General features: G+C 64.2%; 54 protein-coding genes and 2 tRNA genes (2 of these 56 running past the window's edge). 20 read left to right on the plus strand and 36 right to left on the minus strand.

From position 1 onward, the window contains the following. The 3 genes from ACWPM1_RS10580 to aspS form a co-directional block, all read right to left on the minus strand. A protein-coding gene (locus ACWPM1_RS10580; protein ID WP_455694795.1) for a hypothetical protein crosses the window boundary here: on the minus strand, positions 1-672 show its 5' portion. The gene continues 30 nt to the left of window position 1, outside the view; the window shows 672 of its 702 coding nt (coding positions 1-672); its start codon is at positions 670-672; its stop codon lies off the left edge, out of view. Continuing rightward, positions 669-1,247, minus strand: a complete 579-nt coding sequence (locus ACWPM1_RS10585) for a hypothetical protein (protein WP_455694796.1) — start codon at positions 1,245-1,247, stop codon at positions 669-671. The genes ACWPM1_RS10580 and ACWPM1_RS10585 overlap by 4 nt, the downstream gene beginning before the upstream one ends. A 90-nt stretch (positions 1,248-1,337) precedes the next feature. Next, on the minus strand, positions 1,338-3,119 hold the full coding sequence (gene aspS / locus ACWPM1_RS10590) for an aspartate--tRNA ligase (protein ID WP_455694797.1): 1,782 nt from the start codon (positions 3,117-3,119) through the stop codon (positions 1,338-1,340). Positions 3,120-3,276: 157 nt separating this feature from the next. Here aspS and rnd point away from each other — a divergent pair, with 157 nt between their 5' ends. The 3 genes from rnd (at position 3,277) to ACWPM1_RS10605 (ending at position 7,264) form a co-directional block, all read left to right on the plus strand. Further along, positions 3,277-4,479, plus strand: a complete 1,203-nt coding sequence (gene rnd, locus ACWPM1_RS10595; RefSeq protein WP_455694798.1) for a ribonuclease D — start codon at positions 3,277-3,279, stop codon at positions 4,477-4,479. Beyond that, positions 4,476-5,372, plus strand: coding sequence for a hydrogen peroxide-inducible genes activator (locus ACWPM1_RS10600; RefSeq protein ID WP_455694799.1), 897 nt, complete (start codon positions 4,476-4,478; stop codon positions 5,370-5,372). Before rnd ends, ACWPM1_RS10600 begins: the two co-directional genes overlap by 4 nt. A 116-nt stretch (positions 5,373-5,488) precedes the next feature. Beyond that, the gene (locus tag ACWPM1_RS10605; protein WP_455694800.1) at positions 5,489-7,264 is read left to right on the plus strand and encodes a tetratricopeptide repeat protein; all 1,776 of its coding nucleotides are present in this window, start codon (positions 5,489-5,491) and stop codon (positions 7,262-7,264) included. A 4-nt stretch (positions 7,265-7,268) separates the two neighbouring features. Here ACWPM1_RS10605 and pgsA read toward each other — a convergent pair whose 3' ends face one another. Then, positions 7,269-7,862, minus strand: coding sequence for a CDP-diacylglycerol--glycerol-3-phosphate 3-phosphatidyltransferase (gene pgsA / locus ACWPM1_RS10610; protein ID WP_455694801.1), 594 nt, complete (start codon positions 7,860-7,862; stop codon positions 7,269-7,271). 108 nt (positions 7,863-7,970) lie between these two features. On the opposite strand from pgsA, the gene ACWPM1_RS10615 reads away from it, so the two are divergent. Then, positions 7,971-9,281, plus strand: coding sequence for an MFS transporter (locus ACWPM1_RS10615; protein WP_455694802.1), 1,311 nt, complete (start codon positions 7,971-7,973; stop codon positions 9,279-9,281). Between the two features lie 270 nt (positions 9,282-9,551). Here the strand turns inward: ACWPM1_RS10615 and ACWPM1_RS10620 are convergent, their stop codons facing one another. Further along, a complete protein-coding gene (locus ACWPM1_RS10620; RefSeq protein ID WP_455694803.1) occupies positions 9,552-9,953 on the minus strand; it encodes an EVE domain-containing protein in 402 nt (133 codons plus the stop codon). 123 nt (positions 9,954-10,076) lie between these two features. On the opposite strand from ACWPM1_RS10620, the gene ACWPM1_RS10625 reads away from it, so the two are divergent. From ACWPM1_RS10625 to ACWPM1_RS10650, 6 genes are all read left to right on the plus strand, one after another. Continuing rightward, positions 10,077-11,747 carry a putative bifunctional diguanylate cyclase/phosphodiesterase gene (locus ACWPM1_RS10625; protein WP_455694804.1) on the plus strand — a complete coding sequence of 557 codons (1,671 nt, stop codon included), beginning with the start codon at positions 10,077-10,079 and terminating at the stop codon, positions 11,745-11,747. Between the two features lie 49 nt (positions 11,748-11,796). Beyond that, the gene (gene dapF, locus ACWPM1_RS10630) at positions 11,797-12,609 is read left to right on the plus strand and encodes a diaminopimelate epimerase (protein WP_455694805.1); all 813 of its coding nucleotides are present in this window, start codon (positions 11,797-11,799) and stop codon (positions 12,607-12,609) included. After that, complete coding sequence (locus tag ACWPM1_RS10635) at positions 12,606-13,778, plus strand: MiaB/RimO family radical SAM methylthiotransferase (RefSeq protein WP_455694806.1); 1,173 nt, start codon at positions 12,606-12,608, stop codon at positions 13,776-13,778. Before dapF ends, ACWPM1_RS10635 begins: the two co-directional genes overlap by 4 nt. Continuing rightward, positions 13,775-14,695: a signal recognition particle-docking protein FtsY gene (ftsY, locus tag ACWPM1_RS10640; RefSeq protein ID WP_455694807.1), complete on the plus strand. Its 921-nt coding sequence runs from the start codon at positions 13,775-13,777 to the stop codon at positions 14,693-14,695. Before ACWPM1_RS10635 ends, ftsY begins: the two co-directional genes overlap by 4 nt. Continuing rightward, on the plus strand, positions 14,695-15,333 hold the full coding sequence (locus ACWPM1_RS10645) for an inner membrane-spanning protein YciB (protein ID WP_455694808.1): 639 nt from the start codon (positions 14,695-14,697) through the stop codon (positions 15,331-15,333). The genes ftsY and ACWPM1_RS10645 overlap by 1 nt, the downstream gene beginning before the upstream one ends. Before the next feature lie 80 nt (positions 15,334-15,413). Next, positions 15,414-16,004, plus strand: coding sequence for a urate hydroxylase PuuD (locus ACWPM1_RS10650; RefSeq protein WP_455694809.1), 591 nt, complete (start codon positions 15,414-15,416; stop codon positions 16,002-16,004). Between the two features lie 43 nt (positions 16,005-16,047). On the opposite strand, the gene ACWPM1_RS10655 is transcribed toward ACWPM1_RS10650, so the two are convergent. The 10 genes from ACWPM1_RS10655 to ACWPM1_RS10700 form a co-directional block, all read right to left on the minus strand. Further along, positions 16,048-16,254, minus strand: a complete 207-nt coding sequence (locus ACWPM1_RS10655) for a hypothetical protein (protein WP_455694810.1) — start codon at positions 16,252-16,254, stop codon at positions 16,048-16,050. Positions 16,255-16,263: 9 nt separating this feature from the next. Continuing rightward, complete coding sequence (locus ACWPM1_RS10660; RefSeq protein WP_455694811.1) at positions 16,264-18,174, minus strand: potassium transporter Kup; 1,911 nt, start codon at positions 18,172-18,174, stop codon at positions 16,264-16,266. 78 nt (positions 18,175-18,252) lie between these two features. Beyond that, positions 18,253-18,879, minus strand: a complete 627-nt coding sequence (locus ACWPM1_RS10665; protein ID WP_455694812.1) for a tetratricopeptide repeat protein — start codon at positions 18,877-18,879, stop codon at positions 18,253-18,255. Beyond that, a complete protein-coding gene (locus tag ACWPM1_RS10670) occupies positions 18,876-19,280 on the minus strand; it encodes a cytochrome c-type biogenesis protein (RefSeq protein WP_455694813.1) in 405 nt (134 codons plus the stop codon). The genes ACWPM1_RS10665 and ACWPM1_RS10670 overlap by 4 nt, the downstream gene beginning before the upstream one ends. After that, complete coding sequence (locus tag ACWPM1_RS10675; RefSeq protein WP_455694814.1) at positions 19,277-19,807, minus strand: DsbE family thiol:disulfide interchange protein; 531 nt, start codon at positions 19,805-19,807, stop codon at positions 19,277-19,279. Before ACWPM1_RS10675 ends, ACWPM1_RS10670 begins: the two co-directional genes overlap by 4 nt. Beyond that, positions 19,804-21,750, minus strand: coding sequence for a heme lyase CcmF/NrfE family subunit (locus ACWPM1_RS10680; protein ID WP_455694815.1), 1,947 nt, complete (start codon positions 21,748-21,750; stop codon positions 19,804-19,806). The genes ACWPM1_RS10675 and ACWPM1_RS10680 overlap by 4 nt, the downstream gene beginning before the upstream one ends. After that, entirely contained in the window at positions 21,747-22,205 is a 459-nt protein-coding gene (gene ccmE, locus ACWPM1_RS10685) for a cytochrome c maturation protein CcmE (RefSeq protein WP_455694816.1), read from the minus strand. Before ccmE ends, ACWPM1_RS10680 begins: the two co-directional genes overlap by 4 nt. Continuing rightward, positions 22,202-22,339, minus strand: a complete 138-nt coding sequence (locus ACWPM1_RS10690; protein WP_455694817.1) for a hypothetical protein — start codon at positions 22,337-22,339, stop codon at positions 22,202-22,204. Before ACWPM1_RS10690 ends, ccmE begins: the two co-directional genes overlap by 4 nt. Continuing rightward, positions 22,339-23,061: a heme ABC transporter permease CcmC gene (gene ccmC, locus ACWPM1_RS10695; RefSeq protein WP_455694818.1), complete on the minus strand. Its 723-nt coding sequence runs from the start codon at positions 23,059-23,061 to the stop codon at positions 22,339-22,341. The genes ACWPM1_RS10690 and ccmC overlap by 1 nt, the downstream gene beginning before the upstream one ends. A 74-nt stretch (positions 23,062-23,135) precedes the next feature. Further along, positions 23,136-24,197 (minus strand): Glu/Leu/Phe/Val family dehydrogenase, encoded by a 1,062-nt coding sequence (locus ACWPM1_RS10700; RefSeq protein ID WP_455695160.1) that lies wholly within the window; start codon positions 24,195-24,197, stop codon positions 23,136-23,138. A gap of 396 nt (positions 24,198-24,593) precedes the next feature. Between ACWPM1_RS10700 and ACWPM1_RS10705 the strand changes: the two genes are divergently transcribed. The 3 genes from ACWPM1_RS10705 (at position 24,594) to ACWPM1_RS10715 (ending at position 28,074) form a co-directional block, all read left to right on the plus strand. Continuing rightward, positions 24,594-26,726: a KAP family NTPase gene (locus ACWPM1_RS10705; protein ID WP_455694819.1), complete on the plus strand. Its 2,133-nt coding sequence runs from the start codon at positions 24,594-24,596 to the stop codon at positions 26,724-26,726. A 349-nt stretch (positions 26,727-27,075) separates the two neighbouring features. Then, entirely contained in the window at positions 27,076-27,366 is a 291-nt protein-coding gene (locus ACWPM1_RS10710) for a winged helix-turn-helix domain-containing protein (RefSeq protein ID WP_455695161.1), read from the plus strand. Positions 27,367-27,414: 48 nt separating this feature from the next. After that, positions 27,415-28,074, plus strand: coding sequence for a recombinase family protein (locus ACWPM1_RS10715; protein WP_455694820.1), 660 nt, complete (start codon positions 27,415-27,417; stop codon positions 28,072-28,074). A 66-nt stretch (positions 28,075-28,140) separates the two neighbouring features. On the opposite strand, the gene ACWPM1_RS10720 is transcribed toward ACWPM1_RS10715, so the two are convergent. Then, positions 28,141-31,269 (minus strand): class I SAM-dependent DNA methyltransferase, encoded by a 3,129-nt coding sequence (locus ACWPM1_RS10720; protein ID WP_455694821.1) that lies wholly within the window; start codon positions 31,267-31,269, stop codon positions 28,141-28,143. Positions 31,270-31,925: 656 nt separating this feature from the next. On the opposite strand from ACWPM1_RS10720, the gene ACWPM1_RS10725 reads away from it, so the two are divergent. Further along, positions 31,926-32,171, plus strand: a complete 246-nt coding sequence (locus ACWPM1_RS10725; RefSeq protein WP_455694822.1) for a helix-turn-helix domain-containing protein — start codon at positions 31,926-31,928, stop codon at positions 32,169-32,171. 21 nt (positions 32,172-32,192) lie between these two features. Here ACWPM1_RS10725 and ACWPM1_RS10730 read toward each other — a convergent pair whose 3' ends face one another. Next, complete coding sequence (locus tag ACWPM1_RS10730) at positions 32,193-33,200, minus strand: tyrosine-type recombinase/integrase (protein WP_455694823.1); 1,008 nt, start codon at positions 33,198-33,200, stop codon at positions 32,193-32,195. Positions 33,201-33,320: 120 nt separating this feature from the next. Continuing rightward, a tRNA-His gene (locus ACWPM1_RS10735) sits at positions 33,321-33,397 on the minus strand. Between the two features lie 177 nt (positions 33,398-33,574). Here ACWPM1_RS10735 and ACWPM1_RS10740 point away from each other — a divergent pair. Together ACWPM1_RS10740 and ACWPM1_RS10745 are read left to right on the plus strand one after the other, a co-directional pair. Next, entirely contained in the window at positions 33,575-34,207 is a 633-nt protein-coding gene (locus ACWPM1_RS10740) for a prolyl hydroxylase family protein (protein ID WP_455694824.1), read from the plus strand. Continuing rightward, complete coding sequence (locus ACWPM1_RS10745) at positions 34,204-34,746, plus strand: MOSC domain-containing protein (RefSeq protein ID WP_455694825.1); 543 nt, start codon at positions 34,204-34,206, stop codon at positions 34,744-34,746. The genes ACWPM1_RS10740 and ACWPM1_RS10745 overlap by 4 nt, the downstream gene beginning before the upstream one ends. A gap of 72 nt (positions 34,747-34,818) precedes the next feature. Here ACWPM1_RS10745 and rpmE read toward each other — a convergent pair whose 3' ends face one another. From rpmE to pyrH, 10 genes are all read right to left on the minus strand, one after another. Next, complete coding sequence (gene rpmE, locus ACWPM1_RS10750; protein ID WP_455694826.1) at positions 34,819-35,043, minus strand: 50S ribosomal protein L31; 225 nt, start codon at positions 35,041-35,043, stop codon at positions 34,819-34,821. Positions 35,044-35,140: 97 nt separating this feature from the next. After that, positions 35,141-35,605, minus strand: a complete 465-nt coding sequence (gene fabZ / locus ACWPM1_RS10755) for a 3-hydroxyacyl-ACP dehydratase FabZ (RefSeq protein WP_455694827.1) — start codon at positions 35,603-35,605, stop codon at positions 35,141-35,143. Positions 35,606-35,629: 24 nt separating this feature from the next. Then, the gene (locus ACWPM1_RS10760; protein ID WP_455694828.1) at positions 35,630-36,310 is read right to left on the minus strand and encodes an OmpH family outer membrane protein; all 681 of its coding nucleotides are present in this window, start codon (positions 36,308-36,310) and stop codon (positions 35,630-35,632) included. Beyond that, positions 36,310-38,994 (minus strand): outer membrane protein assembly factor BamA, encoded by a 2,685-nt coding sequence (bamA, locus tag ACWPM1_RS10765; RefSeq protein WP_455694829.1) that lies wholly within the window; start codon positions 38,992-38,994, stop codon positions 36,310-36,312. Before bamA ends, ACWPM1_RS10760 begins: the two co-directional genes overlap by 1 nt. 181 nt (positions 38,995-39,175) lie before the next feature. Continuing rightward, a complete protein-coding gene (gene rseP / locus ACWPM1_RS10770) occupies positions 39,176-40,309 on the minus strand; it encodes an RIP metalloprotease RseP (RefSeq protein ID WP_455694830.1) in 1,134 nt (377 codons plus the stop codon). A gap of 1 nt (position 40,310) precedes the next feature. Further along, positions 40,311-41,462 (minus strand): 1-deoxy-D-xylulose-5-phosphate reductoisomerase, encoded by a 1,152-nt coding sequence (gene dxr, locus ACWPM1_RS10775; RefSeq protein WP_455694831.1) that lies wholly within the window; start codon positions 41,460-41,462, stop codon positions 40,311-40,313. Next, positions 41,462-42,187 carry a phosphatidate cytidylyltransferase gene (locus ACWPM1_RS10780; RefSeq protein WP_455694832.1) on the minus strand — a complete coding sequence of 242 codons (726 nt, stop codon included), beginning with the start codon at positions 42,185-42,187 and terminating at the stop codon, positions 41,462-41,464. The genes dxr and ACWPM1_RS10780 overlap by 1 nt, the downstream gene beginning before the upstream one ends. Next, a complete protein-coding gene (gene uppS / locus ACWPM1_RS10785; protein WP_455694833.1) occupies positions 42,174-42,857 on the minus strand; it encodes a polyprenyl diphosphate synthase in 684 nt (227 codons plus the stop codon). Before uppS ends, ACWPM1_RS10780 begins: the two co-directional genes overlap by 14 nt. Positions 42,858-42,882: 25 nt before the next feature. Beyond that, a complete protein-coding gene (gene frr, locus ACWPM1_RS10790; RefSeq protein WP_455694834.1) occupies positions 42,883-43,440 on the minus strand; it encodes a ribosome recycling factor in 558 nt (185 codons plus the stop codon). Beyond that, positions 43,440-44,162, minus strand: coding sequence for a UMP kinase (gene pyrH, locus ACWPM1_RS10795; RefSeq protein WP_455694835.1), 723 nt, complete (start codon positions 44,160-44,162; stop codon positions 43,440-43,442). Before pyrH ends, frr begins: the two co-directional genes overlap by 1 nt. Positions 44,163-44,249: 87 nt before the next feature. On the opposite strand from pyrH, the gene ACWPM1_RS10800 reads away from it, so the two are divergent. Beyond that, the gene (locus ACWPM1_RS10800) at positions 44,250-45,323 is read left to right on the plus strand and encodes an MBL fold metallo-hydrolase (protein ID WP_455694836.1); all 1,074 of its coding nucleotides are present in this window, start codon (positions 44,250-44,252) and stop codon (positions 45,321-45,323) included. A gap of 62 nt (positions 45,324-45,385) precedes the next feature. Here the strand turns inward: ACWPM1_RS10800 and tsf are convergent, their stop codons facing one another. From tsf to ACWPM1_RS10825, 5 genes are all read right to left on the minus strand, one after another. Then, positions 45,386-46,312 (minus strand): translation elongation factor Ts, encoded by a 927-nt coding sequence (gene tsf, locus ACWPM1_RS10805; protein ID WP_455694837.1) that lies wholly within the window; start codon positions 46,310-46,312, stop codon positions 45,386-45,388. Positions 46,313-46,389: 77 nt separating this feature from the next. After that, positions 46,390-47,184: a 30S ribosomal protein S2 gene (rpsB, locus tag ACWPM1_RS10810; protein WP_455694838.1), complete on the minus strand. Its 795-nt coding sequence runs from the start codon at positions 47,182-47,184 to the stop codon at positions 46,390-46,392. Positions 47,185-47,729: 545 nt separating this feature from the next. Beyond that, positions 47,730-48,575, minus strand: a complete 846-nt coding sequence (locus ACWPM1_RS10815) for a CDP-alcohol phosphatidyltransferase family protein (protein WP_455694839.1) — start codon at positions 48,573-48,575, stop codon at positions 47,730-47,732. Continuing rightward, complete coding sequence (locus ACWPM1_RS10820; RefSeq protein WP_455694840.1) at positions 48,575-49,324, minus strand: phosphatidylserine decarboxylase; 750 nt, start codon at positions 49,322-49,324, stop codon at positions 48,575-48,577. Before ACWPM1_RS10820 ends, ACWPM1_RS10815 begins: the two co-directional genes overlap by 1 nt. A gap of 47 nt (positions 49,325-49,371) precedes the next feature. Further along, positions 49,372-50,493 carry a beta-ketoacyl-ACP synthase III gene (locus ACWPM1_RS10825; protein ID WP_455694841.1) on the minus strand — a complete coding sequence of 374 codons (1,122 nt, stop codon included), beginning with the start codon at positions 50,491-50,493 and terminating at the stop codon, positions 49,372-49,374. A 133-nt stretch (positions 50,494-50,626) separates the two neighbouring features. On the opposite strand from ACWPM1_RS10825, the gene ACWPM1_RS10830 reads away from it, so the two are divergent. The 3 genes from ACWPM1_RS10830 to ACWPM1_RS10840 all read left to right on the plus strand — a co-directional run bounded on the left by ACWPM1_RS10830 (position 50,627) and on the right by ACWPM1_RS10840 (position 52,434). After that, positions 50,627-50,712, plus strand: a tRNA-Tyr gene (locus ACWPM1_RS10830). A 49-nt stretch (positions 50,713-50,761) separates the two neighbouring features. Continuing rightward, on the plus strand, positions 50,762-51,547 hold the full coding sequence (gene rlmB, locus ACWPM1_RS10835) for a 23S rRNA (guanosine(2251)-2'-O)-methyltransferase RlmB (protein ID WP_455694842.1): 786 nt from the start codon (positions 50,762-50,764) through the stop codon (positions 51,545-51,547). 23 nt (positions 51,548-51,570) lie between these two features. Next, positions 51,571-52,434, plus strand: a complete 864-nt coding sequence (locus tag ACWPM1_RS10840; RefSeq protein WP_455694843.1) for a hypothetical protein — start codon at positions 51,571-51,573, stop codon at positions 52,432-52,434. A 40-nt stretch (positions 52,435-52,474) separates the two neighbouring features. On the opposite strand, the gene ACWPM1_RS10845 is transcribed toward ACWPM1_RS10840, so the two are convergent. The 3 genes from ACWPM1_RS10845 to ACWPM1_RS10855 form a co-directional block, all read right to left on the minus strand. Further along, complete coding sequence (locus ACWPM1_RS10845; protein WP_455694844.1) at positions 52,475-52,747, minus strand: HU family DNA-binding protein; 273 nt, start codon at positions 52,745-52,747, stop codon at positions 52,475-52,477. A 192-nt stretch (positions 52,748-52,939) separates the two neighbouring features. Further along, on the minus strand, positions 52,940-55,327 hold the full coding sequence (gene lon / locus ACWPM1_RS10850) for an endopeptidase La (protein WP_455694845.1): 2,388 nt from the start codon (positions 55,325-55,327) through the stop codon (positions 52,940-52,942). 92 nt (positions 55,328-55,419) lie between these two features. Next, positions 55,420-55,814: the 3' portion of a Csu type fimbrial protein gene (locus ACWPM1_RS10855; RefSeq protein ID WP_455694846.1), read on the minus strand. 79 nt of this gene lie beyond the right edge of the window; the window shows 395 of its 474 coding nt (coding positions 80-474); its start codon lies off the right edge, out of view — the gene reads right to left on this strand; it ends in the stop codon at positions 55,420-55,422.

Below are 55,814 nucleotides of genomic sequence, written 5' to 3' on the forward strand. Positions count from 1 at the left end.
GTACCGCCGCACCTCCTCTTGGGTGAGGCAGTAGCGGGTGCTGGGATTGTCGGCCGTTTTCACCGCCGCCTGCCGGTACATGATGTCTGTCAGCAGCTTCCGGCTTATTCCCATGCGGATGAGAAAGTCGTTGTCGTCGCTGGCGAGGAGAGCGCTCGACTGTTCGATCTCGCCGATCAGGCCCGCTGTCGCGTTGGTACCCTCGGCGATCGTTTCCTGGATGACATCGCGCTGGCCGGTGTGGGTGAACATGTGCACCATGAACACGCCGCCGGGGTCCACGACGCGCCGGTCTCCGCCCATGAACACGAAGTTGCAGGCCGAAAAGCATGCCCAGCCTGACGGGATGCGCGTAAGCATGCCGGGAAACGAGCGAATTACCTTACCCGCAGCGTTGCCGGCGGCTGCGTCACCGCCGCTGGACCGAAGCCAGATTTCACCGATCTGATCGTCGGCCTCGATCGCCTTGCGTAGTCTTGAGGGTAACCCGGCATCGATCTTACCCTCGGCGAGGAGCACGCGCTGACCGTTCCGTTCCGCCGGCGTGAGCGCCATGGCCGTTGCCGGACCGAAATCGGGTGCGCCGGGACAAGTCGGGTTGTCCGGATCGGCGGCGCCCGTCAGGACGACAAATGCCGAGATGGCGGCGATGAGGCGCGCGGCAGGGTTCACGCGATCAGCGCGTAGCGCGCCGCCGGCGGTTTGCGGCACATCCGCTTGTCCGCGCGCGTCTCTTCCCCGCTCACGATGATGACGTCCGAGACCATGATGCATTGTTTGCCGCCGCCCTCGTCATCATTGCGCGCGACGACGGTGGAAGTGCCGGAAACGTCCGCCCGCGTGTTCGACGTCCATGCCGAAGAAGTGCCGACTGCCACTTCGGCATCATCCCCCTCGCCCCTGGTTGCATCGAGCGTCGCCTGCGCTGCCTGCTTCTGTTCTTCCGGATCGAGCTTGCAAGCAATCGCCGCGGTGAGCTGGTCGGTGAGGCCTGAAATGGGGACCCAGGTGAATACGCCGCCGGCACGCGACGCTGCGCCCCCGGCAACCGATCCGGCGATCGAACCCAGGATTGAGGATCCGACACTGCGCTTCTTGCCCTTAGGGCACCCATTGGCCGTCTGGTCCGACGATCCGCCGATGCCCCGCAAAATCCCGCCGAACTGCGCGTTGACGGGTGCCGCCAGTGCAATCAATGCCAACGCGGCTCCGGCCGCTCCAACGCGGCGCCCTGTACCATCGACCATATTCGACCCCTAACCCACGGACTCGATGCCTGAGCGCAGCCGTTTCCGTAACGGCAATCTACGCCTCTTGCTCGAGAGGGTCAAACAGCCTCAGCTTTGCTTGGGCTGATCCATCAACCGGACATGCACGTCTCGCAGAGCCCGTGCGGGCACTTCGCTCGGCGCACCCATCATCAGGTCCTGCGCGCGCTGGTTGAGCGGGAAAGCGATGACTTCGCGGATGTTCGGCTCGTCGGCCAGCAGCATGACGATGCGGTCGATGCCCGGCGCCGAGCCGCCGTGCGGCGGTGCGCCGAGCTTGAACGCTTCGATCATGCCGGAGAAGTTCGTATCGACGTCCTCTCGGCTATAACCGGCAACTTCGAACGCCTTGTACATGATGTCCGGCCGGTGGTTCCGGATGGCGCCCGAACTGAGCTCGTAACCGTTGCAAACGATGTCGTACTGCCACGCCAGGATATCGAGCGGGTCCTTGCTCTCCAGGGCCTCCAGTTCGCCCTGCGGCATCGAGAAAGGATTGTGGCTGAAGTCGACCTTCTTGGCGTCTTCGTCGTACTCGAACATCGGGAAGTCGACGATCCAGCAAAAGTCGAAGCGATCTTGGGGGATCAACCCCAGTTCCTCGCCGACCCTGGTGCGCGCGGCGCCGGCAAGCTTGGCGGCGTCCTTCTCCTTGCCGGCGGCGAAGAACAAGCCGTCGTTCTCTCCGAGACCGAGTTCCGCGTAAAGCACTTCCATGCCCTCGGTGCCGTGGTTCTTGGCGATGGGACCGCCGAACTCGCCGCCCTTGCGGGTGACATAGCCGAGGCCTGCAAACCCTTCCCGCCGCGCCCACTCGTTCATGTCGTCGAAGAACTTCCGGCTCTTTTCATGCGTCGCGGGCGCTGGAATGGCGCGGACCACGCCGCCGCTCCCGACAATCTTTTCAAACAGACCGAAACCGCTTTGCGTGAAGTGCGCCGAGACGTCGGAAACGAGAAGCGGGTTTCGCAGGTCGGGCTTGTCCGTGCCGTACTTCAGCATCGCTTCGCGGTAAGGAATGCGCGGGAAGCTGCCGGCTGGCGTGACCGCCTTGCCGTTCGCGAATTCTTCGAACACGCCGGCGAGCACCGGCTCGATCGCCTGGAACACGTCTTCCTGCGTTACGAAGCTCATCTCGAAGTCGAGCTGGTAGAACTCCGGGCTGCGGTCGGCACGCAGATCCTCGTCGCGAAAACAGGGCGCGATCTGGAAGTAGCGATCGAACCCCGCGACCATCAGCAGCTGCTTGAACATCTGCGGTGCCTGCGGAAGCGCGTAAAAACGGCCCGGGTGAAGGCGGCTCGGCACGAGGTAGTCGCGCGCGCCTTCCGGGCTGGACGCACCGAGGATCGGCGTCTGGAATTCGGTGAATCCCTGCTCGATCATCCGCCGCCGCAACGAGGCGATCACGTTCGAACGCAGCATGATGTTTGCGTGCACCCGCTCGCGCCGAAGATCGACGAAGCGATACTTCAGCCGCGTCTCCTCGGGATAGTCTTCGGCCGAATTGACGATCAGCGGCAGCTCTTCCGCGCGGCTCTGCACGGTAAGCGCCCAGGCATAGACCTCGACCGCGCCGGTCGGCAGATTCGGGTTCACCGCGGCTTCGGCACGCGCCTTGACGGTGCCGTCGATCGTGACGACCGATTCCAGCTTGAGCTTCTCAAGCACCGGAAGCGCTTCGCTGTCGCTGTCGGCGACGACCTGGGTGATACCGTAATGATCGCGCAGGTCGACGAACAGCACACCGCCGTGGTCGCGCTTGTTGTGCACCCAGCCCGACAGGCGGACTTCCTGACCCACCTCGGCCTTGGTCAGGGCACCGCAACTGTGGGAACGATAGGCGTGCATCTTATATTCTTTCCAATTTGGCGGGTATGACGCTAGGGGCGCGGCGCGCGCGCCTCCCTTAGCGGAAATCGCGCGCGCTAACAGGGGAACGGGGTTGCTTTGTCAAGCGTCCGGCGGTCCCGAGGGCGGTACTCCGCCCGAGACATAGAAAAGTACCATGAAGATACACGATCTGATTACGACCACTGACGCGCTTGCCAGTCTGTGCGAGCGTCTGGCGAAAAGCGATTTCGTCACCGTCGATACCGAGTTCATGCGCGAAAACACCTATTGGCCCGAGCTGTGCCTGGTGCAGATCGCCAATACGGAAGAAGCCGCGGCGATCGATCCGCTGGCCGACGGCATCGACCTCGCCCCGCTGCTCGACCTGCTGTGCGAGAACGAGGACGTCCTCAAAGTCTTCCATGCCGGCGGGCAGGATGTCGAAATCGTCTACAACCTCACCGGCAAGACCCCGCATCCCATCTTCGATACGCAGATCGCTTCGATGGCAATCAGCCAGTCGGAGCAGATCGGCTATGCCAACCTCGTCGAAGCGTGGCTCGGCATCACCGTCGACAAGGGCGCGCGCTTCACCGACTGGAGCCGCCGGCCGCTGACCGAGCGTCAGATCGAGTACGCGATCGGCGACGTCACGCATCTTGCGACCATCTTTCCCCGGATGCTCAAGAAGCTGTTCAAGACCGGGCGCGGAAGCTGGCTCGACGCCGAGATGGAAAAGCTCGCCGATCCGGCCAACTACGCCAGCGATGCCAACAGCGCATGGGAGCGCATCCGCCCCCCAAGCCGCAGCGCCATCGTGCTGGGTCGGCTGAAGGCACTTGCGGCATGGCGCGAGCAGGAAGCGCAGCACAAGAATATTCCCCGGGGCCGGATCATGCGCGACGAGACGCTCGCCGACCTTGCCAGTCACCCGCCCAAGCAACAGGCCGACCTCGTGAAAGTTCGCGGACTGTCTGCGGCCTGGCGCGACAACGACATCGGCAAGCGCCTGATCAAGGTGCTCGACAACGCCCAACCCCTGCCAGCCGACGAGATGCCCGATAAGCCCAAGCGAGGTGCGCCGCTGGGCAAGGAAGGCGTGCTGGTGGCGGACCTTCTCAAGCTTCTGCTCAAGATCCGTAGCCGCGAGATTGACGTGGCGGCTCGTCTGCTTACTCGAAGCGACGAGATGGAAGCGCTCGCCGCCGGGGTCCGCGACTTACCCGTCCTCAAAGGCTGGCGTTACGAAGTGTTCGGCAAAGACGCGCTCGAGCTGGTCGAGGGACGCCTCGGCTTCGGGGTCGAGAACGGCCGCCTTATCATGACACGGCTCGCCCCCGTGCCGGAGCAGCACGAGGACGCGTTGGCGGCCGAGTGAGCACCTATCTCCCCACCATCAAGCAGCTGCAATATCTCGTCGCCCTGCACGAACACGGGCACTTCGGCCGCGCAGCCGACGCCAGCTTCGTTTCCCAATCGACCCTCTCGGCTGGTCTGCGCGAACTCGAGTCGCTCCTCGGCGTAACGCTGGTCGAGCGAAGCCGCCGGGTGGTGCGTTTCACCCCGCTCGGCGAACAGGTGGTGGCCAAGGCCCATCGCCTGCTGCGCGAAGCGGAGGAACTGTCCGACCTCGTCCAAGCTAGCGGCAAGCCACTGGCCGGCGAACTGCGGATGAGCGTCATCCCCACGATCGCACCATTCATGCTTCCACGTATTCTTCCCCGCCTCAGGCGAGAGCGACCTGCGCTCAAGCTGTTCCTGAGAGAGGAGACGAGCGATCACGCGGTCGAAAGCCTCCATCACGGACGCGCGGATTGCGTGCTGCTCGCCCTGCCCTTTGCTACCGGCGAGGTGGAGACTGCGCACATCGCCGACGACCGGCTTTACGTGGCGTTCCCGAAGAACGACCCGCGCGATCCGCCGGCCGAGATTCCCGCGGCGATGATCGACCAGAACCGGCTTCTGTTGCTCGAGGACGGTCACTGCCTGCGGGACCACGCGCTCGCGGCCTGCAACCGCCCCGACCTTCGAGCCAGCGCGACGATGATCGGCACCTCGCTCCACACCCTGGTGCAGATGGTAGACAACGGGCTCGGCCTGACGATGCTTCCCCAGATGGCGATCGATGCAGGGATCCTCCAGGGAACCGAAGTTGTCGCCCGTCCGCTCAAGGGCAAGGCGGCCACGCGCGAGATAGCGCTCATCTGGCGCAAGAACTCGCCCCGCGGCGATGAATTCAGGCTGCTGGCCGAAGAACTGAAAGCAGGCTGAAGTCGGCTTCGCGCGGGCGGCTCAGGCTGAGGGTCGAGTGCGGACTCCCCAAAGCGCCTGCGGCTTGATACAGTCCGAGTCAGCGAGGGGTCGCTACGCAGGGAGGACGCCCCGCCATGATCAGGCAAATCGGTTACGCAACGCTCGTCGCAGCGACGAGCGTCCTGTCCACGACCTCGGCGCCATCGAGCGAACCGAGCGAAGCAGTGCTCGCGCTGCTCGACCCGACCCGGATCGCGCGCACCATTTGCGGTGGAACGGCCAAGGCTTCGACCGAACGCGAACGGCAATTGCGGCTGGCCGCGGCCTATGCCGAAAGCGCCCAGCCCGGTGTAATGAAGCTCGCCGAAGGGATCGGCCGCTCGCAGATCCCCGCCAGCGGGCTGGAGGGCGATGCACGCCGCTACTTCGACCAGGGGCTCGCGCTGACGTATGGTTTCAATCACAAGGCCGCCATCGCCGCGTTCCGCGAAGCGCGCCGCCGCGCACCCGATTGCGCGATGTGCGCCTGGGGCGAAGCCCTTGCCAACGGGCCGAACATCAACGCCGGGATGGACGATGCGCAGAACGCCGCGGCCCTGGCGGCGCTGGTCGAAGCCGAACGGACGGGGACCACCGCTTCCCCGCTCGAGCGCGCCCTGATCGCCGCGCAGAAGCAGCGCTATTCCGCCGGTGCCGATGCCAAGCGAGCCGACCTCGACGCCCAGTATGCGGATGCCATGTTCGCGCTGGCGAAGGAGCACCCGGCAAACGACGACCTCGCCGTGCTGGCGGCGGAAGCGGCAATGAACACCACCCCGTGGAACTACTGGCAACCGGATCGCAGCACCCCGCAGCCCCGCGTGGCGGACGCGGTGGCGTTGATCGAGGGAGTCGTCGCGCGCAACCCTTCGCACCCCCAGGCGTCGCATCTCTACATTCACCTGATGGAGAACAACATTAAGCCCGAGATGGCGGAAGCAGCGGCCGACCGGCTCGTCGCCAACGCACCGCCCACGCTCGGGCACCTCGTGCACATGCCTGCGCACATCTACTACCGCATCGGCCGCTACGCCGACTCGATGCGAGCGAATGTCGATGCCGCGCGTGCGGACGAGCAGTACATCGCCACGATCGGTGACGACGGGCTCTATCGCTACGGTTACTACCCGCACAACGTGCATTTCCTGCTGGCATCGGCGCAAATGGTAGGGGCGATGCACACAGTGGCCGCGGAGAGCCACCGGCTTACGGGGATTCTGAGCCCCGAAATTGCCCAGACGCTGCCCTGGGTTCAGGCGATCCACGCAGCCCCCGCCTTCGCGCTAGCTCAGTATGCCAGCCCCGAAGCGATCCTAGCGCTCAACAGCTCGCCAAGCGAACTCGCCTATGTCGAGGCCATGCGACGGTACGCGCGCGCCGTCGCCCATGCCCATCAGCGCGACGGCAAGTCGTTCGACACCGAGATCGCCGCGCTCGATGCTCTGGAAAAGGCGCCGGGAGTGGTCTCGATGGCCGACGCGGGATTCCCTGCGGCCGACCTGGTCAAGCTCGCAGGGCTGGTCGCGCGGGCGAAGCAAGCGCAGTTCGCCGGCCGGCCACTCGAAGCAATCGAACTGCTCGAAAAGGCCGAGGCAATCGAAGCGACGATCCCGTACAACGAACCGCCCTACTGGTATTACCCCGTGGCGCAGACGCGCGGCGGGGCGCTCTATCAGGCCGGTCGATATGCCCAGGCGCGTGAGGCCTTCATGAAGGCGCTGATCCGCGCACCGAACGATAGCTGGGCTCTATGGGGCCTGGCGCAGACCGAGCGAAAGCTGGGCAACAGGGCAGAGGCAATGGCGACAGAACGGGCGTTCGAGAAAGTCTGGATGGGTGACCGGTCATGGCTCCGGATGGAGCGGCTTTGAATCTTCAGTCCATGTGCTTGAGGCCGACCCTCAGATAATCCCAGCCGGTCACCAGCGTCAGGATGGCGGCCGCCCAAAGCGTGGTGAGCCCGACGGTGTGGGGCACGTTAGCCTCGATGCCGGCCACCAGGACGGTCCATTCAGGCAGCCCCCGGCCGAGGATCAGTGCGCCGAGCGCGACCATCTGCAAAGTTGTCTTCCATTTGGCAAGCCGCGACACCGGTACCGAGACCTGCAGCCCGCCGAGGAACTCGCGCAGGCCGGATACGGCAATCTCCCGCACCAGGATGATGAGACCGGCGACCACATGGAGGTCGTGCACATAAGGGCCCCACAGCACGCCTTGGGCGGCAAGAACCAGGATCACCGTGGCGACCATGATCTTGTCCGCTATGGGATCGAGGAAAATGCCAAGCCGCGAGACCGCGCCGCTCGCACGGGCGAGATAACCGTCGAAGTAGTCGGTAATGCCCATCAGGCAGTAGAGGACGAAGGCCAGCAGATAGCCGGTCTCCCAATCGCGCCACCACATCAGGTACGCCAATAGCGGCAGCGCCGCGATGCGGCTCAGCGTCAGCAGGTTTGGCAGTGAAAGCATCTTCCGCCGCCCTAGCGCAGGGGCAGCCGGTACAAAAGCGCCCTTTGGCCTTGTGGCGCGAGAGCCAGCCGCTTACCGGGCATTCGGAGAGGCCGCGACAGGACAGGCATGACCGTTACCACGCACATGCTGCGCCGCCGGCGCTTCCTGCCGCTGTTCGTCACCCAATTGCTCGGTGCCTTCAACGACAACCTCTACAAGACCGCGATGGTGCTGTTCGTGGTCTACAGCGTCTACAATTCCGAAGAAGCGGAAGGCATGTTCAGCGCCGTGGCGAGCGGCGTGTTCATCCTGCCTTTCTTCGTGCTCTCCGCTCTCGCCGGCCAGCTCGCTGACATGCGCGACAAGGCGCGGATCATCCGCATCGTCAAGGCGGCGGAGGTCGCGATCATGATGGTAGGCGCGGCCGGGCTGCTCCTGGCTTGGCAAGGCATCGGCACAGGCACTATCGCTATCCCCCTGCTGCTGCTGGCGCTGTTCGCGATGGGCGTGCATTCGACCTTCTTCGGGCCGATCAAGTACGCGATTCTGCCCCAGCACCTGGAAGATCGCGAAGTGCTGGCCGGCACCGGGCTGGTCGAGGCCGGGACCTACATCGCCATCCTGTTCGGCACGATCCTCGCCGGCTGGATTCCGGTCGAGATCGCCGCGGCCGGGGTCGTCGGCACGGCAATCGTCGGTTACCTCGTCTCCCGCCACGTCCCGCCCGCTCCCGCGCAGGGCGAGGTCGAGCCGATCGATTTCCACATTGTGCGCAGCTCTATCGCGCTCGTGCGCAATACCAGCCACGACCGGCGGGTGTTCCTGGCAATCATGGCCATCAGCTTCTTCTGGACCATCGGCGCTGTCCTATTCATCCAGTTCCCCCCGCTCGCCAAGAACGTGCTGACCGCGAGCAAGGAAGTAGCGAGCCTGTTCCTGGTGATCTTCTCGATCGGCGTCGCGATCGGCTCGGTTTCGGTGAACGCCCTGCTCAAGGGAACCGTCTCGGCGCGTTATTCGCCGCTGTCGGTGATCGCGATGGGGGTGTTCGTGCTGGCGTTCTACTTTGTCTGCCGCACCTGGATTCCCGAAACCGACGGTACGCTGTTCAACGTGAGCGAGTTCGTATCTCACCCAATGGCGATCCCGCTGCTACTGAGCCTACTCGGCATTGCCATCGCCGGCGGTATGTTCGTGGTGCCGCTCTACGCATTCCTGACCACTTTCGTGCCCAAGACGCAGACTGCTCGCACGATTGCGGCGAACAACATCGTCAATTCGGGTGCGATGGTGGTGGGGTCCCTGCTGGCCACGGGGCTCAGCGCGGTGGGCGTCGACATCGTACATCATCTGCTACTGACCGCGGCGATGTGCCTGGTCTCGGCCTGGCTCGGCTTGCTCCTGCTGCGCGCGGAGCGCGCGGCCGCCGCTAAATGATGAAAATCGTGACTGCTGCGAGGCTCGCGAAGTAGGCCCCGACGAAGCCGTGCACATCGTCCCGGGTTATTGCCCAAGTCGGGCGGTCAAGCGTGACGCGCCCTCCGCGACATACGTGAGGCGGAAGGGAGGCCCGAAACGGGTGGCGGGCCTGTTCGTCAGTGAGCACGAGGGAGCGTCGCATGGCGAAGTTCTTAACGGCTTGGAAACCATTGCGCTCCCCCGATTTCCGCCACTGTAGCGGCGCGGGACATTAAGCCTGTTCGTTGACTACGCCGGTTTGCGCTCGGCCATGGCGACGATCGTTCTCCACTCTTGCGGCCGCAGCTCGCACACCGACAGGCGGGACTGCTTCACCAACTCGCACTCCGCCAGCTTGGGGTGGGCCTTGATCTCGGCCAGCGTCACCGCGCGCGGCAGTTTTTCGACCGGCTTCACCTTTACCGATACCCACTTGCCGCTCTCGTCGGTCGGGTCGGGAAAGCTCGCGACACTCACCGCGATAATGCCCACGACTTCCTTGCCGATGTTGGAATGATAAAAGAACGCGTTGTCGCCCACTTTCATCGCGGCGAGGTTGTTGCGCGCGCGGTAGTTGCGCACCCCGTCCCAGGTTCCTTCGCCTTCCTTGGCGAGGTCATCCCAACCGTAGACGTCGGGTTCCGATTTCATCAGCCAGAAACGCGGCAACTGACGGGCCCCCTTGGTTTTTTGGCGGCACGCGGAAAGCCCGCCTTAACCCATTCTTCAACCCCATAGGCGATAGAAGTTCGTTCGCAACACCAGGGGGTCAAGTTGCCGGGCGGCAAACCTAGTGGAAGTGCCGAAACGTCGCACGCTGACGGACTGGGCCGGGCGGACCGGGACCTCGTCGCGCTCGGGATCGCGGTCGCCGCGATCGTCTTGTTTGTTGGCACCGGCGGAATGGTGCTGCCCCAAGTGGTGCGTTCGTGGATGGGCATGGGTGCCGCGCCCGACCCCGTCCTCGTCAGCGTCCTCCTGCTCAACATCGCGCTCGTCATCTTCGGGTGGCGCCGATACGCCGAATTGACCACTGAGATCGCCGAACGCCGCAAGGCAGAAGCGCTCGCACGCCAGCTTGCCGAGACCGATCCCCTTACCGGTAGCCTCAATCGCCGCAGCGTGAATTCCGCCACTGACGCCTTGCTAGCCAAGGCCAATGTGGACGGACGAGCCGTCGCGTTCATCATGGTGGATCTCGACAACTTCAAGACGATCAACGACCTCAACGGGCATCTCGCGGGCGACGCGACGCTGGTCACCGCCGCCGAACGGATCGGCGCGCTACTTCCGCGCGGATCGCTCCTCGCCCGCCTCGGCGGCGACGAATTCGCCTGCGTGCTGCCCTACGACTTGCGGTCGCCTGAGCGGGTCGACCACTTTGCCAGCCTGGTGATCGAGCGCGTTTCCCAACCGCTTGAGCACGACGGCCTCTACCTAGAGGTCACCGCCTCGGTCGGGATCACGTCGAACACACTCGCAAATGGCGAAATCGACCCCGCCGCCGACGCGCAAACGCTGTTCCACCGCGCCGATATCGCCATGTATCACGCCAAGAAGAAGGGCAGGAACTGCTACTTCTGGTTCGAGGAGCCGATGGAAAGCGAGTTGCGCTTCCGCAGCGAGCTCGAGACCGGGATCAAGCGGGGAGTGCGGAACGGCGAGTTCGTGCCCTATTATGAGCAACAAATCGATCTTGAGACCCAGGAGATTACCGGCTTCGAGATGCTGGCGCGGTGGCAGTCCCCCACGCTCGGACTGGTAACGCCCGAAGTGTTCATCACGATCGCCGAGGAAAGCGGTGCGATCGTCGAGCTGAGCGAATGCCTCATCGACCAGGCACTCGCTCACGCCAGCGAGTGGGATCCCCGGCTTTCGCTCTCGGTCAACATCTCGCCGGTGCAGCTGCGCGACCCCTGGTTCGCGCAGAAAATCCTCAAGCTCCTGGTCAAACACAACTTTCCGCCCCAGCGTCTCGATGTCGAAATCACGGAGAGCTGCCTTCACGACAACATCGGCGCGGTTCGATCGATCGTCACAAGCCTGCGCAATCAGGGCGTGACGATCAGCCTCGACGACTTCGGCACCGGCTTCTCGAGCCTCGCCCTGTTGCGAACGCTGCCTTTCGACCGGCTCAAGATCGACCGCAGCTTCGTCGCCGAGATCAGCGAGCAGGGAGACAGCGACAAGCTGGTGCGCGCTATCGTGTCGCTGGGCGACGGTCTCGACGTGCCTATCACGGCGGAGGGGATCGACGACCCCGCAGTAATCGAGAAGCTCCGTGCGATGGGGCGCTTGAAGGGACAGGGCTATCACTACGGCCGTCCGGAAAGCATCGACGCCGTTCGCGCCAGGTTGGGCGGCCTCGGCCTGCTAGTGAAGAAGCCACCGACCGGGGAACCTGGGGAACCTCCTGGCGAAGCCGAACAGCGCAAGGCCGGCTGAGCCGGACGGGGTGGACGAGCGCGCCGCCCCCGCATAGAGCCCGCGCACGATGCGGGTCCCGTTCATCAAGATGCATGGCCTCGGCAACGACTTCGTCGTGCTGGACGCGCGCGCCGACACCTTGCCGCCTATCGGGCCGGCGATGGCCGCCGCGTTGGCCGACCGCAGGACGGGCATCGGATGCGACCAGCTCATCCTGCTCGAGCCGTCCCCGACCGCGGACTTCCGGATGCGGATCTTCAATTCCGACGGCGGCGAGGTGGAAGCATGCGGCAACGCCAGCCGGGCCGTCGCCATACTGCACGGAAGTGCCGCCCAGGTCGAAACCGCTGGCGGGACGATTGCGATGGAGCCGACCGGCCGCGCCGCCCGGATTGACATGGGCACGCCGCGCTTCGCATGGGACGAGATCCCGCTCGCCTACGCTATGGACACATCGGCGATGCCGGTGGCGTGGGATGGGCTGGAAAGCCCGATGGCGCTGCGGGTCGGCAACCCTCACGTCGTGTTCTTCGTGCATGATGTCGAGGCGGTGCCGCTCGAGCGGCTGGGCCCCGAGATCGAGACCGATCCGATGTTCCCGGAGCGCATCAATGTCATGGTCGCGCAAGTTACCGGCGGCTCCGAAATCCTGCTGCGGGTGTGGGAGCGCGGCGCGGGTCTCACGCGTGCGTGCGGGACCGGCGCCTGTGCCACGGCTGTGGCCGCGATCCGGCGCAACCTGCTCGACGGGCGCTCGGCCACCGTCCGGCTCCCGGGCGGACCGCTCGAGATTGAATGGGGCGACGACGGCCGCATCGCGATGACCGGGCCGGCCGAGGAAAGCTTCCGCGGCAGCTTCGACTGGGGCGATTTTGCGTGAGTGTCGAAGTGGTATCGCTCGGCTGCCGTCTCAACCTTGCCGAGGGTGAGCGGATCCGTGCTATGCTGGGCGGGGAGCACGACACGGTCGTGATCAATTCCTGCTCGGTCACGGCCGAGGCGGTGCGCCATACGCGCCAGGCCATTCGCCGGGCCCGCCGCGCGCGCCCCGTCGCTCGCCTGCTGGTCACCGGCTGCGCGGCCGAGACCGAGCGCAGCGCGATCGCGGCGATGCCCGAAGTCGACGGGCTGATCCCCAACGCGGCCAAGCTCGATCCCCGCGCTTGGAACGCCTCCGCCGCCCCCATCGCCGTCGAGCGCGGTTACACCAGATCTTTCGTCGCGGTGCAGAACGGATGCGACCACGCCTGCACCTTCTGCGTGATCCCGCAAGGTCGCGGGCCCAGCCGGTCGCTCGCCGTCGACGAGGTATTGCGCGCAGTGGAGAACGATCTCGCGGGCGGCGCGGCGGAAGTCGTGCTCACCGGCGTCGATCTGACCGGTTGGGGTCACGAGCTCCCCGGCTCGCCCCGCCTCGGCTCGCTGGTCGCGTCGATTCTCAAAGCGTTTCCCCTACTTCGACGTCTGCGCCTGTCGTCACTCGATGGGATCGAGATCGATCCTGAGCTGGAAGGCCTGATCGGCGGCGAGCCGCGCGTGATGCCATATCTGCACTTGTCGCTACAGCACGGGCACGACCTGATCCTCAAGCGCATGAAGCGCCGACACCTCCGCGCCGACGCGGTCGGCCTAGTCGAACGACTACGCGCCAAGCGGGCCGACATCGCCATCGGCGCCGACCTGATCGCCGGGTTTCCGACCGAAAGCGACGTGCACCACCGGGCCAACCTGGCGATCCTGAACGAGCTCGATATCGTGCATGGCCACGTGTTCCCATACTCTGCCCGACCCGGGACCCCGGCGGCCCGCATGCCGCAGGTCCACCGGTCGACCGTTAAGGTTCGCGCCGCGGAGTTGCGGTCGACCGTGTCCTCGCTACGGGAGCGCTGGCTGCAAACGCTGGTGGGCATCCCGCTCGAAGTGCTCGCCGAGCGCGACGGGACCGGCCACGCCCCCAACTTCGCGCGGGTCGCCCTCCCCACCGGGACGCGCGCAGGCGCAATCGTGACTGTGGCGCCCAAGCAGGTTGCCGAAGGCCTGCTCGTATGACCGCCAGCTGGACCGAGCGCCTGTTCGGGGGGTTTCGCAAGACATCGGAACGGCTGAGCGAAAACCTCACCGCCGTCGTCGGCACGGCAAAGCTCGACGATGCGACGCTCGACGACGTCGAGGACGCGCTGATCGTCTCCGACCTTGGACCCGCCGCCGCGCGCCGCATCCGCGACAAGCTGGCCGAGAAGCGCTTTGGCCTCAACGTCACCGAGCGCGAACTGAAGGAAGCCGTCGCCGACGAAATCGCGGCGATCCTTCGCCCTGTCGCCAGGCCGCTCGAGATCACGGCGTTTCCGCGCCCGCAGGTCATTCTGGTGATCGGTGTAAACGGGAGCGGGAAGACGACAACCATCGCCAAGCTCGCGCACTGGCTGCAGGAAGAAGACTATGCGGTGATGCTGGCCGCGGGCGATACGTTCCGCGCGGCTGCCATCGGGCAGCTCGCCACCTGGGCCGAGCGGGTCGGCGTGCCGCTCGTGAAGGGCGCCGAAGGGGGTGATCCGGCATCGATCGTATTCGATGCGGTGCGGGAGGCCACCGCCAAAGGGACCGATGCGCTCATCGTCGATACGGCCGGCAGGCTACAGAACAAGCGCGAGCTGATGGACGAACTGGCCAAGATCCGCCGCGTGCTCGGCCGGCTGAACCCGGAAGCTCCCCACGACGTCGTGCTCGTGCTCGACGCCACCAACGGCCAAAATGCGCTGTCGCAAATCGAGATCTTCAAAGAAGTCGCGGGGGTCACCGGGCTCGTAATGACCAAGCTCGACGGAACCGCGCGAGGCGGCGTGCTCGTTGCGGCGGCCGAACAGTTCGGACTGCCGATTCACGCCATCGGCGTGGGCGAGAAGCTCGACGACCTGCGCCCGTTCGATCCCGATCTGGTCGCTCGGGTCATCGCTGGAGTCGCATGATGGCCGAAAGCAAGCGCAAGCCCTCCGGCTGGCTCAATGTGGCGGTCGACTACGGGCCGATCCTCGTCTTCTTCGTGGTCTACAAATGGTTCGCTCCCGTCGATCAGTCGCCGGGCTCGGAAATCCTCGCCGTGGTGCGCAGTACCGGCGCGTTCATCGTCGCGGCATTGATCGCGCTGGCTTTCTCCAAGTGGAAGCTCGGACGCATCTCACCCATGTTGTGGCTGTCGACCGCGCTGATCGTGGGCTTTGGCGCGCTCACTATCTGGCTGCGCGACGAGCGCTTCATCCAGATCAAGCCCACCGTCATTTACGCGCTGTTCGCGGTCGCGCTGCTCGTGGGATGGTTCAGGGGCAAGGCGCTCCTCCAGACGCTGCTGGAAGCGGCGTTCGAGGGGCTCGACCACCAAGGCTGGTTGAAGCTCAGCCGCAACTGGGGCCTGTTCTTCGTGCTCCTGGCCGTACTCAACGAGATCCTCCGTGCTTACCTCAGCTTCGGGGACTGGCTGTGGGCCAAGCTCTGGGTATTCATGCCGCTCTCGTTCCTGTTCACTTTCACCCAGATCCCGATGCTGCTTCGCCACGGCCTCGCCGCCGAAGGGTTGCGCGAGGAGGAAGGCACTCCTCCACCACCCTGACCGCGGAAAGTATTGCAATTTGCGGGTAGTTGCGGCCACATCGCGCGACAGAGGTCGCGAGTTCGAGTGGGGGAACGCACATGGCGAAGTTTTTCGGAAATCTGCATCTCGTCCTGGTGACGGGGCTCATTCTCGCGATCGTCGTGATCGCCGCATTCACAGGCTGGACCGGGGACGATCCGCGCTCGATCAGCGACGACGTGTTTCGCTGGCTGCACGCGTTCTTCGGCATCCTTTGGATCGGGCTGCTCTATTATCTGAATTTCGTGCAGGTGCCGACGATGCCCGGTATCCCGGCCGAGCTGAAGGCCGGCGTCACCGGGCACATAGCGCCGCGGGTGTTTTTCTACTTCCGCTGGGCGGCGGCGATTACCGTGCTGCTCGGGCTGATCATCGCGTTTCACAACGGCTACGCGATAGATGCGCTCACCTTCCAAGGTGCCGGGGCGGACGGGGTCAACATGATCGGCCTCGGTATGTGGCTTGCGCTGATCATGGCGTTCAACGTCTGGTTCATCATCTGGCCGGCGCAGCGCAAGATCCTCGGGCTGATCGAGGCGAGCGCCGAAGAGAAGGCCAAGCTCGCCCCGCGCGCCTTGGCGGCGAGCCGCACTAACGTGCTGCTCTCGTTGCCCATGCTGTACTGCATGGTCAGCGCCAACTTGGGCTGACTTCACTTGAGCGGCGCGGCCGGAAACGGCCGCGCCGCTCAGGTCAATCCTGGTCCACCAGCTTACGCAACTTGCCCATCAGCGCGTCGATGCGCTGTGCCGCTTCGGTAAAAGTCTCGACGTCGGCGCGATTGTTGTTGCCGCGCGCTTCCTTGGCGGATTCGATGTAGCCTTCCTGATCGGCCTCGAGGGCGTCGATCAGCATCTCGATCTCTTCTTCGGTCAGCTTCAGGTTGATGGTGCCCGACATGAATACTCCTTAAATCTCTAGTTGGCTGCCAAGCTCGACGACACGATTGGTCGGCAAGCGGAAGAACTCCATCGCGGTCGCGGAGTTTCGCAGCATCCAGCTGAACAGCTTCTCGCGCCAGATGGCCATACCGGGCCGCTTGCTGGCGATCAGCGTCTGGCGACTGAGGAAGAAGCTGGTCTGCATCATGTCGAACAAGCCCCCGCACTCGCCAGTCGCCTTGAGCGCCGCGGGCACGTCGGTTTCCTCCATGAAGCCGTAATGCAGCTTCACGCCGTAGAGCCCGTCGCCGATCGACTTGATCTCGAACCGCTCGATCGGATCGACATAGGGCACGTCGGCGATCTCGACCGTGAGGATGACGACCCGCTCGTGCAGCACCTTGTTGTGCTTGATGTTGTGCAGAAGGGCGCTCGGAACTCCGCCGCTGGTCGAGGCCATGAAGATCGCGGTCCCGGGCACTCGCGTCGCGGAATTGCGCGCGCTCTTGGCGAAGATGCCGATCGGCAGGGCGACCTCGGTCATGCGGTCGCGCATGAGCTTGCGGCCCTTGGCCCAGGTAGTCAGCAGGGTGAACGCGAACGCGCCGACCAGCAGCGGGAACCAGCCGCCGTCGGGCACCTTCGGCAGGTTGGCCCCGAAGAACGAGCCGTCGACGATGAAGAATACCGAAGCGACGGCCATCGCAGTCCACAGCTTCCAGCGCCAGATGACGACGAACAAAACCGCCATCAGGCAGGTGTCGATCAGCATCGCGCCGGTAACCGCGATACCGTAGGCGCTCGCCAGGTTCGATGAATTGCGGAAGGTCAGCACGAGCAGGATTACCGCGATCATCAGCACCCAATTGACGAACGGGATGTAGATCTGGCCGTGTTCGGTCTCGTTGGTATGGAGGATCGACAGGCGCGGAACGAAGCCCAATTGGATCGCCTGCTGGGTTACCGAGAAGGCGCCGGTGATCACCGCCTGGCTGGCGATGAACGTCGCCGCCGTAGCCAGCAGCACCAGCGGGAGGCGGAACGCCTCGCTGGCCATCATGAAGAATGGGTTCTTGATCGCATCGGCGGCGGCGGCCGCCTCGAGGTTCATGATCATCGCCGCCTGGCCGAAATAGTTGAGCAACAGGCAGGGCATCACGAATCCGAACCAGCCGATCCGCAACGGGCCGCGGCCGAAGTGGCCCATGTCCGAATAGAGCGCCTCCGCTCCAGTGACGGCGAGCACGACCGAGCCGAGCGCCAGGAACGCCAGCCACCGGTCGGTCATGAAGAACTGGAACGCGTACCACGGATTGAGCGCGGCGAGGACGCCCGGGTTATCGACGATGTGCATCACGCCGAGCACGGCCAGGGTCGTGAAGTAGGTCAGCATGATCGGCGCGAACAGCTTGCCGATCGTCGAGGTCCCGCGCTTCTGCAGGATGAAAAGGGCAATCAGCAGGGTAAGCGCGATCGGAATGACGAACGGCGCGAGACTGGCCTCCACCGTGGTTAGACCCTCGACCGCCGACAGCACCGATACCGCCGGTGTGATCATGCTGTCGCCGTAGAACAGGGCAGTCGCGAAGACTCCCAGCATGATGGCGATCCACCCGCGGTTGGTCCCGCCGATCTTTTGCGAAATGAGCGCGACCAGCGCGAGAGTTCCCCCCTGCCCCTTGTTGTCGGCGCTCATCAGGATGGTAACATACTGTATCGAGACGATGATCGTCATCGCCCAGAATATCAGGCTGACCACGCCCATCAGGTGCAGTGTGTCGACCGCCAGCGGGTGATGGCCGACGAAAGTCTCGCGGAACGCGTAGATCGGGCTGGTGCCGATATCGCCGAAGACGATGCCGATCGCGCCAACTGCGAGCTTTACCTTGGCGCTGACGGTCTTGTCGCCGCTGCCGCTGTGCGCGATTGCCTGACTCATCGAGGCCGCATTCCTGTCGTGGGGGCCGCGGCGCTTAGCACCGGGCTATCCGTCCGGCAATCGCGAGTCGTGCGGCGTTCATTGGCCGTCGGATTCCGCGATGAGCCGATCGAGCCGGGTCAAGCGCTCCTCCAGGCCCTCGCGCCACACCGCGTCGGGCGGCGCGGCGGCGAGCATCCTGGCCCAGATGTCGCGCGCCTGCTGCAGCCGGCCATTGCGGATCAGCGCCACGCCCATGAAGAAGCCCGGCCCCGGCTGACCGGGATCGGCGCGCTCCGCTCGCTCGAAGGCGAAGACCGCGGCGGGCGTAAGCTGGCCGCCGGCATGCTCGGTGATTGCGTTGGCCAGCGCGAGCCAGGCCTCGGGATCGTCGGGCGATGCGGCGAGCGAGGAGCGCAGAATGCCGGCCGCGTCGGCGTACTGCCCCCGGCGGGCGAAGCCGTCGGCGACGGTCACGTAGCGACTGGGCTGCGCGGGGCCGTAAATCGCCCGCCTCGCCTCCACCAGTTCCGATCCTTCGGCGGTCTCGGCGATGGCGGCCTTTGGCGCGCCGGCCTGTCCGGGCGAGCCCTGCAGTGCATATCCGGCGAGCCCGAACATCAGCGCCGCGCCAAGCAGGGTCCAACCACTACGCGGCAGGCGGAGCGCAAGGGCAGCGAACGCGAACGCGGCGCCCGCCAGCAAGATGATGGGCACGAAGCTCATCGCCCACCCCGGAAACGCCGCCATAACAGCAGCCCGGCGATCGCGAGCAGCAGCAGCGGGCCCGCGAACAGCGGCCACGTCGTGCGGCTGACGACGGGTGCATAGCTGACGTAGTCGCCGTAGCGCTCCATCATCCAGGCGCGGATCGCCTCGGGCTCCTCCCCCGCGGCGATGCGGGTGCGGACCTGGTGGCGCATGTCGCCAGCCATCGGCGCATCGCTGTCGGCAATCGACTGGCTCTGGCACTTGAGGCAGCGCAGCTCCTCCATCAGCCCCTGCGCCCGCGCCTCGAGGCCCGGGTCATCGAGCTGGCGGTATGCGTATGGCGCCGGAGGCATCGCGTCCTGAGCGCTTGAAGGCAGCGAAAGAAGCGCTGCAAGAAGGACGATCAAGCGCTTCATTGACCAGCCTCGCGCAACTTTTCGAGCAGCATGGGCACGTGCTCGGCCCGGATGTCGCCGATGTGCTGGTAGCGGATGATGCCCTCGCCATCGACCACGAACGTCTCCGGCACGCCGGAACTGCCAATGGCGAGCTGCAACTCGGAGAGATCGTCCGCGCCGATCCGCTGGAACGGATTGCCATGCCGCTGGAGAAACGCCGCGACGTCCTCGGGCCGGTCCCTGATCGCTACGCCGACGATCGGCGCACCCTGTTGCGCCAACGCGCCGAGGTGCGGCGCCTCCGCGATGCACGGGACGCACCAGCTCGCCCAGACATTGAGCAACTTGGGCGTCCCGTCCTTGAGATCTGCGAGCGAGAGCCCCGGCCGGTCCGCCGCCGCGGGGCGCAGGGCGAACTGCGGCATCGGCTTGCCGATCATCGCGGAATCGACGAATTCGTCCTTCGGCTGGGTCAACTGATAGGCCGCAATCCCGAGGAACATCGCGAACGCGGCGAGCGGAAGGAAGAAGCGCCAGCTCTTCATGCCGCCACCTCGGCGCGGCGGGCGGCCGCCTTGCGCTGCACGAACCGGCGCCGCAAATCGTCGCGAACCCGACCGATCAGCGCAAGCAGGCCGCCAAGGGCAATGAGCAGGCCACCGTACCAGATCAGCGTCACGAATGGCTTCCACCACAGGCGGACCTGCCAGCGTTCGCCATCCGCGGCCTTACCCAGCACCGCATATAGCTGACCGTTCCAGCGTGTCGCCAGCGCGCTCTCGGTCGTCTCCTGGACCGGCGACCAGAAGCTGCGCGCCTGGGGATGCAGTTCGACCGCCGCGTTACCGGCGTAGCGCGCCTGCATCACCCCCTCCAGGGCAGTCCAGTTGGGACCCGCAACCGGATCGACAGCGGCAAGTGTGACGCGCCACGGGCCAACTTCGGCCGTCTCTCCCACCTTGAGCGCAGCCAGCCGTTCCTCGCTGAACGCACTGTCGCTCGCCATGCCGACAAGGAGAATGGCGATGCCGAAGTGGGCCGTCACCATTCCCCACGTCGCGAGCGGCAACCGCCGCAGGTCGCGGCCGCGCAAGGGCATGACGCTGGCAATCGCCAGACCAACGCCAAGCGCGAGGCCAATCAGCGGCAGCACTCCGATCCCGGCGACCGCGAGGGCGGCAAGCATTGCCAAAGCAACCAGACCGGCGAGCACCAGCGGCGGTCGCACCCTGGCGAACCTGTCGCTGCGCCAGCGAAGCAGCGGCCCGGCAGCCATGGCCAGCAGCATCGGCACGACAAAGATAGCGCCCACCGGATCGAAGTAGGGGGGGCCCACGGAAACCCGCACTCCCGTCGCCTCGGTCAGGAGCGGATACAGCGTTCCCAGCAACACCACGCCGAGAATCGCGGAAAGCAGTACGTTGTTGACCACCAACGCGCCCTCGCGGCTCACCAGAGCAAATTTCTCGCCCTCGGCGATACTTCCGGCTCGTAGCCCGAAAACGGCGAGGGCCCCGCCGATGTAGATCGCCAGCAAGGCGAGGATGAAACTCCCGCGCTCGGGATCCACGGCAAATGCGTGAACGCTGGTCAGAATGCCCGAGCGGACCAGGAACGTGCCGACCATGCTCATCGAGAACGCCACGACACCGAGCATGATCGTCCAGGCGCGCAACGCGTCGCGGGCGGCAAGCACGCTCACCGAGTGAAGCAGCGCGGTCGCGGCGAGCCACGGCATCAACGAGGCGTTCTCAACCGGGTCCCAGAACCACCAGCCGCCCCAGCCGAGCTCGTAATAGGCCCAGTAGCTGCCTGCGGTGATGCCGACGGTGAGGAAGATCCACGCGCCGAGCACCCAGGGGCGCATGGCGCGGGCGAAGTCGGGCGTGACCTGCCGCGTCAGCAGGGCCCCCACCGCAAAGCTGAAGGCCACCGAGAGCCCGACATAGCCGAGGTAAAGCGTGGGCGGGTGGAACGCGAGCCCGATGTCCTGCAGCAACGGGTTGAGGCCGTTCCCTTCGATCGCCGGCACGGGCAACCGCTCGAACGGGTTGGAGCTGAACAGGAGGAACGCGTAGAACCCCAGCGCGACAAAGCCTTGCGCCGCGAGCGTAGCCCGCATCGTCCGTTCGCTGAGCCGCCGCTCGACGAGCGCGATCAATGCGCCGGCCGCGCTCATCACCGTGATCCACAGCAGCATCGAGCCTTCGTGGTTGCCCCACGCGCCCGCCAGCTTGAAAACCAGCGGCTTGTCCGAGTGGGAGTTCATCGCCACCAGCTTCACCGACAGGTCCGTGCGGACGAACAGCCAAACCAGCATCGCAAACGAGAAGGCGCAGAGCACCCCCTGCACCACGGCGGACGGGCGGACGAGCGATGCCAGTTCCCCTTCCCCGCCCTGACGCACGGCGAGGAAGCCCGTTACGAGCTGCAACGCGGCCAGCGCTGCGGCAAGCCACAGCGCGGCGAGACCGAGTTCGGCGATCATTGGGTCGTTTCGGCCACCGCGGCCTTCTTCTGCGCGGCGGTCATCGCCTCCAGTTCGCGAGGTACGTAATTCTCGTCGTGCTTCGCCAGCAGGGTGTCGGCCTTGAAAGTGCCGTCGCCAAGCATCCGCCCCTCGGCCACAACGCCGGACCCCTCGACAAAGAGATCGGGCACAATGCCAGAGTAGCGCACCGGCACCCGCGCGTCGCCATCACCCACGACGAAGTCGATCGTAACCCCGTCCGCTTGAGTCACGATCGAATTCGCCTCGACCATGCCGCCCAGCCGCACGGCGCGGCCGGTTTCCGGCGGATCCTTCACGATCTGGCTCGGCACGTAGAAATAGCTGGCCTGGTTTCGCAGAGCCCACGAGGCAATGAGTCCCGCGGCGATAAGCGCGACGAGAGCAATCACCACCAGTGCCAATCGCTGATGCTTCGGCTTGGCCGAGTTCACTTGCGTTGGTCCTCCCGCCGCCGCTCTGCGCGGCGCATCGCGAGCCAGCTCCATAGCACCAGTGCCAGCGTCCCGACTACGGCCAGCGCGTAGGCACCGTAGACGAACGGCCAGGGGTCGAGCGCTTCGCGCATCAGTCCGCCTCCCGCGCCCGGCGCCGCAGGCGAGCCTCCGTCTGCTCGGTCGCCAAGAGAGCCCGCATCCGCATCAAGACGACCGCGCCGAAGAGGCAGCTGAAGCCGAATGTCGCCACCAACAAAGGCACCGAGAACTGCGGGGCCATCGCCGATCCGCCGGTGGTGAAGCTCGGCGGTTGGTGAATGGAGTACCACCAGAGCACCGAGTAATGGATGACGGGGATGTTAATTACTCCCACCAGTCCGAAGATCGCCGGAATGCGGTTCGACCCGCCCTCGCGCGCTGCCGCCTGGCTCAGCGCGATGTAGCCGAGGTAGAGGAACAACAGGACCAGCATGCTGGTCAGGCGACCGTCCCATTCCCACCAGGTGCCCCACGCTGGCCGGCCCCACAGCGACCCGGTCGCCAGGCAAATCATCGTGAAGAATGCCCCGGGGACGGCTGCGGCACGACCGGCGATGGCGGCGAGCGGGTGGCGCCAGACGATTTCCGCCAAGCTGGCGCCCGCGATGGCGAGCCACCCGCCCATGCCCAGCCACGCTACCGGCACGTGTACGAATAGAATTCGGACCGATTCACCCTGGAGCCGCTCGGCGGGTGCGAATGCGAAGCCCCAGACCAACGCGCCGCCGGTCGAAAGTAAGCCAATCGCCAGCAGCCACGGGGTCAGCGGGCGCGCGATGCCGAGAAAGCGGGTGGGGTTGGCGAAGCCGTGCATCGGGAGACCGTCGCCGACGCTTTGGCAGGCGGGGCAAGGACCCGCAAGGGGAGCGAAGGCCGCTCCCCCGCCTTTCAGCGGCCGATCAGCTTCTGCGCCATGCGATCTGCGACCCGATCGGCCGAAACCCCGGTGCTGTCGCTCTCGGCCCAGATGGTCTCTAGCCGCTCGGGGATTAGCGCGATGCGCTTGCGCACCTCGTTGATATCGCAAGGCTCTCCCTTGGTGCGGCAGAGGTACTCGAGCGTGACCGAGATGATGCCGCCTGCGTTGATCACATAGTCCGGAGCATAGAGAATCCCGCGTTCCGCCAGCAGTGCCCCGTGCTCCGCTCGGGCGAGCTGGTTGTTCGCTCCGCCGGCGACGATCGCGCAGTCGAGCGAGGCGATACCAGCCTCGTCGAGAATCGCGCCGAGCGCGTTGGGGCTGAACACGTCGCAGGATACCGACATGATCTGCTCGGGGCTGACCGCCTCGCCTTCGACTTCGGCGGCCAGGGCACGGGCGCGGGCTTCGTCCACGTCCGCCACCACCAGTTGAGCGCCATCCTTGCGTAGCAGGCGGGCAACGCCGCCGCCCACGCTGCCGGTGCCTTGCAGCGCCACGCGGACCCCCTTGAGGCCATCCTTGCCGAGCTTGTGCGCGACCGCGGCCTTGATGCCGTGATAAATGCCCATCGCGGTAAACGGGCCCGGATCGCCGCCCGCCTGCCCTTCCCCGACCGGAAGACCCGAGACGAACTGCGTGCGGCGCGAAACGGCCACCATGTCAGCTTCGCTGATGCCGACATCTTCGGCGGTGACGTAGCGCCCGCCCAATCGATCGACGGCATCGGCGAAGGCGGCGAGCAAATCGGGCGATTTGGTGCGGTTCTTGTCGGCCAGGATTACCGCCTTGCCGCCACCCATGGGCAGGCCGGCCATGGCGTTCTTGTAGCTCATCCCGCGGCTGAGACGCAGCGCATCGCGCATCGCGTCGTCGGGCTGGGAGTAATGCCAGAACCGGGTGCCGCCGGCCCCCGGGCCGAGGTGGGTCGAATGCAGCGCGATAATCGCCGTGAGACCCGACTTGCGGTCGCGCACGAACTGGACAAGCTCGTGGTCGTCGTAATCCGCCTGAGTCCAGAAAGCCGTCATGAGAATGCCCCGCATCGCGCTGGAATCGTGCGGCATATCGCGGGGATAATGGGGCGATCGAGGGGTCTCGAACCCCCGACCTCCGGTACCACAAACATGCGGTCCACTTCCCGCCCGACGGTCTTGCGCCATTTCTGGCCCGCCGCAGCCGCTAATTTAACCCGGTTGACCGGCCCATTTCGCTATCCCGAGGTTCAAATGAACCGAGGAGCGCCGGTGCTGGCCCACGTCGGATGGAGCCCTATCGTCGCAAAAAATCGGCCGCAAGATCAATTATGATTGACGCAATATTATTACCTAAATCCCTGCCGTGAGACCCTAAATAGGTAAAATTATCTGGGCCCAGTGATGCCAAGTGAGGTGACGAGAACCCTAGGCGATTGCTACTGAATTGAAATGAGTGACGCCTTCCATGCTGCGAGACAGGATCGGCCCATTGGCACCTCCAGGGATGATGCTCTGGACAGAGGGCCGTTCGTTGAAAGCCTAATCCGCGCGCTGGTGGTGGATGAGCTAGACAGCGCCGGGAAGCTCACCGGTAGGCGAGCAAGTGGCTACGTGGTTGGCCTCACCGGCCGTTGGGGCTTGGGGAAATCGAGTGTCCTCAGCCTTCTCGCAGAAAAGCTTGGGACTATGGACCGCACTGTCGTCGCACAGTTTAGCCCCTGGCTTTTCAGCGGGCGCGACGAGCTTCTCACTGGCTTCTTTAGCTCCCTGCGTACCGCAATGGGCGAGAGCAACACTGAGATTGCTCAGCAGCTAACGAAGCAAATTGATCGCTATTGGGGAGCAATCAATCTGGCTGGACATGGCGTTGCCGCTGTCGTCGATTTGCATGGTGGGTCAGGCGCAGCGAGCACTGGATGGAGGACATGGGGACCTCGGCTGAAGAAACTCGTTGAGGGCCAAGAGGTCCGATCTCCTGAAAAAGAGAGGCTGGCTCTGGAAGGTAAGCTAGCGTCGCTCAAGTGCGCGGTAGTGGTCCTTATCGACGAACTGGATCGTGTTGAGGACGAGGAAGTCAGGGCGGTCGCTCAGTTGGTGAAGGCCGTCGGCGATATAAAGGGCGTCTCCTACCTCGTGTCGTACGATCCCGAACGCGTCGTTCAAGCATTGGGAAGGGGTCATGGTCGGGCTCGGCAAAGCTCAGGCGAGGCTTACCTTGAGAAAATTATTCAGCATCCAATTCCACTCCGGCCATTGTTCGAAGAGGATGCAATCAAATTACTACAGGCGGCATTGTCGCACCACAGCATCGAGCTCGCAGACCCGACCAATGACACTCAGCGGGCCATCTTCAGGGAGATCATCCGTGAGATAAAGACCCCCCGAGAGGTAAAAAGACTTATTGGAGCTTACTCTATCTTGGAGCGGGCGGTTCAGAACGAAATCTGCGCCTATGACGTGCTTGCGTACTGCTGGCTGCTTACAAAAACTCCATCAGTTCGTGACGAGCTAGCTGCCAACCTCGATAGAATCGTTAGCGACCCCGAAGAATCCGAAGCTCTGGAACGCGCTGCTCGTCGAGTAAACGGCGAGCCAATTGAAGTGGCGAGCGTGTTGGGGAACGCCGCAACTTCGCAGTCGCGCCTCATTCGGCATCTCTTTCCCGTGTTCGGCAGGAGTGTAACCGGGCCAGATGGAGACCGCTTGTTTAGGCGCCGCAATCTGGTCCGAATGCTTTTCCTAGGCGACCCACCGGGCATTATCCCAAATAGGGAAGTCGAAGCATTATGGAGCCTGCCACAACCTGAGTTGCAGGCCAAACTTGAGACCCTGATGGACGACGGTAGGCTCGCCTCTGTCATTGATCGCATCGACGATTTGCTTCCCAGTCTCGCAGCGTCGGGCGATGAGAAGTTCTGGGTTAGCCTCGCCGCAGTACTTCACCGCAGCTCGGATTGGCTACGCGGTCCGGAAAACGCGCGCGCGGTGGCGGATGATGCTGCTACTTCGCTTTACCGGTTGGTCCTGCGTGACCCCGCCCAATCCGAACGGTTCTCGCGGTGCCTGAATGCACTGGTCGAGGCAGGTGATCTGATTTTGGCCCCTTGGCTCATTCGCAAAAATCTATTTGCGCACGGGCTTACTCGTCACAGCAAAGAGGGGCGGGGTGGCGAGGTGCTTAGTCGAGAAGCTACTATCACTCTTCTGGAGCAAGAGGTCCCACGTTATCGCACGGCAGTGGTCGATGGCACAGCACTTCGACGCCTTCCAAACGTCGAGGCAATCTACGTACTGGTGAACAGCGAAAATTGGACCCCTGAACTGAGGAGTATCCTCACTGCCCAGCTTTCAGGCCTCCAAGAGATTTCTACGTTGGCGGGTCTGCTCCTACCACCGGGCCATTCGACGGACGCCAAGCATTTGAACGAGCTGTTCGATGTCGAGGTCATCCGGCACCGGCTAGAGGAGTTCAGAGCTAATGGAGAATGGCCTTCAGAACTTTGGCTGGCCGAAAGCACGACTCGCCTTCTGCTAGTGTTGAACGGCCGCGACCCATCTCTCGACGCATTTGAACAGCTTTAGCTCTCGGGCTCCACTCAACGACCTGAAGTTGACGTGCTTATGCGCGCCCCGCCCGTGTGTTTCTTACTGGCCTCTCACCCCCCCTCCCCCGGCCAACCGCCTACTTGCACCCATTTAGAAACCTTGTTACAAGGTAATAAGGGCGTAACACGCGATGGAGTGAGATATGATGCCAGTGATTCGAGTTACCGACGCGACTTGGGAGCGCATGAAAGCTCATGCTCGCCCACTCGAAGATACACCTGACGATATAGTAGGGCGGGCGCTCGATGCTCTTGAAGGCAAACGCTCTGAGCCAAAGAAGTCCGCTGTGCCAGGACGGCCACCCAAGGCTCTTGAGGGCCAGAAGATGCCGCAGAGGGAATTTCGGAACCCCCTTCTTCTGACGCTCCATGAACTGGGAGGTGCGGGCTCACTAACTGAGATTAGAGAGCATATGCACCCAAAGGTGGCGTCCCGACTGAGAGAGGCGGACTACCACATTGTTTCGACCGGAGAGGAGCGGTGGTGGAACGCCACGTGCTGGGAACGAAGCGAGCTGGTGAAGGCAGGCTACCTGCGTTCCAATTCACTTCGGGGCCGTTGGGAACTTAGCGATCTCGGCAAGAAGGCGGCACTCAAACTCAAGAACCCGGACTAGTCGTACACACCTATACGGTCGTTTATCTGTGTACGGATGAGGACGGAAATGAGCACGACAGGCAATGCAATCGCATATCTCCGCGTCTCGACCGACCGGCAGGGCCGCAGCGGACTGGGCCTGGAGGCGCAGCGCGAGGCGGTCGCCAGATACGCCGCAGAGGCACGTCTGGAGCTGATCGAGGAATTTGTGGAGGTCGAGACCGGCAAGGGCGCCAATGCCCTCTCCAAACGGCCCCAGCTCCTTGCTGCCTTGGCAGAGGCGAAGCGGCGCAAGGCGCGGCTGGTGTTTGCCAAAGTCGATCGGCTGGCGCGCAACGTGTATTTCGTCTCCGGTCTGATGGAGACCGGCGTCGATTTCGCCGTGGCCGACATGCCGAATGCCGACCGCTTCCAACTCCACCTGTTCGCTGCCCTGGCAGAAAAGGAGGCGGAGAGCATCTCGCAGCGCACGAAGGCCGCACTCGCCGCTGCAAAGGCACGAGGCACCGAGCTGGGGCGCAACGGGAAGGTGCTGGCGCAACGCAACAGGGCGGAGGCAGCGGAGCGGCTGGAGCCGGTCGCGGAGCGGCTGCGCACCTTGCGCGAGGAAGGCAAGAGCATCCGGCAGATGGTCGCTGAGCTGAACGCGGAGGCTGTTCCCTCGCCGGGCGGGGGCAAGTGGCACCCAACGAATATGCATCGCGCGTTGAAGCGGCTGGCGGCTTAGAGCGCCAATGCGGAAGGTGCAGTGCGGCTCGCACTCCACGGGCTGATTTCAAGGTTCCGTCGTGCGCTACGCCTTGTCGGCTCCGAAACGAGGCCGCTGATAGTCGGGGCGAAGCCAGCGGACCTGTCCTTCCTTTTCCTCGGCTGCGCACTCTGCGTTCAGCGCAACCAGTCGGGTGATGATCTCCGAAGGTGGAAGATCGGCAGGCCAGCCGTAGGCGGCGGCCACGGCAGCATCGAGCTTGTCGTGAAGCTGGTCTATTATGCGGGCGCGGGACGCTTGCGCGCGCGCCTGCTGCACCAAATCCATGCTGTCCCCCCGGCGCACGGCATCGCGGAGATTGTAAAGCTCCGTCATCGTGAGACCATCCACCTCGGCGATGGCGAGCTTCCGAGTTTCGTCCAGTTCTTCGGCCAGCTCACGGGTTTCGGCTGCACTCGCTGCCGTCATGGTCGGAAAGGGAAAGGGATCGAAGCAAGCACTCTTGGTATAGACTGGGCGATCCTCCAGCGTTCCCCCGGTAGCGCTCGTCCATGCCAAGTGTGCTTTGCTTTGGAGGACTCCTAGGGTTTCGCCTCGCTCATCCGCAACAACGACGAGGCGATTATCGGGAAGGACATCGGCCGGAAGGAACTGAAAGACCCTGTGCTTCGCGGTTTCGACGGTGACAATGTACCGCGCAAGGCCCACCAACGCCGGGCGCAGCTCGGTTCGAGGCTTGCCATGCGCCCACCATTGTTCCGCGTAGGCCTTCGCGTCCTGTGTCGGTGATTTGGCGACCTGCGCGTCCCTCGCGACCTTCACGGTCTCCATCAGGTGCTGATAGACCTCAGGATAGCGTTTCCGAACGTCCCGCTCGTCCTGTCCGAAGAGGTCGATCACCATCGCTCCGCGCGGCGACTGCATGAGGTCGCGACCGTTTCGGTAGGGGCGGATGAACGCTTCCAAGCCTTCACGCCTGCCGAGGCCCAAGTACGCGGCCTCTTTCGGCGTCACAATGAACCCGGCACCGTGGAGCTTTACTCCCGGACTACAGAGACCGGCGTTTGCCCTCAGCGCAGCCGTGCTCCCGACATCGGCCCCGGTCGTCAGATTGGCGTGAATGGCCCCGCGCACCTCCGCCGTTGCAATCTGAGGATCGTCGCTGTCCAGTCCCTCCTCTTTGAGAACCTCGACAAGCGTGCCATCCGCCTCTCCCCGCCCCGCGACGGTCATCGCAATGCGCACGGCGGCGGCTTCCTTCGCTGCCTTCGTCCAAGGGTGGTCGGGCAGCGCCATCAAGAGCGACGCCTTCCCCACTTCTATGTACGCGGCAATAACCCTCCGGCTGAACTCCTGCGTGATCGAGTTTGTGGTCACGAAGCCGAAGCGGACCAGCGCGCTGTTCGGCGAAGTGAGTATGTTTGCCGCCCTGTCCCACCATTGCATCACGAAATCGGCAGACTTGGGCACTCTCGGGTTCGCCTTCCACAGCGCCTCCGCATAGTCACCGCCCAGCCGCGCCCGAATGTCCTTTCCGCCAATGAACGGCGGGTTGCCCACGATGAAGTCCGCCTCTGGCCAGTCGGGCACCATGGGATTGTCTAGGTCCGGCTCCCCCGTTGGCTTGTGCGTCAAAACCGCGTCATAACCGGCATGGCCGCCAAAGTTGATCGTCGCAGTTCTGCGAAGCACCGGCTCCGGCACCTCCTCGGGATCGTTCGACATGCGCCAGCGCAGCCAGCCGATCCACAGCACCAGCTCGGCAATCACCGCCGCCCTCGGGTTCAGCTCCAGGCCGAGGAACTGTTGCGGCCCAACCTCCGGCTCCGCCTCGCCGCCGAGTTGCTCGATAAGCACCAGCACGTCCGCCTCAAGCCGCAACAGCAGCTCCATCGAAATGTACAGGAAGTTTCCGGTCCCGCAGGCTGGGTCCAGAATGCGCAGGCCGCTGAGACGTTTGTGGAAGGCCCGCACAGCTTCGAGAGCGGCCGCATCGCTATCAGTGGCGTTGAGCGCCTCAACTTCGGCCTGTACGGCTTCCCATTCGGCCTCCAGCACGTCCATGATCGTGGCGCGGACCAGCCGCTCGACATAGGGACGCGGCGTGTAGTGCGCGCCGAGCTTCGACCGCTCAGATGGGGTCAGCGCCTGCTCCAGCAGCGTGCCGAAAATCGCAGGCTCCACCCGCTTCCAGTCGGCGCGCGCAGCCGCAAGCAGCTCGCCCTTGTCGCCCTCGCCAAGCACGAAGGTCTTGGCGTCGTCGAACAGGCCGCCGTTGAAATAGCGAACCTCACCCTTGAGCGCCCACGACCAGCGAGGCTGCGCGTCGTCGCTTCCCATGATCCTCCACAGGTCGCGCAGCCCGGTCTGAAAATGCTGGTCGTTCTCGACCTCCACCGCCTCCTGCAAGAACCGCTTGAAGCTGTCTCTCGGCAGAAGGCCAACGTCCTCGGCAAACATGCAGAACAGGATGCGCATGAGGAACAGCGAGGTCTCTTCGATTGCCAAGCTCTTCTCGTAATTGGAGAGGCCACTGGTCCGTTGCCGCTGGGTAGCCTCCAGCCATTTGCTCACGTCCGCCAGCCGCTTTGCTACCTCTCGCGTGACCTCTGCGGCACGGAGCCGCGGATCGCGTGCCTTGGGCCGCTCCCATATGTCGCGGAATAGCGCCTGCACGTCGGGATCGGCCAACTGCTCAATCGTAATCCGATAGCCTTGCCGGTCCGGGTAGAAGTCGTACCCGCGCCCATTTCCGGAGTAATCGAAGTACAGCTCGAAAGCCCGGCCCACGTCGCAGACGATGATGAACGGCGGCCAAGGGTGGTCGCTCGGCAGGTGGTGAACGTAGCTCTTTGCCTGCCGCAGAGCGCGCCGCATCAGCAGGTCATACTTGGCGCCCGAGCTTGCCTTGGGAGCAACCTCGTCCGGATCGAACATCTCGGGCTGCGTTTTGCTGACAGGGGGGATCTTGGATTGCTTCGCTTCGAGGACGAACGAACCTTTGCGGTAGAAGTCGATGAAGCCGGGTCCGCCATTGAGCGAACCTTCCGCCACCGGGCCGTCGAACTGGTAGCGGCCGAGCACCCCGCCCACGGCGGGATCGGAAGGAGCCTCCAGCCCGAGCACTCCGCAGAAGGTCTGGAGGAATACGCCGTAGTTCGCCCGCTCGGCTCCGCCGGGGGTGTGCTGCCACTTGCGAATGAAGGCTTGCACCGCCTCTTGGCTAACTTCTGGTCCCGACAATGGAAAATCCCCTGACCTCACGGGACATTGGCCGGAAATCCTGCGGCGAGGCAAGAGCCCCGAGCAGCTTGGGGTGATCTGATACCGTCAAGGACGGGAGCTTCCAGAGTTTCTCTGTCTCAAAAAGCTGACAAGGTCAGGGGGTCACTGGGGAACAGAGGGGCCACAGGGCAAAGAAGAAAACAACTCAATGGAATGCAAGTTGCGAACTTTGCTGGAACCCCATGGAAACCCTCTGGGAGCCCTGTGGGAACGCAAAGGAGACGCTGGAGGACCGCTGCGATCTAGAAGAGCATGAGCGAGCTGAATCTCTGTCTCGTTTCTCCACTACATGCCCTCAGAGGCTAGAATGGCTTTTTCGGCCAAGATGGGTGAATGGCGGACCGACGCAAGTACGCCAGCAGCAATCCAAGCGCGATTGGATCAACTCCATAAAAGGTCGCTTCAGAAACGAGGTTCACCATGCCGGTCAGGATTAGCCCGACAACCAGCGGATAATCGTACCTCCCCGACCATCCGCTTCCAGCGATTAAGCACCACGGCAGAACAAACCACAGCATACTGCGCACTTTCAATGGGTCGTCAATGCCGTGGCCTATCAGTGCATTGCGGGCAACTGAAAAGGAGTGCCGCGTCAATCCATCTCGACGGATACGGAGGGGAAGCTCCGGAAGCTTGGCGCCGCCATTCGAGCAGTGCGCCATGAGCGGCGGATGTCGCAGGAGGCCCTCGCAGACGCCTCGGGAGTTGACCGCAGCCACATGGGCAAGATCGAACGCGGCGAGCGCAATGTGAGCGTTCTGAACGTAGCGCGAGTGGCGGAGGCCCTCGGGGTCACGATTGCGTCCCTAATGACCTCTGCGGGGCTATAGCGGCTGATCGTGAGCCGTGGATTAGCACCAGCGCAGGCTACCAGCAGCTTGCCGGAGGTAGTCCGGGTGAAAACGGGCATACACTCTTGTGGTCACAGAGATTTCCCGGTGCCCGAGGAACTGGGCAATCTCTGGCATTGGCACCCGATCCTCCGCCATCCACACCGCGGCCGAGTGCCGCAGCATGTGGGGGTGAGCGTCTAGGCCAGCTCGGGCAGCCGCAGCGGCAAAGCCCTTCTTGATGTCGAGCAGCGGCTTCCCGTTGTGCTCGATGATGTACTCGGTCAGGGCCGCTTCCTTCGCCTCGCGGAGGGCGGGCAGGATCAGGTCGTTGAGTGGCACGGTCGCCCGGAACTTGCTGTTCTGGACACGGCCCTCCTCGTTGAGGTCGATGAGCGCCCTCTCGAAGTTCACCTGCTTCCACTTGGCTTGCAGGATGGCCGACTTGCGGCCCCCGGTGGTCACCCCGAGCATACAGAACAGGCGCACATGCGCCCTCTCGCAGCCGTCGAGCAGCTTGCGGAACTCTGCCTTGGTCAGGTGCCCCACGCTCGTCTCCGGCATGGCAGGCAGGGTGATCTTGGGCGCCTTGTCGAGGTGCTTTGCGTTGACCGACCAGTTCAGCGCCGTGCGGATCAGCGAGAGTTCCTGCCGCACGGTGTTGACCGAACGCTTGCGCCAAGCAGGGTAGGCAAGGCTCACCCCCTCGTCGATCACGGCGGGCTTGAGCGTGGCCCAGTAGGACTTCGCCGCTACCCACGCCTCGCGCTTGCGCTTTTCCTGGAGCTTGCCCCCGAGGCTGTCGAGGTAAGCCGTCACGAGGTCGCCCACGGTCTCATAGGTGCGCTTGCTGCCGAACCCGGCCCACACACGGCGGGCCTGCGCCTCGGCTGCTACCCGGTCAGTCGTGCCAAGCGAGTAGCGTTTGCGGTCTCCCGCCTCGTCTCGCCAGATGATGCAGTAGGACCAGTATTTGCTCCCGTCAGTGCGTCGGCGGGTGAGCTTTCCGAGGGTGTAGTCAGTATCCATTGGCCGTTTCTCCAAGGTCCGCCACTGGCGGAATGGTGCTTGGACGAAGGCCAGATCGGAGCAGAGGTTCATTTGAACCTCGCGTCTCCGGTTCTTCCGGGGCTAAACTACTGAGAAAAATGGGGCGATCGAGGGGTCTCGAACCCCCGACCTCCGGTACCACAAACCGGCGCTCTAACCAACTGAGCTACGATCGCCACATGCCCCGGCATGCCGTGAAGCGGGGCCATGAAAGTCGCTGGGCCCCCCGTCAAGGCGGTTCCCGAGCGGGGTGCGCCTGTTGCATGAAGGGTGCGTTTTGCAAAGTGAAAACTGCGCCGCTCGCGTGTGCACGCAAGATTGTTTCACCGCCGGTCTTGTCATATCTCCGGGGGATGATCGCGCCTGGCGAATCCTCCGCCGAAATCTTGCTCGAACGACCCGGCGTCCAGCGCGCGCCCTTCCCCAAACTCGAACTGTTCCAGGTGCGCGGCTTCCTGCCGCTCGACTTGTGTAATCGCCTGATCGCCCTGATCGACCTTAACCGTCGCCCGTCGACGATCGCCGATCCGAACGGCGACATGTATTTCCGAACCAGCGAAACCTGCGATCTCGCGGCGTGCGACCCAGCCGTGAAGGAACTAGAGACGCTCTTGTTTGCTTTCAACCGGATCGATCCGGATCATGGCGAGCCGGTCCAGGGCCAGCGGTACGACATCGGTCAGGAGTTCAAATCGCACACCGATTACTTCGAGCCCACAGGGGCCGATTTTCATCGCTATTGCTCGGTCGCCGGGCAACGGACGTGGACGTTCATGGTTTATCTGAATGAGGTAGAGGCCGGTGGAGGAACGCGGTTAAACGTGCCCGGCAAGATCGTTCAACCGGAAGCGGGCAAGCTGCTCGCGTGGAACAACCGGCGGCCCGACGGTCGCCCCAACCCGAGCACGTTGCACCAGGGCATGAAGGTCAGGAAAGGCGTGAAGTACGTGATCACCAAGTGGTACCGCGAGCGGCCCTGGGGATGAGCGATCCGTTCGTTTTCGGCCTCGCCCGGAGTATGGCACACCACTTCTCGAAGTCTCCTTGCGACCGCCTTCGGCTCGTCGAGGGCATCGGAGTTGAGGGAGATGCGCACGCGGGGGTCACGGTTCAGCATCTTTCGCGGATCAAGCAGAACCCGGCGCAACCCAATTTGCGGCAAGTGCATCTGATTCACGCCGAATTGCTCGACGAGCTGGCTGAGCACGGCCATGTCCTGGCGCCTGGCGCGTTGGGGGAGAACGTCACCACGCGCGCGGTCGATCTTCTCGGGCTGGCGACCGACACGCGCCTGCATATCGGCGAAACGGTGATCCGCGTGACCGGCCTGCGCAATCCGTGCCGGCAGATCGAGGAATTCATGCCCGGGCTGCTCAAGCACATGGTTGAGAAGCGGCCGGACGGCTCGCTCAACCGCAAGTGCGGGGTGATGGCAGTGGTCGAGCGCGGCGGGGAAATGATCCTCGGCGACCCGATCGTGGTTGAGCCCCCGCTCGGCCCGCCCGTCCCCCTCGAGCCCGTTTGAATCGAAAAGGGCGGCCCCGCGGGACCGCCCTCATATGTCGATAATCAGCAGTATGCGGCGTTGGCTGCCCGCTTACTTCTTGAGCGTGAGCCCGCCGAAACGCTGGTTGAACTTGGCCACGCGGCCACCTTCCGAAACCTGTTGCTTGCCGCCGGTCCAAGCCGGGTGGCTGGTCGGGTCGATCTCCAGAGCGAGCACGTCGCCCTCGGAGCCCCAGGTCGAGCGAGTCTGGAACTCGGTGCCGTCCGTCATCTTGACGGTGATGGTGTGGTAGTCGGGATGCGTATCGGCCTTCATGGCGTATCTCCGTAGCCTCGGAACGGTTCCGACCGGTCCAGCTGTGGTGGGAAAGGCGCGCGCCTAGCGGCGCCGCCGGAAAAATGCAAGCGGAGCGTCAGTCCATCGGCGGGTCGGCGATCATCGCGGTAAACTCGGCCTCGCAAGTCGTGTTGTCTTCGACGCTCGCACGCCCCCTGAACTTGCACACCCGGCTGCTCTTGCGGGTGAATTCTACCTCGAGGTCAAGCAGGCAACCCGGCTCGACCGGCGCGCGGAACTTGGCATTCTCGATGGCCATGAAGATGACCAGCTTGCCCGAGCCGGCGAGCTCGAAGCTCTCGATGCCGAGCACTCCGGCGGCCTGTGCGAGCGCTTCGATCTGCAGCACGCCCGGCATGATCGGGCGCCCGGGGAAGTGTCCCTGGAAGAACTGCTCGTTGAACGAAACGGCCTTCACCGCGTGGATCCGGGTCCCGAGCTCGATCGACTTAACCCGGTCGACCAGCAGCAGCGGATAGCGGTGCGGCAGGGCCTTGAGCACCTTGAGGATATCGTAAGCGCCGGCGCTGTCCTCGCTCATCGGCCCTGCCCCGGTTGCTTGCGATCAGCGGCTGTTGGTCGCCGGCGGAGTTTGCGGCGTGGCGACGGGAGCCCCCTGTGCCCCTGCGACGGCGGCCTGCTGCTGGCGCATTTCGCGCGGCACCCAGCCCTGCGGCGGAACCAACTGCGCGCTCGGGATAAGCACGTTGAGCTCGTTCACAACGTCCTGGGTAATGTTATACGCCGCGTCGGCATAGATCACTGCGCCCTGGGTAGGATCGAGAATCAGCTGGATGTTCTTCTTCTTGGCGGCGTTCTGCACCGCGGCCGAGAGCTTGTCCTCGATCTGCTCGTTGACGTAGGCCTGGCTCAGCGCGATCGGCGCGACGAGCTGCTGCAGTTCCTGTTGGCCGGAAGCCTGGATCTGCTGGATCGCCTGGGCCTGGCTATTCAGCGCAGGATTGTTGGCATTGGCAGTGCGGTCGGTGTTGAACTTGGTGATCAGCGGCTGGAGCTGGGCAGCGATCGCAGCGCGGCGCGCTTCGGCGGCGTCGATCTGCGGCTTGTAGGTTACCGGGCGCTGCTGTTCGGCAGTCTTGTAGGCGTTCGAGTTGGCGACGACGGCCGGCAGGCTGACGACGGCGATGCCCTTGACGACCTGAGCGGCCGCGGGGGCAGCGACGAGCGGCGAAACGGAGGCGAGCACGGCACCTGCTGCAAGCAGGGCCTTGAGGTTGGTCTTCATCAGAATTGGGTTCCTACGTTGAACGAGAATTGCTTGGTGTCATCTCCGGGCCGCTTCAACAGCACCTTGGAGAAATCGATCCTGAACGGGCCGAATGGCGAGTTCCAATTAACCCCGATGCCGACCGCGACGCGCGGGCTCGGGGTGTCGCCCAGATAAACCTCCTGGAACGGCCCGATGTTGCTTACCAGCGGAGTATTCGCCGATCCATTGGGCGCGACCGGCGTAGTCACTACGCTCGTCGATTGAGTGCCGTCTGGATTGGTTACCGTCTGAGTGAACAGCGCGTTGCCGCTCGCGTCGCGTTGCGGGAAATCGATACCACCGGGGAACGGGCTGTTTTGAAGCTGAGGATTGCGTCCGCCCCACAGCGCGCCGACGTCGACAAAAACCGATGGACGCAGGCCAAGTTCCTGAACCCCGCTGCCGAGGGGAATTTCGAGTTCGGCACGGCCGAGATAATAGAACTCCCCGCCCAAGGCGTCGTCCGACACCCGGTCGCGCTCGGTAACGACGATGAACTTGGTCGGATCAGTGCTGTCCGGATCGTCGATTATCGGTTGCCGGATAACACGCGGGCCCACGCCGCGGATGTCGAACCCGCGCATCTGCGGTTCGCCGAGGAAGAAACGGTCCGTCAGCTGGACCGTCCCGTTACCCCACGACTTGATGGCGCCACCTTCGGCCTGGACCGAGAAGATGAACCCGCCGCCGACCGGCCAATACTGCGCCGCACGGCCGCGGACACGCCCGTATTTCACCGACCCGCCAAGACCGGCAACCTCGGTGGTGATCGAAGCCGAGCGCCCGCGAGTCGGCCGCAAGCGGCTGTCGAGCGAATCGTAGGCAAAGGTAACGCCGAGGATGGAGCTGGTCCGACTACCCACCGCTTCGCACAAGTAACGTCCGGCAAGCAATGGATCGCACTCGAACGTGCCGGGGTTCTGTCGATTAGTGAAGAACCGGCTCTCGTCGAGCGTCACGTCATCGAAGTTCAACGTGTAGCTGCCGATCAACGACGTGTATTCCGTAAGCGGCACGCCAAGCCGCAACTGACCGCCAGTGGTAGTCTGCTGGAAGGTCGTGTTGCGGTCGTTGTTCAGGTAATTGAAGCTGTTGAGGTCGCGGCGGTAGATGTCGAGGCCCGCCGACACGTTCTTGTCGAACACGTACGGCTCGGTGAAGCTCAAGTTCGCGCTCTTCGAATAGCGCGAGTAATTGACGCCCGCCCCAACGGTTTGCCCTCGGCCGCGGAAATTGCGCTGCTGGATCGAGGCCGCGAGAATGAAGCTCTCGATCGATGAGAAGCCGGCAGACAGCTGAAGCTGGCCGGTCGCCTGCTCTTCCACGTTCGCCTCGAGCGCGATGCGGTCGGGCGTCGTGCCCTCCTTCTGCGCGATCTCGAAGTTTTCCTGGAAGAAGCCCAGCGACTTGATGCGGTTTTCCGTGCGCTTGACCTGCAGCGAGTTGAACGCGTCGCCTTCCACCAATCGGAACTCGCGCCGCGCGACCTTGTCCTGCGTCAGCGTGTTGCCGTTGACGTCGACGCGCTCGACATAGACGCGCGGAGCTTCCTTGATGACGAAGTTCACCGACATGGTGAGATCGTCCTTGCTGCGGCGGAACTCGGGCTCGACATTGGCGAACGCGTAGCCGAACGTGCCGGCAAGCTCGGTGAACTGCTCGGACGTATCTTCGACGAGCTTGGCATCATACCAATCGCCGGCCTTCATCGGCAGGTTGCGGGTGAGCGCCTCGCTCGAGAAGTCCCGTAGCTCGCTCTCGACTGCGACGTCGCCGAACTTGTAGCGTTCGCCTTCCTCGACAACGTAGGTGATGATGAAATCGCGCTTGTCCGGGGTCAGCTCGGCGACGGCCGAAACCACGCGGAAATCCGCATAGCCTTGGGTCAAGTAGAACTGGCGAAGCTTCTGCTGATCGAATGCAAGGCGGTCGGGATCGTAGCTGGTGCGCGAGGACAGGAAGCTCGTCAGGCGCGCCTGCTTGGTCAGCATTTCGCCGCGCAGATCGCCGTCCGAAAACGCCTCGTTGCCGATGATGTTGATCTGCCGGACCTTGGACTTGGGCCCCTCGTTGATCTCGAACACGACATCGACGCGGTTCTGGCTGAGCTCGACCATCTTCGGCTCGACGCTGGCCGCGAAACGGCCCTGCCGCTTGTAAAGTTCGACAATCCGGGCGACGTCTGCGCGGACCTTGGAGCGGGTGAAGATCTGGCGTGGCGCCAGCTTGATCTCGGGCGTGATCTTATCGCTCTTCAGCCGCTTGTTGCCCTCGAGCACGATGCGGTTGATGACCGGATTCTCGACCACGGTGACGATCACGTCGCCGCCGTTGTTAACGATGTTTGCACTCGAGAACAGCTCGGTCGCGTACAGGTCCTTGAGCGCCTGGTCCGCAGCTGCCTGGGTATAGACTTGCCCGGTGCGCAGCCGGATATAGGAGACGATGGTGTTGGGCTCGAGCCGCTGGGCGCCGGCAACTGCGATCGAGCGGATCACATCAGGCTGAGGAGCAGCGACTTCCGCCGGCGGCGTGGTGGGCGCTTCCTGCGCGAGCGCGGCGACGGGGTAGCCGCCCAGCATGGTCCCGCAAAGCAGCGACAGGGCCAGCTTCGCCGGCCCCGAGCGGGCCCGGGTAGCGGCGGTTTCGCGTGCCTTCATCGACGTGGAACTCCCGTCCATAAAACAATTCATAAGCTCGGCTGTGCTCCATCCGCCTACCGCGGCAATCGGGCCTTTGCGGCGGAGCGCCGCCCTTGCCCGATACCCCGTTTCCAATCAAGCGGTGGCGGCGGGTTGTGCCCCTGCCGCCGTCGCCAGCACGATATCCGCCAACAACTCGCTAGCGACCGAAGATCGGCAGCGACAGCAAGTCGTTGACCGTTACGAACAGCATCAGCGCGAGGATAACAGCCACGCCGGCACGGAACGCCATTTCCTGACCGCGCGCACCGATCGGCTTCCGGCGGACCGCTTCGGCCGCGTAGAAAGCCAGGTGCCCGCCGTCGAGGGCGGGGATTGGCAACAGATTGATGAATGCCAAATTAAGAGAGATCAACGCGGCGAAGCCGACGAAGGCTGTCCACCCCAGACTCAGTTGCTCGCCCGAGAACTTGGCAATCTTGATCGGTCCGCCCAGTTCCTGCACCGACCGCTCGCCGGTAAATATCTGGGCAATGCCGGTGACCATCATGCGCACGAGGTCGACGCACTCCTCGACCGCCAGGCGCACCGCGGCCACCGGCCCTACCGGCTGGTAGCGGATCGGGCTCGACCAGACGCCGAGCCTTCCGACCCGGGATTCGTTGCCGAACTTGTCCTTCTCCACCGCCGTGCCGATCGTCATCGGAACGCGCAGGCGGTCACCCTCGCGCTCGATACCGAGCACTATCGGCTTACCGGGATGCATCAGCACTGCTTCGGTGATGTCGCGAAATTCGTCGACCGCTTCGCCGTCGATCGCGACGATGCGATCGCCGACGCGCACGCCAGCGGCCTCCGCCACCGAGCCGGCGGCGAACTTCTGCACGACGTTGGTTTCGGCCGGATCGGCCTGGACGGGCTTGCCGATCGCCATGAAGAAGGCGGCGAAGATCGCCACCGCCAGCGCCAGGTTGGTAAGCGGCCCGGCAAGCACGATCAGCGCCCGCTGCCAGAGCGGCGCGAGATGGAAGTTGCCGTCACGCTCGGCAGGGGTCAGGTCGGCCACATCCCGTGCGTCGGGAATGCTGGCGGGATTCATGTCGCCCTTGAACTGGCAATACCCGCCTAGCGGGAGCGCCGAGAGCCGCCAGCGCGTGCCGCGCTTGTCCGTAAACCCCGCAAGTTCCTTGCCGAACCCGACCGAGAACGCTTCGACCCCCACGCCGAACAGGCGGCCCATCAGGTAGTGCCCGAACTCGTGGAGCGTCACCAGCGGCCCGAGCAGCAGCAGGAAGCCCACTATGTAGAGCCAGAAAGGCGGCGAATCGATCAACTCAGGCAAGCTCCAGCAATTCGTCCGCCCTCGCCCGCGCCTCGGCGTCCACCGCCAGCACCTCTTCGAGGGTGACAGGCGCTTCCGGAAGCGGGCGGGAGAGGATTCGCTCTACTGTTAGCGCAATTCGCGTGAATGGTATCTTGCCAGCGAGGAATGCGGCAACCGCGGCCTCGTTAGCGGCATTGAGGACCGCCGGAGCGGCACCTCCCGCTCGGGCCGCCTCACGCGCCAGGCGCGTCGCCGGGAAGCGCTTCTCGTCGGGCGCCTCGAAGGTCAGCTCACCCAGCGCAACCAGATCGAGCGGTTCCATGGGCGTATCCATGCGGTGCGGCCAGGCGAGACACGAGGCGATGGGCACGCGCATGTCGCTCGGTCCGAGTTGGGCCAGCGTCGAACCGTCGCGATACTCGACGAGGCTGTGGATCACGCTCTGGGGGTGAACAACGATGGCGATCCGGTCGAGACCAACGGGAAACAGGTGATGCGCCTCGATGAACTCGAGGCCCTTGTTCATCATCGTCGCCGAGTCGATGCTGATCTTCGCGCCCATGTCCCAGTTGGGGTGCGCGATCGCCTGGGCCGGCGTGGCGGCCTCGAGCTGCGCCTGGCTCCAGGTCCGAAGCGGCCCGCCACTGGCCGTCAGCGTGATGCGGCGCACATCCTCGACGCGATTGCCGGCGAGGCACTGGAAGATCGCGTTGTGCTCGCTGTCGACGGGCAGCAAGGTGGCGCCGCTGCGAGCCACCGCTGCGGTCATCACTTCGCCGGCCGAGACCAGCGCTTCCTTGTTGGCGAGCGCCACGACACCGCCCTGCTCGATCGCGGCCATCACCGGGCCGAGGCCCGCGCAGCCCACGATCGCGGCTACCGTAAGATCGGCGCCGCGCGAGGCGGCCTCGCACAATCCCTCGGCCCCTCCCGCGGCCTCGATGCCGCTACCCGACAGCGCATCGCGCAACGCGGGCAGGCAGCTCTCGTCTGCGACGACCGCCACCTCGGCTGCGAACTCGCGCGCAAGGGCCGCCAGTTCGTTGGCACTGCAGTTGGCCGTCAGCGCCACAATCCGCCATGCGCCGGGCTGGCGCCGCACCAGGTCGAGCGTCGAGGCACCTACCGATCCCGTCGCGCCGAAGATCGATATCGAGCGCATCAGCGGGCCAGCGCCCAGGCCAGCACTCCAACCGCGATGGCGACCGGCAGCATGCCATCGATGCGGTCAAACACCCCGCCATGCCCAGGAATGAGCTTCGAGGAATCCTTCACCCCCGCCCGGCGCTTGAGCCAGGATTCGAAGAAGTCGCCCATCTGCGCCAGGACCGCGAGCGCCGCGCCGAGCAAGGCGGCCGTGCCTAGGTTCTCTGCCGAGAGCGGGGGTCCGAGTTCGAACCGGGGGCCGACGATCCCGCCGTCGATCGCGACTACCCACAACACCACCCACAGCGCGGCGCCGATCATCCCGCCGACGAGCCCGGCCCAGGTCTTCGACGGACTGATCGCGGGGGCTATCTTGGGCCCGCCGATCGACCGGCCGAAGAAATAGGCAAATGTATCCGTGAACACCGTCACGCCGACGATCAGCACGATGAGGAAGTCGCCCGCGCCGGCAAGGATGCCCGCCGCCAGCCCGAAATAGATCGCGCCGGCCGCAATCGACGCCAACCGCGCCGGAATGCTCTGCGTAGCGCGGACAACCAGTAGCACGAACTCGACGAACGCGACGAGGGCGACGATCGTCACGAAGGCGGTAAAGACCTGCCCTCCCGCAACCAGCGCTCCGATGGCGAGCGCCAGCATGACCACCGCCGAGCCCATGCGAACGGGAAGATCGGTGGAGTTCCTGGCCTGCACCGGCGCTTTCACTTCAACGTCCGCCATAGCGTCGCTCCCGCCGCGCGAACTGTTCGAGCGCCTCGGTCAGATGCGCTGGAGTGAAATCGGGCCACAGCACGTCGGTGAATATCATCTCGGCATAAGCGCACTGCCACAAGAGAAAGTTCGACAGCCGCAACTCGCCGCTGGTGCGGATCAAAAGGTCGAGCGGTGGCAATGACGCCGTGTCGAGGTGGCGCTCGATCGCCTCGGTCGAGATCGCGCCCTCCTCGGCCGCTTTGGCCGCGGCGCGGGCGATTTCCTGCTGCGAACCGTAATTCAGTGCAACAGCCAGCGTTCTAGAGCCGTTACAGGTCTTATCGAGCGCTTCATTGAGCATCTCGACAATGTCCGGCGCGAGCCCCCGCCAGTCGCCGAGGATATGCAGCTTGACGTCGTTGGCGATGAATTCCGGCAAGTCCGATTTGATGAACTTGCGCATCAGGTTCATCAGATCGCCGACCTCGTCCTCCGGCCGCCGCCAGTTTTCGGTACTGAACGCGTAGAGCGTCAGGCACTCGACACTGGTGTCCTTGAGCGAGCGCACGAGCTTGCGCACCGCCTCGACCCCGCGCTGGTGCCCCACCGCGCGCGGCAGGTGCCGGGCCTTCGCCCAGCGCCCGTTTCCATCCATGATGATCGCGACGTGGCGTGCGACCTCGCCCTCGCCGGTCATCACTTCGCTCCGGGAGCCTCGCCGCTCACTGGGTGAGGATTTCCTTTTCCTTGGCCGCCGCGGCCTCGTCGGCGAGCGCTACATACTTGTCGGTCAGCTTCTGGACCTCGTCCTCGCCGCGCTTGCGGTCGTCCTCGGAGATGTCCTTCTTCTTCTCGTCTTCCTTGAGCATTTCCATCCCGTCGCGGCGGACGTTGCGGATGGCGATCTTGGCCTTCTCCGAGTACTGGCCCGCGAGCTTGGCGAGCTCCTTGCGGCGCTCCTGCGTAAGGTCCGGGATCGGCAGACGAATGGTCTGCCCGTCGATCATCGGGTTGAGGCCGAGATTGGCGTGGGCAATACCCTTCTCCACGGCGGTCAGATTGGAACGGTCCCAGACCTGCACGCTGAGCATACGCGGCTCGGGAGCCGATACGGTCGCGATCTGATTGAGCGGCATCATCGCGCCGTAGACCTCGCAGACCACGGGATCGAGCAGCGTCGTATTGGCCCGCCCGGTCCTCAGCCCGCCGAGGTCGCTTTTGAGCGACTCCACCGCGCCCTGCATGCGCCGCTCGATGTCGGCCTTGTCATACTTCGCCATCAGGATTCCCCTTGAACGATGGTCTGGACGCCCTGCCCGCTGAGTACGCGCGCGAGATTGCCTTGCTCCCGGATCGAGAATACCACGATCGGAATAGCGTTGTCGCGGCACAGGGCCACAGCCGAGGCGTCCATTACCTTTAGATTTTCTGCCAACACCGTGTCGTAGGTCACGGTATCAAAACGTTTTGCATCCTTGTTCGTCTTGGGATCGCTATCGTAAACCCCGTCGACGCTGGTCCCCTTGAGCAGCGCATCACACTTCATCTCGGCCGCGCGCAACGCAGCGCCACTGTCGGTAGTGAAGTAAGGAGCGCCCACCCCCGCCGCGAAGATCACCACCCGGCCCTTTTCAAGGTGCCGCTCGGCGCGGCGGCGGATTACCGGCTCGCACACAGCATCCATTTGTACAGCGGACTGGACCCGGGTCTGCACACCGATCTGCTCGAGCGCATTCTGCATCGCGAGCGCGTTCATCACCGTTGCCAGCATACCCATGTAGTCTGCCTGGGCGCGGTCCATTCCTTGAGCTGCACCGGCCATGCCGCGAAATATATTGCCGCCCCCGATTACGAGGCAGATCTCGAGCCCGGTTTCTTTCGCCGCCTTCACTTCTTTGGCTAGCTCGGCAACGAACGCCGGATCGATGCCGAACTGCTGGCCACCCATGAGCACCTCGCCGGAAAGCTTGAGCAGGATGCGTTTGTATCGGGGCGTAGCCACGGGCGGGCAAAGTCCTTACGTTGCGGAATGGGGGCTCCCTTAGCGAGCAACCGACAGGGGCGCAAAGGGAAAGCCGGGAGGCCGGAGATGCCGCGCGCGCGCCGAATTCTGCTCGTCCTATTGGTGCTCGTCGTAGCGGCGGCCATCGCGGCCCGCCTCTTTCAGGCGCAACTCGGCGCCTGGATTTACGAGCGGGTGGCGGGGAGCCGAGCGACGAGTGCGCCGTTCGACGCCGGCGACGGGCTGGCCATTGGACTGTGCGGTACCGGTTCGCCCATGCCGGGCACGGACCGCGCGGCGGCATGCACGGTCGTCGTCGCCGGCGGGCGGGCTTATGTCGTCGATATCGGCGAAGGCGGCGCGCGCAACCTCGTTCGCATGGGCATCGATCCCGGGCGGGTCGAGGCGGTGTTCCTCACCCATTTCCACTCCGATCACATAGATGGCTTGGGCCCCCTCAACCTGCTGCACTGGACGGGCGCAGCTTCGCGCACGCCATTGCTCCTCGTCGGGCCTGCGGGGGTTGAGGAAATCGCAACCGGGTTCAACCGGACATATACTGCCGATCACGGCTATCGGGTCGCTCACCATGGAAATGCCATCACACCTCAGAACGGCGGCACCCTGCAGGCGCGTTCTTTCGGGGAGCCCACCAAGGCGATAGTCGTTTTCGAACAGGATGGGTTGCGTGTTACTGCCTTTCCGGTCGACCACCGACCCGTGGCGCCCGCGGTGGGTTACCGTTTCGATTATCGCGGCCGCTCGGTCGTTATCAGTGGCGATACTGCGCAATCCGCGTCGCTCGAACGCGCGGCGAATGGCGCCGATCTGCTGGTGCATGAGGCGCTTCAGCCGCGCATGGTGGGGTCACTCACTCGTTCGCTCGACACGGCCGGGCGGAAGCGAACGGCGCAGATCACCCGCGACATCCTAAATTACCATGCGACGCCAGAGCAGGCAGCGGAGAGCGCCGATCGGGCGGGAGTGGACCGGCTGGTGCTCACGCACCTAGTCCCGCCGATGCCCAGCAGCTTGTTCTATCCAGCTTTCCTCGGCGACGCCGCGGATCGGTTTGATGGGGGGATCACGGTGGGGGAGGACGGAATGATTTTCGTCTTGCCTGCCGGATCTCACGATATTCGCGAAGAGGACGGATTCTAGTCGTTTGAACGAAAACGGCCGCCGGATCGCTCCGGCGGCCGCAATTCCGACGGGTGGCTGGATTAGCCAGCGACCGCGGCGGCGACTTCCGCCGCGAAATCGGTCTCTTCCTTCTCGATTCCTTCGCCGAGCTGGAAGCGGACGTAGTCCTTGAGCACGATCGACGCGCCGGCCTGCTTGCCGGCGGCGGCGATCACGTCGCTGATGGCGGTCTTGTTGTCCATCACGAAGACTTGGCTGAGCAGCGCGTTCTCCTTTGCGAATTTCTTCACCGCGCCGTCGACCATCTTGGCCTGGACGTCCGCCGGCTTGCCGCTCTCGGCAGCCTTCTCGGCGGCAACCTTGCGCTCACGCTCGATCACTTCAGCGTCCAGGCTGTCGGCGTCGAGCGCCTGCGGGAAAGCGGCGGCGATGTGCATCGCCAGCTGCTTGCCCAGCGCTTCCAGCGCGGCCTTTTCGGCGGTGCTTTCCAGCGCGACAAGCACGCCAATCTTGCCGAGACCGGCCGAAGCAGCATTGTGCATATAAGGAACCACGACGCCTTGGTTGACCGAGACGTGCTTCAGGCGACGGACTTGCTGGTTCTCACCGATTGTCGCAACGTTGTCGGTCAGTTTGTCGGCAACGGTCCCGCCATCGGGATAGCCGGCGCCCTTGAGCGCTTCGACGTCGGCAGCGCCTTCGTTGAGCGCCACTTCGGTGACCTTGCGGACGAAGTCCTGGAACTTGTCGTTCTTGGCGACGAAGTCAGTTTCCGAATTCACCTCGACCGCAACGCCCTTGGTGCCCGCGACGGCAACGCCGACGAGACCTTCGGCCGCCGTGCGGCTCGATTTCTTGGCCGCGGTGGCGAGGCCCTTGGCGCGCAGCGCGTCGACTGCGGCTTCGATGTCGCCGCCGGTCTGCTCGAGCGCCTTCTTGGCGTCCATCATGCCCGCGCCGGTCTTCTCGCGCAGGGCTTTAACGTCGGAGGCTGTGAATGCAGCCATGTCGGTATTCCTTCTTTGAAAAATGCGGTGCGGCGCCGGATTTTCGCCCAGCGCCGCAGATCAGGCTGGCGAGGCGATCAGGCTTCGGTCGAAGCTTCGGCCGGGGCGTCGGCCGCTGCTTCCGCCACATCGGCCTCGGCCGGCGGCTCGGCCATCGCGCCGATGTCTTCACCCGAATCGATCGTCGCGCGGCCCTGGCCCGTCGAGGCGGCTTCGGCGACGGCGTCGCAATAGAGACGCACAGCGCGGGCAGCGTCGTCGTTGCCCGGGATCGGGAAGGCGATGCCGCTCGGATCGACGTTCGAATCGAGAACCGCGACAACCGGAATGCCGAGCACGCCGGCTTCCTTGATCGCGAGATCCTCCTTGTTGGCGTCGATCACGAACATCACCGCCGGAATGCCGCCCATGTCGCGGATGCCGCCGAGCGAAAGCTCGAGCTTGTCGCGCTCGCGGGTAAGCTGGAGGATTTCCTTCTTGGTCAGACCCGAGATCTCGCCCGAAAGCTGCTCATCGAGGCTCTTGAGGCGCTTGATCGAGCCCGAGATGGTCTTCCAGTTGGTGAGCATGCCGCCCAGCCAGCGGTGGTTGACGAAATGCTGGCCCGACTTGCGCGCAGCCTCGGCAATCGGCTCGGCCGCCTGGCGCTTGGTGCCAACGAACAGCACCTTGCCACCGCTGCGGACGGTGTCCTGGATGAAGTCGAGGGCGCGCGCCATCAGCGGCACGGTCTGCGACAGGTCGATGATGTGAACCCCGTTGCGGGCGCCGAAGATGTACGGCTTCATCCGCGGATTCCAGCGGTGGGTCTGGTGGCCGAAGTGCGCGCCGGCCTCGATCAATTGCTGCATGGTGACGACAGGAGCCGCCATAGGTAATTCCTTCCGGTTGTGCCTCTGAAGAGCTGGAACCCGTGCGGAGTTTCCCGCGGCAGGCACCGGTATGAGGCGCTCTTCATGTGAATTTGTCCGCTACAGGACCCAGCCTACACGACCGGTCCAGGATCGGACGGCGGGCCCTTAGCGGCACCCAGCGCGAAAATCTACCTTCAATTCGTCGCACAGGGGATTCGTCCGGCCGTGCATAGCACTTGACGAGCCAGAACAAAAAGGGAACATTGCTTCGTATTGGGAACGTTTCCCGATTCGGGGTTTTCCACTAGTCGTCCACAGCTTGTCTACATGGCTGTCGACCCATGAGGGTTAGAGTCCAATGCTTGCCATTTTGCTTGTCGCACTGTTCGCCACGATCGCGCTGTCCAGTGTGTTCACCCTCGCCGATGCCGCGATACGCGGCCGGAACTCAGTCCGGCGGCTACGCGGTGACCTCAAGCGGATCAACGTGGTGCGGCCGGTGACCGTTTCGTTCGCGAGTGAGCCCGAAGCGTTGCCGCTTCCGCCGCTCCGCTCGCTGGCGATCAGTGCACGTCGCCGGGTAGCGCGGCCGCTTCGGGTAGGGTGCCAGCAGCGCGTTGCCGCCTGATCATTGCGTAGCGCGCGATGGACCACGGCATCGTGGCCAGGTAGACGATGCAGATTGCCGAAAGCGTCCACCACGGTTCGAGCAGCAGGGCGGCGAACACCATCCCCACTACTGCGATCAGTCCGAGCCTAACATCCTGACGCGGCCGCATCCGGCCCCAACTAAGAGTGGCCAGGTTCGAGATCATTAGGAACGCGATGAACGCGGTCCATGGGGCAACGAGCAGCGGATCGCGGAAAAGGGGCTCGCCGGTCGCCATCCAAAGGTAAAGCGGTAGAAACGCGAGCCCCGCTCCGACGGGCGCCGGCACCCCAGTGAGAAATCCCGCAGACTTGTGCGGTTGTTCGCTCGCGTCGATCTGCGCATTGAAGCGCGCTAGGCGTAACGCACCGCAAAGGGCGAACGCCAGCGCGGCGAACCACCCAGCGCGCGTGAGATCATTGAGCGACCAGAGAAACAGGATCAGTGCCGGCGCGGTGCCGAAACTCAACGAGTCGGCGAGGCTGTCCAGCTCCGCACCGAAGCGGGATTGCGCGCGAAGGAGCCGGGCGATGCGGCCGTCCATCCCGTCCAGCACCCCAGCAAGCACCACGGCAATCACCGCCTCGCGCCACATGCCGGCCATTGCGAAGCGGATACCGGTGAGCCCGGAGCACATTGCCGCAGCGGTGATCGCATTGGGAACTACCGCCCGCATTGCCAGCCCGCGTACCCGCCCTCGAGGCCGCAACGGCACCTCGTCTTCAGCTGCCTTGGGCCCGATGCGCGGTTCTTCCGCCATTACTGGCTCACTCCTTCGATGAGCTTCTGAATGCCGAGTTCCGCCAAGATGGTCTCCCCCGCGACGACTTGCTGACCCAGGAGGACCTTGGCGTCCGTTCCAGTGGGCAGGTAAACGTCGACCCGGCTGCCGAAGCGGATCAGCCCTACCCGCTGGCCTACCGCTACGAGGTCGCCCGGCTTGACGAAAGGCAGGATGCGCCGGGCCAGAAGCCCGGCGATCTGAGTGAAGCCGATGGTGACGCCGTCGGCCCGCTCGATCAGCAGATGCTGGCGCTCGTTGTCCTCGCTCGCCTTGTCGAGATCCGCGTTCATGAACTTGCCGGGGATGTACACCACGCGGCGTACCGTGCCGCCGATCGGTGCGCGGTTGATGTGTACGTCGAACACGCTCATGAAGATCGAGACGCGGGTTACAGGGCCCGCGGGCAAGCCGCGAATGCCGCTACCGTCCTCGACCCTGAGCTCCGCCGGAGGCTCCACTTGGGCAATGAGCGAGATTTGCCCGTCCGCCGGCGAGACGATGAAACGGTCGTCCTGCGGCACAACGCGCTCGGGGTCCCGGAAGAAGGCTGCCACCCCCACCGTCAGGAAAGCCAGGGGCCAGGCGATCGTCTCCCAAGCAAGCAATGCCGTGAGGAAGCTTGCAGCAGCGGTTATAAGTGCGAACTTGCGGCCTTCCGGGTGGACCGATGGCCACCGCCATTGCGCCGCCCCCCGCCCGCGATTGTCGAGAATTTCTCCGGCCATCGCTGTCGGCTTAGGAGTCCCGTCGCACTGTCACAAGCGAAAGTGCCTCAAGCGACCTTGCGCACGAACACGGTGCCTGCAGAGTAGCCGGCGCCGAATGAACAGATCAGCCCCGTGTCGCCTGGAACGAGATCGTCGCTATGCTTGTGGAAGGCAATGATCGAGCCGGCGCTGGAAGTGTTGGCGTAAGTATCGAGCACCGTGGGGCTTTCGTCCGCGCTGGCTTCGTGGCCCAGCACGCGCTGCGCGATCAAGCGATTCATGCCGGCGTTCGCCTGGTGCAGCCATAAGCGCCTCAGTGCGTGCGGGTCGATCCCGAGCCGTTCGGCTTCCTCGCAGATCATCGCGGCGACCATTGGTACCACTTCCTTGAAGACCTTGCGCCCTTCCTGGACGAACAGCTTGTCGGGCCCGTCTCGCGTCTCTGGTGAAGCGCGGTTCAGGAAGCCGAAGTTGTTGCGTATGTTATTCGAGAACACGGTCTTGAGCTTGGTCCCGAGGATGTCCCAATGCGCTGCCGGCGCGAGATCGGCGTCCTCGACCAAAACCGCCGTAGCGACGTCGCCAAAGATGAAATGACTGTCTCGGTCGCGCCAGTTGAGGTGCCCACTGGTTATCTCGGGGCTCACCACCAGTACCGACCGGGCATTGCGGGCCCGAACGTAGTCGGCCGCGGTCTGGATGCCGAAGGTCGCCGATGAGCACGCGACGTTCATATCGAATCCGAACCCTTCGATGCCGAGCGCGTGCTGGATTTCGATCGCCATCGCTGGATAGGCGCGCTGCATGTTGGACGCGGCGCATAGGACGGCGTCTACGTCGGATGCATCGCGACCGGCCCGCTCCAACGCCTGCCGCGCCGCGGCGACCCCGATCTCCGCCATGATGGAGAGATTTTCGTTGTCCCGCTCCGGAAACCGGGGGCACATGATCGCCGGGTCGAGCACGTTCGCCTTGTCGACCACATGGCGCGCAAGAATCCCGCTCGCCTTCTCGATAAATTCCGTGGAGCTCAACTCGAGGGGGGCGGTCTCCCCGGCGGCGATCGCCACTGCGCGCTCGGCATTATGCCGCTCCACATAGGTGTTGAAGCTGGCGACGAGCTCTTCGTTCGAAATGCTGTCGGGCGGAGTGTAGAGGCCGGTGGCGGAGATGACGGGCTGGGGCATCGCTCGCGTTTAGGCGCGCGATGGAACGCGAACAAGATAGCCGCATTGACAGCGCGGTGACGCTTCGCCATGGCGCGCGTCTCTCGGCCGGAAGCGCCCCTCGCAGGGCTTCGCATATCCGGCAAACCTGTGTGGACAGGTGGCCGAGTGGTTAAAGGCAGCAGACTGTAAATCTGCCCGTGCAAGCGTACGCTGGTTCGAATCCAGCCCTGTCCACCACCCCCTACTTGGCTTGCCGAGGCGACCGTCTACTGGCAGAGCCGCGGCCATGGCAAAAGGCGACAACAAGCGCGCGATGCGCGGGCGCGCGGGGCGCATGCAGGGCGGGCGTGGTTCCGGGCGTGCGAGCACCGGGCAGGTCCGTTTGTGGGGCCGGCACGCGGTGGAAGCGGCCCTTAAGAACCCAGAGCGCAGTCATCGCAAGCTATGGGCAACCCGTGAAGGGGTCGCCTCACTCGACGGCGAGTTGCCGTGCCATTTTCCGGTCGAATGGGCCGACGCCGCCGATCTCGCCCGACTGGTTGCCCGCGATGCGCCGCACCAAGGCTTGGTGCTGGAATGCGCTCCGCTCGATGACGTTTTTCTAGATGACGTTATCGGTGAAGACTCCGGCCCGGTTCTCGTGCTGGACCAGGTAACCGATCCGCATAATGTCGGTGCGATCCTTCGCTCCGCAGCGGCCTTCGGCGCCGCCGCGATCATCACTCAGGACCGCCACGCCCCGCCTGAGTCAGGAACGGTGGCGAAATCGGCTAGTGGCGCCCTGGAAGTCGTGCCCTGGGTTCGCGTGGTGAATCTCGCCCGCGCCCTCGATCAATTGGCCGAGGCTGGTTACTGGCGCATCGGACTTTCCGGCGACGCGGAAGCAAATCTGGCGCAAGCTCTGCCGACTGGTCCAGTGGCGCTTGTGCTCGGCGCGGAAGGGGAAGGTATGCGGCAGAACATTGCCGCACATTGCGACGCACTGGCAAGCCTGCCGATTACCGAGGCCATCGAAAGCCTCAACGTTTCGAACGCGGCCGCAATCGCGCTATACGCCATTGCCACGCGATAGATTCGCGTACCGGGGGTGAAACGATGGAATTTAAGGGCTCTCTGAAGCGTCTCGCGGGCGCTGTGCTTCTGGCGGCCACATCGCTCGCGCTGAGCGGATGCCTTCTATCGCCGGGCAAGTTCATTTCCACGCTCGACCTGCGAAAGGGCGGGATGTTCACCTACGTCTACGAGGGCGAAATTCACCTGCTCGCGCTGAGCAAGCTCGCGCAGATGGACGCGCAACGCGACGAGGAGTTCTCGCCCGAGGTCTGCTACGACGACGGCTTCAACGCGCGCGAATGCACGGAGGACGAGGTCGCCGAGCAACGCAAGACGTGGGAGGAGGGCGCCGCCGAGCGCAAGGCCAAGAAGGAAAAGGACGCTGAGGCGGCGCGCGCCATGCTCGGCGGTATCGATCCGTACGACCCGGCCGCGGCCGATGAGCTCGCCGCGCGACTCCGCCGCCAGACTGGCTGGAAGCGCGTCGAGAACAAGGGTGACGGCCTATTCGATGTGAGCTTCGCGCTTACCGGCCGGATCGACCACGATTTCCATTTCCCGACTATGGAGGGCTTCCCGGTCTCGAACTTCTTCGTCGCGGTCACAAGACGCGCCGATGGCACCGTACGGGTGAACGCGCCGGGCTTTGCTCTGCAGGGCGGCGGCAACCCCTTTCAGGGCATGATGGGGGCAATGGGCGGCGTGCCGTTTCCGGGAGAGGACGGCGAACCCGGCGCACCCGTGCTGCCGAAGATCGACGGGACCTTCACGATTACCACGGACGGCGAAATTCTCGCGAACAATACCGACGAAGGACCTACGGCGTCGGCGACGGGGAAGACCCTCGCCTGGACCATCAACATCCGCACCAAGGCCGCGCCTACCGCGCTGGTCCGGATACAATAGTACGACGAAGGAGTGAATTAGCCGGCGGGACCGGCCGTTCCTAGTTTACGGAGTCCTTGAGCACCTTGCCCGCTTTGAACTTGGGCTGGTTCGACGCCTTTATCTTCATCGGTTCCCCGGTGCGGGGATTCCGACCGGTGGACGCCTTGCGCCGCGCTACCGTAAAGGTGCCGAAACCGACCAAGCGCACCTCATCCCCCTTCTTGAGCGCCGCGGTGATCGCGTCGAAGACTCCCTCGACCGCGCTTGCCGCGTCGCTTTTGGACAGCCCGGCCGTCTCGGCCACGGACCCGATGAGATCGTGCTTGTTCATCCCTTCCCCCTTGTCATGTGCGCCCGCGGCGATCGGCGAATGCTAGAATCGCCAGCATGAAAGCGCGGACTTGAATGTCTTTTTCGGCACGAGTCAAAGGCTAAACGAAGTTAAGCCGATCCATTCCGGGACGAACCGTGCATTCGCCCGCCCGATGCGACGAACCGCCGGCGCCGCAACGTCAATGGCCGTTCAGTGAGCGGTCGCCCCTTCTCCGGTGCCGGCCGACGGGGGTTGGCTAGCGAGGTCGTCCGCCTCGCTCCAGTCGATCGCATCGAGCGGTGCGACCAGCGCTCGTTCGAGCACCTGGTCGACATGGCTGACCGGCACGATTTCCAACCCATCCGTGATGGCCTGCGGTATTTCGGCGAGGTCCTTAACGTTCTCCTCTGGGATGAGCACGGTCTTGATGCCGCCGCGCAGCGCCGCGAGCAGCTTTTCCTTCAATCCGCCAATCGCCAGCACCCGGCCACGCAAGGTGACTTCGCCTGTCATTGCCACGTCGGGGCGCACGGCAACGCCGGACAACGTCGAGATTATCGACGTGACCATCCCCACGCCCGCGCTCGGTCCGTCCTTGGGCACCGCACCTTCGGGCAGGTGGATGTGGATGTTCTTGCGCTGGAACAGGCTCGGACGGATGCCGTAGGCGGGCGCCCGCGCCTTCACGAAACTGAACGCCGCTGCAATGCTCTCGGTCATCACGTCGCCAAGTTTGCCGGTCGTCTTGATCTCGCCTTTGCCGGGCGTGGTGACGCTCTCGATGGTCAGCAACTCGCCGCCGACCTCGGTCCACGCTAGCCCGGTCACCGCGCCGACCTGAGCCTCTTCCTCGCTGACGCCGTGCTTGAACTTCTGCACCCCAGCGAACTCTCCGAGGTTCTCCGGCGTGATGGTTACGCTCGTCGCCTGCTTTTCAAGGATCCGGCGGAGGGACTTGCGGGCCAGCCGCGCGATTTCGCGCTCGAGCGTCCGCACCCCCGCTTCGCGAGTATAGTAACGGATCAGGTCACGCAGTCCTTCGGTGGTGAGGGTGAACTCGCCCTCCTTCAGCCCGTGCGCCTCGATTTGCTTGGCGATCAGGTGCCTCTCGGCGATCTCGACCTTTTCGTCCTCGGTGTAGCCTTCCAGCCGAATGATCTCCATCCGGTCGAGCAGCGGCTGCGGCAGATTGAGACTGTTCGCGGTGGTCACGAACATGATGTCGGACAGATCGAGGTCGAGCTCGAGGTAGTGGTCCTGAAATTTGTTGTTCTGCTCCGGGTCGAGCACCTCAAGCAGTGCGGAAGCAGGATCGCCGCGGAAATCCTGTCCGAGCTTGTCGATCTCGTCGAGCAGGAAGAGCGGGTTGCTCGTTCCGGCCTTCTTCAAGTTGGAAACGATCTTGCCAGGCAGCGAGCCGATGTACGTGCGGCGGTGGCCGCGGATCTCGGCTTCGTCGCGCACGCCGCCCAGCGACTGGCGCACGAACTCGCGGCCCGTTGCCTTGGCGATCGACTTGCCGAGGCTCGTCTTGCCGACGCCCGGAGGGCCTACCAGGCACAGAATCGGACCCTTGAGCTTGTTGGTCCGCGCCTGCACCGCGAGATACTCGACGATCCGGTCCTTCACCTTCTCGAGCGCGTAGTGATCCTCATCGAGCACGGCCTGCGCCTGCGCGATGTCCTTCTTGACCTTCGACTTCTTCCCCCACGGTAGGCCGAGGAGCACGTCGAGGTAATTACGGATGACCGTCGCCTCAGCGCTCATCGGCTGCATGGTCTTGAGCTTCTTGAGCTCGCTTTCGGCCTTCGTGCGCGCCTCTTTCGACAGCTTGAGCTTGGCGATCTTCTCGGTCAGCTCGGCAATCTCGTCGCCTTCCTCGCCGTCACCGCCAAGCTCGTTCTGGATCGCCTTCAACTGTTCGTTGAGGTAATATTCGCGCTGGGTCTTCTCCATCTGCCGCTTCACGCGGCCGCGGATCTTGCGCTCGACCTGCAGGACCGAAAGCTCGCCCTCCATGATCGCCATGACCATTTCGAGCCGCTTCAGCGGGTCGCGCTCGGTCAGCAGAGCCTGCTTGTCGGCTACTTTGCCTTGTATCGCGGCCGCGATCGTGTCGGCGAGTTCGCCGGCATCGTCGATTTCGCTTAGGTCCTGTCCGGCACCCTCACCGAGCTTCTTGTTGAGCTTGGCGTATTCGCCGAACTGCTCGACGACCTGCCGCATGGTGGCAACGACCTCGCTGCCCGAAGCGGTTGTGGGATCCTTGATCTCGACCTCGGCGACGACGAGCCCGTTCTCAGGCCGCATCGCAACGAGATCGGCGCGCGCACCCCCTTCCACCAGCACCCGGACCGTTCCGTCTGGCATCTTGAGAAGCTGGAGCACCTGCGCGACGACGCCGGTGTCGTAAAGGTCTTCGTCAGTTGGATCGTCGGTGCCCGGGTCGAGCTGCGCGAGCAGGAAAATGTCCTTGTCGCCCTCCATGGCCGCCTCGAGCGCCGCTACCGATTTCTGGCGACCAACGAACAGCGACACGACTTGGCTCGGAAATACCACGATGTCGCGCAGGGGGAGCAGGGGGAAAAGTTGGTTCATTTTGTAGGGTGTCCGTTCTGAGCAACGGATATGGGGTGCAGTCGGCGGGCGCGCAATCCTGCTCCGCACGTCGGCTGTGGACGGCTAAAGCGCTAGAAATCTACCGTCACGGTGATCGTGTCGCGATAACTTCCTGCCGCCTGCCTCGTGGCCCCGGCATCAATGCGGCCGTAGGCGCTCAGAGAAAGAGATCCGAAGCCCGCTTGTGCGGTCTGTGCAAGACCAGGGTGCCACGCGAGCGACCGCGCGGCATCGGAATAGATCGCATAGGAGACATATCCCGCATCGCCGGCCAAGCGGCGGTTGGCACCATCGCCGTTGAGCCCGCGGTCGAGCCGAACCTCGACCGGCGTGACGTCGTTGCAGGAAACCTCGATGCGAGAGACTGCATCCATCGGCTCGCCCGTGCGGCCGGCGAAGGCCGCGGGTGTCGCCGAGACGCCGCATGACGGCTCCACCACAAGTGAGACCGCGATGGTGGACGAAG

The organism is Tsuneonella sp. HG249, from assembly GCF_053819205.1.

Bases quoted from the DNA above. Each gene is read 5' to 3' on its own strand.
- ACWPM1_RS10605 (WP_455694800.1), top strand. From the start codon at position 5,489: ATGATCAGGCAAATCGGTTACGCAACGCTCGTCGCAGCGACGAGCGTC.
- ACWPM1_RS10710 (WP_455695161.1), top strand. From the start codon at position 27,076: ATGCCGCAGAGGGAATTTCGGAACCCCCTTCTTCTGACGCTCCATGAA.
- ACWPM1_RS10825 (WP_455694841.1), bottom strand. From the start codon at position 50,493: ATGCCCCAGCCCGTCATCTCCGCCACCGGCCTCTACACTCCGCCCGAC.
- ACWPM1_RS10665 (WP_455694812.1), bottom strand. From the start codon at position 18,879: ATGAGCTTCGTGCCCATCATCTTGCTGGCGGGCGCCGCGTTCGCGTTC.
- dxr (WP_455694831.1), bottom strand. From the start codon at position 41,462: ATGCGCTCGATATCGATCTTCGGCGCGACGGGATCGGTAGGTGCCTCG.
- rpmE (WP_455694826.1), bottom strand. From the start codon at position 35,043: ATGAAGGCCGATACGCATCCCGACTACCACACCATCACCGTCAAGATG.
- ACWPM1_RS10620 (WP_455694803.1), bottom strand. From the start codon at position 9,953: ATGAAATCGGAACCCGACGTCTACGGTTGGGATGACCTCGCCAAGGAA.
- ACWPM1_RS10780 (WP_455694832.1), bottom strand. From the start codon at position 42,187: ATGGCGGACGTTGAAGTGAAAGCGCCGGTGCAGGCCAGGAACTCCACC.
- dapF (WP_455694805.1), top strand. From the start codon at position 11,797: ATGCGGGTCCCGTTCATCAAGATGCATGGCCTCGGCAACGACTTCGTC.
- pgsA (WP_455694801.1), bottom strand. From the start codon at position 7,862: ATGCTTTCACTGCCAAACCTGCTGACGCTGAGCCGCATCGCGGCGCTG.
- aspS (WP_455694797.1), bottom strand. From the start codon at position 3,119: ATGCACGCCTATCGTTCCCACAGTTGCGGTGCCCTGACCAAGGCCGAG.
- ACWPM1_RS10670 (WP_455694813.1), bottom strand. From the start codon at position 19,280: ATGAAGCGCTTGATCGTCCTTCTTGCAGCGCTTCTTTCGCTGCCTTCA.
- fabZ (WP_455694827.1), bottom strand. From the start codon at position 35,605: ATGAGCGAGGACAGCGCCGGCGCTTACGATATCCTCAAGGTGCTCAAG.
- ftsY (WP_455694807.1), top strand. From the start codon at position 13,775: ATGACCGCCAGCTGGACCGAGCGCCTGTTCGGGGGGTTTCGCAAGACA.
- ACWPM1_RS10655 (WP_455694810.1), bottom strand. From the start codon at position 16,254: ATGTCGGGCACCATCAACCTGAAGCTGACCGAAGAAGAGATCGAGATG.
- ACWPM1_RS10650 (WP_455694809.1), top strand. From the start codon at position 15,414: ATGGCGAAGTTTTTCGGAAATCTGCATCTCGTCCTGGTGACGGGGCTC.
- ccmC (WP_455694818.1), bottom strand. From the start codon at position 23,061: ATGCACGGCTTCGCCAACCCCACCCGCTTTCTCGGCATCGCGCGCCCG.
- ACWPM1_RS10645 (WP_455694808.1), top strand. From the start codon at position 14,695: ATGGCCGAAAGCAAGCGCAAGCCCTCCGGCTGGCTCAATGTGGCGGTC.
- rnd (WP_455694798.1), top strand. From the start codon at position 3,277: ATGAAGATACACGATCTGATTACGACCACTGACGCGCTTGCCAGTCTG.
- ACWPM1_RS10800 (WP_455694836.1), top strand. From the start codon at position 44,250: ATGCCGCGCGCGCGCCGAATTCTGCTCGTCCTATTGGTGCTCGTCGTA.
- ACWPM1_RS10660 (WP_455694811.1), bottom strand. From the start codon at position 18,174: ATGAGTCAGGCAATCGCGCACAGCGGCAGCGGCGACAAGACCGTCAGC.
- ACWPM1_RS10745 (WP_455694825.1), top strand. From the start codon at position 34,204: ATGAGCGATCCGTTCGTTTTCGGCCTCGCCCGGAGTATGGCACACCAC.
- ACWPM1_RS10730 (WP_455694823.1), bottom strand. From the start codon at position 33,200: ATGGATACTGACTACACCCTCGGAAAGCTCACCCGCCGACGCACTGAC.
- ACWPM1_RS10845 (WP_455694844.1), bottom strand. From the start codon at position 52,747: ATGAACAAGCACGATCTCATCGGGTCCGTGGCCGAGACGGCCGGGCTG.
- frr (WP_455694834.1), bottom strand. From the start codon at position 43,440: ATGGCGAAGTATGACAAGGCCGACATCGAGCGGCGCATGCAGGGCGCG.
- rlmB (WP_455694842.1), top strand. From the start codon at position 50,762: ATGGCAAAAGGCGACAACAAGCGCGCGATGCGCGGGCGCGCGGGGCGC.
- ACWPM1_RS10760 (WP_455694828.1), bottom strand. From the start codon at position 36,310: ATGAAGACCAACCTCAAGGCCCTGCTTGCAGCAGGTGCCGTGCTCGCC.
- ACWPM1_RS10740 (WP_455694824.1), top strand. From the start codon at position 33,575: ATGATCGCGCCTGGCGAATCCTCCGCCGAAATCTTGCTCGAACGACCC.
- ACWPM1_RS10820 (WP_455694840.1), bottom strand. From the start codon at position 49,324: ATGGCCGGAGAAATTCTCGACAATCGCGGGCGGGGGGCGGCGCAATGG.
- lon (WP_455694845.1), bottom strand. From the start codon at position 55,327: ATGAACCAACTTTTCCCCCTGCTCCCCCTGCGCGACATCGTGGTATTT.
- ACWPM1_RS10705 (WP_455694819.1), top strand. From the start codon at position 24,594: ATGAGTGACGCCTTCCATGCTGCGAGACAGGATCGGCCCATTGGCACC.
- uppS (WP_455694833.1), bottom strand. From the start codon at position 42,857: ATGACCGGCGAGGGCGAGGTCGCACGCCACGTCGCGATCATCATGGAT.
- ACWPM1_RS10585 (WP_455694796.1), bottom strand. From the start codon at position 1,247: ATGGTCGATGGTACAGGGCGCCGCGTTGGAGCGGCCGGAGCCGCGTTG.
- ACWPM1_RS10715 (WP_455694820.1), top strand. From the start codon at position 27,415: ATGAGCACGACAGGCAATGCAATCGCATATCTCCGCGTCTCGACCGAC.
- ACWPM1_RS10815 (WP_455694839.1), bottom strand. From the start codon at position 48,575: ATGGCGGAAGAACCGCGCATCGGGCCCAAGGCAGCTGAAGACGAGGTG.
- bamA (WP_455694829.1), bottom strand. From the start codon at position 38,994: ATGAAGGCACGCGAAACCGCCGCTACCCGGGCCCGCTCGGGGCCGGCG.
- ACWPM1_RS10690 (WP_455694817.1), bottom strand. From the start codon at position 22,339: ATGCGCGAAGCGCTCGACCCCTGGCCGTTCGTCTACGGTGCCTACGCG.
- ACWPM1_RS10615 (WP_455694802.1), top strand. From the start codon at position 7,971: ATGACCGTTACCACGCACATGCTGCGCCGCCGGCGCTTCCTGCCGCTG.
- ACWPM1_RS10675 (WP_455694814.1), bottom strand. From the start codon at position 19,807: ATGAAGAGCTGGCGCTTCTTCCTTCCGCTCGCCGCGTTCGCGATGTTC.
- rpsB (WP_455694838.1), bottom strand. From the start codon at position 47,184: ATGGCGGCTCCTGTCGTCACCATGCAGCAATTGATCGAGGCCGGCGCG.
- ACWPM1_RS10680 (WP_455694815.1), bottom strand. From the start codon at position 21,750: ATGATCGCCGAACTCGGTCTCGCCGCGCTGTGGCTTGCCGCAGCGCTG.
- ACWPM1_RS10700 (WP_455695160.1), bottom strand. From the start codon at position 24,197: ATGACGGCTTTCTGGACTCAGGCGGATTACGACGACCACGAGCTTGTC.
- ACWPM1_RS10840 (WP_455694843.1), top strand. From the start codon at position 51,571: ATGGAATTTAAGGGCTCTCTGAAGCGTCTCGCGGGCGCTGTGCTTCTG.
- tsf (WP_455694837.1), bottom strand. From the start codon at position 46,312: ATGGCTGCATTCACAGCCTCCGACGTTAAAGCCCTGCGCGAGAAGACC.